The organism is Burkholderia sp. Bp9031, from assembly GCF_003857965.1.
In the GTDB taxonomy this organism is placed as follows: Bacteria; Pseudomonadota; Gammaproteobacteria; order Burkholderiales; family Burkholderiaceae; genus Burkholderia; species Burkholderia ambifaria_A.
Genome location: NZ_QTPW01000013.1, coordinates 1 through 54959, shown reverse-complemented (window position 1 = coordinate 54959; position 54959 = coordinate 1). Strand labels below are relative to the sequence as shown.

Below are 54959 nucleotides of genomic sequence, written 5' to 3'. Positions count from 1 at the left end.
CCGGCCGTGGCGACGGGGCGCTGACCGGGGCCGGCGCGGCTTCTTCAGAGATCGTCAATTCACAAAAGTTTGATGAAAAATCGGGGAAATGTTGCATTGCAACATTCATCGTTGTCCGATATGATCGACTCGATTGTCCGGCCGCACTGCAACATGGCCGGTCGCTGACCCACACGGCACGCCGCGACGCCCCACGCCGCCCAGCACCGTCCCCACGCGGGAGTAGTCTGCATGCTTTACCAACTGCACGAATTCCAGCGGGCCATGCTGAGCCCGCTCACGGCCTGGGCCCAGGCCGCCTCCAAGTCGTTCGCCAATCCGTCCAGCCCGTTCTCGCTGATGCCCGGCGCGACGCGGATGGCCGCCGCGTACGAGCTGATGTACCGGCTCGGCAAGGATTACGAGAAGCCCGAATTCAACATTCATCAGATCGTCAAGGACGGCCACAACATCCCGATCGTCGAGCAGACGATCGTCGAGAAGCCGTTCTGCCGGCTGCTGCGCTTCAAGCGCTATTCGGACGACGCCGATGCCGTCACGCAACTGAAGGACGAGCCGGTCGTGCTGGTCTGCGCGCCACTGTCGGGCCACCACTCGACACTGCTGCGCGACACCGTGCGCACGCTGCTGCAGGATCACAAGGTGTACATCACCGACTGGATCGACGCGCGGATGGTGCCGGTCGAGGTCGGCCCGTTCCACCTGCACGACTACATCGCGTACATCCAGGAATTCATCCGCCACATCGGCGCGCGCAACCTGCACGTGATCTCCGTGTGCCAGCCGACGGTGCCGGTGCTCGCGGCGATCTCGCTGCTGGCGAGCCGCGGCGAGGACACGCCGCTCACGATGACGATGATGGGCGGCCCGATCGACGCGCGCCGCAGCCCGACGTCGGTGAACTCGCTCGCGACGCAGCACTCGACCGCGTGGTTCGAGAACAACGTGATCCACACGGTGCCGGCGAACTATCCGGGCGAAGGCCGCCACGTGTATCCGGGCTTCCTGCAGCACACGGGCTTCGTCGCGATGAACCCGGAACGTCACGCGCAATCGCACTGGGACTTCTACCAGAGCCTGCTGCGCGGCGACGAGGAAGACGCCGAGGCGCACCGCCAGTTCTACGATGAGTACAACGCGGTGCTCGACATGGCCGCCGAGTATTACCTGGAAACGATCCGCGTCGTGTTCCAGGAATTCCGGCTCGCGGAAGGCACGTGGGATGTCGCAGGCGAGCGCGTGCGTCCGCAGGACATCAAGCACACCGCGCTGATGACGATCGAGGGTGAGCTGGACGACATCTCGGGCAGCGGCCAGACGCACGTCGCGCACGAGCTGTGCACGGGCATCCCGCAAGACGACCGCCGCAGCCTGACCGCCGAGAAGTGCGGTCACTACGGGATCTTCTCGGGTCGCCGCTGGCGCACGATCATCTACCCGCAACTGCGCGACTTCATCCGCGAGCATGCGCCGGAGCCGAAGAACGGCGCGACGAAGACACCCGCCGATGCACCGATCGTGACGTCGCTCGCCGCTGTGCCGACCAGCAAGCCTCAGCCCGAAACGACACGCGCCACCGCCGCGAAGCGCACGCGCGCGAAGGTACCGGCCGCGACGGTAGCGCCCGCCAGGACGGCAGCCACGAAGGCCGCGCCGGCCGCGAAGCGCGCGGGCAGCACGCGCACCAAGCCCGTTCGCACGCGCAAGGCCGCCTGACGTTCCGCGTTCCGACGCAAAAACGCCGCCGTTGCTTTGCGCACGGCGGCGTTTTCCTATCCGGCGGCCGCTGGGCCGCGTGTCGGCGTGTCGGCGTGTCGGCGTGTCGGCGTGTCGGCGTGTCGGCGTGTCGGCTTAGCGTCGCAGCAGATACGCGAGCAGCACCTCGGTATTCATCCTGACCATCTCCGCGCGCTCGTCGGCTTCGCTGAAGTCGCGGCCGAGCGTCGCAGCGAGCGTGAAGCGGTTCGACACGATGTAGTAGCCGAGCCCCGACAGCGTCACGTAGAAGTGCAGCGGATCGACGTCGCCGCGGAACAGCCCGGCCTTCTGGCCGCGCATCAGCACGTTGCCGAGCTTCGCGACGATCGGCGACATCATCTCGCGGATCCGCGTCGACTTGTGCAGGTAGCGCGCTTCGTGCAGATTCTCGTTGTTGATGAGCCGCAGCAGCTCCGGATGATCGCGGTAGTAATCCCACACGAAATGCGCGAGCCGCGTGACGGCTTCGACGGGCGCGACGCCATCGAGATCGAGCACGCGCTCGGCCTCGGTCAGCGCGGAGAACGCGTGTTCGAGCACGGCCGTAAACAACTGCTCCTTGCTGCCGAAGTAGTAATAGAGCATGCGCTCGTTGGTTTCGGCCCGGCGCGCGATCTGGTCGACGCGTGCGCCGAACAGCCCTCCACTCGCGAACTCTTCGGCTGCCGCCATCAGGATGCGGCGGCGCGTACCTTCAGGATCTCTTTTGATTTTTGGCTGATTCATGGTGGCGTTTTGCTATGTGAGCCGCGTGATCCGGACCGGCACCCCCACCGCCTCGGCGCCGATCGCCCTGGAACGGGCGCGCCGCGTGCGGCCGCCCTCCTGCTGAGCCCCTGCAAAAAAGCGGTTCGATTATGCGCACAGACGGCCTCCAGCGCAATGCGGGAAATCGGCGATAATTGAGGTTTGGCAAACCTTTCCGGCCGCACCACACACGGCCGAGAGCCGTTCGGCGTTGCTGCGCCCGTTGTCACCGTGACCGATTCCAAGACCCTCGCGGATCGCATCGAAGATCTGCTTCCCCAAACGCAATGCACGAAGTGCGGCTATGACGGCTGCCGTCCGTACGCCGACGCGATCGCCGCCGGCAACGCGAACTACAACCAGTGCCCGCCCGGCGGCGCCGAAGGCATCGCACGCCTCGCGAACCTGCTCGGCAAGCCCGTGATCCCGCTGAACCCCGTCAACGGCACCGAGCATCCACGCGCCGTTGCATTCATCGACGAAAGCCTGTGCATCGGCTGCACGCTGTGCATGCAGGCTTGCCCGGTCGACGCGATCGTCGGCGCGCCGAAACAGATGCACACGATCATCGAATCGCTGTGCACGGGCTGCGACCTGTGCGTGCCGCCCTGCCCGGTCGACTGCATCGCCATGGTCCCCGTGACCGGCGAGCGCACCGGCTGGGACGCGTGGTCGCAGGAACAGGCGGACGCCGCGCGCGAGCGCCACGACCGCCGGCTCGCGCGCCAGCGTCGCGAGCGCGAGGCCGCCGAAGCGCGCGCTGCCGCGCGCCGCGCGGCCAGCGCCGGTGCGGCCAAGGCGGCGCCGGCCGCGGAAGAACCCGGCACGCAACCGCGCACACCGGGCGCCGCGCCGGCCGATGACGCCGACGCGAAGAAACGCGCGATCATCGCCGCCGCGCTCGAACGCGCACGCAAGAAGAAGGAAGAACTGTCCGAGCAAGGCGCCGGGCCGAAGAACACCGAAGGCGTGAGCGCGGCCGTGCAGGCGCAGATCGATGCGGTCGAAGCGCGCCGCCAGCGGCTCGCCGAACAGCAGGCGCAGCGCGACGCCGAGGCCGCGGCAGCCGGTGACGATCCCGACGATCCGGACCACGACGACGACCGGAACGGCCCGTCCGCGCCGCCTGACAAGAACCGTCCATGAACGCCACCAAACGACGCGCGATCTACGAAACGCTGCAAAGCCTCAATCCGCATCCGACCACCGAGCTCGAATACACGACGCCGTTCGAGTTGCTGATCGCGGTGATGCTGTCCGCACAGGCGACCGACGTGTCGGTCAACAAGGCGATGCGGAAGATGTTTCCGGTCGCGAATACCCCGCGACAAATCGTCGCGCTCGGTGAAGAAGGCGTCTCCGACTACATCAAGACGATCGGCTTGTACCGTACCAAGGCAAAGAACGTGGTCGCGACGTGCAACATCCTGCTCGAGCGCTACGACGGAGAAGTGCCGGCCGATCGCGAAGCGCTCGAGAGCCTGCCGGGTGTCGGCCGCAAGACCGCGAACGTCGTGCTGAACACCGCGTTCGGCCAGCCGACGATCGCTGTGGACACGCACATCTTTCGCGTCGCGAATCGCACGGGGCTCGCACCGGGCAAGGACGTGCGGGCTGTCGAGGCCGCGCTCGAGAAGTTCACGCCGAAGGAATTCCTGCAGGACGCGCATCACTGGCTGATCCTGCACGGGCGCTATGTGTGCAAGGCGCGCAAGCCCGAATGCTGGCACTGCGCGATCGAGCCGCTGTGCGAATTCCGGCCGAAGACACCGCCGCCGAACGAGTGAGCGTCAGCCGCGGCCGACGGGTCGCGCGCATTGCAACCGGCCGGCTCCATTGCGGCGCCGGCGGCTTCCCCCTTTTCCTGCTATGCGTTGGACGTCGCCGTCGCGTCGTCGGCCGCTGCGCCGCCCGCGCGCACGAGCGCCAGCACGGCCGCGAGGATCGCGACGCCGCCGGCCCACTGCAGCGGCGACAGCGCCTCGCCGAACAGCAGCGCCGCGAGCGCGACGGTCACGACCGGTTCGAGCGTCGACAGCATCGACGTGCGCGCGGCGCCCAGCCGCTCGAGCCCGGCGAAGAACGCGAGCATCGCGGCGACCGTCGACACCAGCGCGATCGCGAGCATCGACGCCCAGCCGGCGGCCGTCGCCGGCCAGCGCGGCGGCGCGCCGAATGCCGCGGTCCGCACGACCGCGATCGCGACGAGCGTCGCGGTCGCCGACAGGCAGATGATCGCGGTGGTCGCGAGCGGATCGACACCGCGTGTCGCCTTCGTGCCGCCGACGATGTACAGCGAATAGATCACCGCGGCGGCGAGCGCAAGCGCGATGCCGAGCGGCTCGCCATGCCCGCCGCCGACCATCAGCGCGGAGCCCGCGACACAGAGCACGAGCGCGACCGCCTTCGCGCGCGTGAGGCGCTCGCCGAGCCACCAGGCGGCAAGCAGCGTGACGAAGGCCGGATACAGGTACAGCAGCAATGCGACGAGGCTCGCCTGCGCATGCTGGAGCGCGCTGAAATAGCAGAACGACTGTCCGACGTAGCCGAGCGCGCCCATCGCCACGAGCGGCGCGAGCCTGCGGCCGCGCGGCCATGCGACATCGCGGTGCCGGGCGATCGCGGCGAGGATCGCGCCGCCGATCGCGAATCGCACGATCAGCAGCCCGAGCACGTCGACGCCGGCCGCATATGCATAGCGGCCGAAGATCGCCATCGCGCCGAATGCGGTGGCGGACAGCGCGACATAGAGCGCGCCCCGAAGCGCGACGGACGATGAACGGGGGGTGGCGGACATGATGAGCGGCGCAAGCGCGACGACGGGAATCGTCGGAGTGTAGCGGCGCGGCGGCCGGCAGCCTAGCCCCCGCTTACCCGTTGCGCCCTGGCTGCGACCGACGCGGCCCGCCTTGCGCGACGGGGCGCGCCCCGCTCGCGCGCCACCCGCCGCCAGCACCGTGCGCCGACCCGGCGTACAATGCCCGACGCGGCATGAGGCCGCCCGAATCACGACGTTTCCCCCACCATGTTCAATCCGAGTCGCGACGAAGTCCGTCGCTTTTTCACCGAGACCTGGCGCAAGCAGCGCGCCGGCGAGATCCTGACGCCGCTGGAAGCGATGGCCGCCGACTGGATCGTCGAGCACCCCGAATACCACGACGACCTCGCAGACGCCGACGGCGCCGCCGCGCGCAACTACACGCCCGAGGAAGGCCGCACGAACCCGTTCCTGCACCTGTCGATGCACCTCGCGATCAGCGAGCAGCTGTCGATCGACCAGCCGCCCGGCATCCGCGCCGCGCACGACAAGCTGGCCGCGAAGCTCGACTCGACCCACGACGCGCAGCACGTGATCATGGAATGCCTCGGCGAGACGATCTGGGAAGCACAGCGCACCGGCACGCCACCCGATACGGACGCGTACCTGCAGCGCATCCTGCGCCGCGCGTCGCGCGACTGAGCGCCGCACACAAAAAAATACCCCGCCGTGGCGGGGTATTCTTGCTGCACGAACCGGGCAGGCCGGGCGCGCTTACTTCTTGAAGACGAGATCGGTCTCTTTGAGCGACTCGATGTAGGCCGCGATGTCCTTCATGTCGCTGACCGACAGGTTCTGGACCTGCGCCTGCATGATCGCGTTGTTGCGACCGAGCAGCGGGTTCGTCAGCCCCATCTGGTACTGGCGCATCGCCCACACGAGGTAGTCGGCGTGCTGGCCCGCGAGGCGCGGATACTCGGCGTTGATCGGCTTGTTCAGCTGCGCGCCGTGGCAGGCCGCGCAGTTATGCGATTCGACCAGCTCCTTGCCCTTCGTGGTGTCCGCCGCATGCGCGGTACCGATCGCGAGGCCGGCCGCCAGTGCAACCGCCGCCGTCTTGAATGCGTTGTTCATGAATGCTCCTGTCCCGCCGGTCAGATCGGCGGCGCGCGCTTTACTTGTAGGGATTGTCCTTCGTGTCGGCCTTCTGGGCGGCATAGTAGGCCGCCAGATCCGCGATGTCCTGGTCCGTCAGCGAACCGGCGATCGCATTCATCGACGGGAAGTGACGATCCTTCTTGCGGTAGGCCTTCAGCGCGTTCTCGAGGTATTGCTGGTTCTGGCCGCCGAGGACGGGCACCCGGTAGACCTCCGGGTACGCCGCGCGGTAATCCTGGATGCCGTGGCAACCGATGCACATGGCGGCCTTGCTTGCCCCGTCCTTCGGGTTGCCGACCACACCGGCCGCCTGCGCGCTGCCCGCGAGCGCCACGAGCGCTGCGACAACGACGTGTTTGCCGACGAATTTGTTCATAGCTCTTGTAACCTAGCTTGAGGGGAAACTGGCGCCGAAGCGGCAACGGCCCGCGCCGTTTTGCTTATCGGATCGCCACGCAGGCCAAAAAAAACGGCCAGATTGTACCGCGTCGGCGGGGAATGCGTCCATATGGCGCCCCGGTCCGCCCCGCCGCAGCCCCGCCGCAGCCCCGCAACGATACGTGGCCCCGGTCCAACCGGACAGCCCTTCTGACTTATACTGGGTTTTTTTGCGATTAAGAAGAGCGCCGCCATGCGTTTCGAAGGATCCTCGCACTACGTCGCCACCGACGACCTGAAGCTCGCGGTCAACGCCGCGCTGACGCTGCAACGCCCGCTGCTGATCAAGGGCGAGCCCGGCACCGGCAAGACCATGCTCGCCGAGGAAGTGGCCGCCGCGCTCGACATGCCGCTGTTGCAGTGGCACATCAAGTCGACGACGAAGGCGCAGCAGGGCCTGTACGAATACGACGCGGTATCGCGGCTGCGCGACTCGCAGCTCGGCGACGAGCGCGTGAAGGACATCTCGAACTACATCGTGAAAGGCGTGCTGTGGCAGGCGTTCGACGCCGAGCGCCCGAGCGTGCTGCTGATCGACGAGATCGACAAGGCCGACATCGAATTCCCGAACGACCTGCTGCGCGAGCTCGACCGGATGGAATTCCACGTGTACGAGACGCGCGAGACCGTGCGCGCGAAGCACCGCCCGCTCGTGATCATCACGTCGAACAACGAGAAGGAACTGCCCGACGCGTTCCTGCGCCGCTGCTTCTTCCACTACATCCAGTTCCCCGATGCGTCGACGATGCAGAAGATCGTCGATGTCCACTTCCCGAACATCCGCGAGGAACTGCTGCACGCGGCGCTCCAGAGTTTCTTCGAGTTGCGCGGCGTGTCGGGGCTGAAGAAGAAGCCGTCGACGTCCGAGCTGCTCGACTGGCTGAAGCTGCTGCTCGCCGAAAACATCCCGGCCGATGCGCTGCGCGGCGCCGACGCGAAGCAGATCGTGCCGCCGCTCGCGGGCGCGCTGCTGAAGAACGAGCAGGACCTGAGCCTGCTCGAGCGGCTCGTCTACATGAACCGGCACAACCGGTAATCCACCCGCGAAGGCCCGGCCATGCTGCTCAATTTCTTCTACGCGCTGCGCGCAGCCAAGCTGCCCGTCTCGGTGAAGGAATACCTGACGCTGCTCGAATCGCTGAAGGCCGGGCTGATCTCGCCGTCGATCGACGCGTTCTACTTCCTCGCGCGAATGACGCTCGTCAAGGACGAGCAGTACTTCGACAAGTTCGACCAGGCGTTCGGCGCGTATTTCCACGGCGTGTCCGCGCTGCCGTCCGACGCGTTCGACCTTCCGCTCGACTGGCTCGAGAAGCGCCTCGAGCGCGAGCTGTCGCCGGAAGAAAAGGCGCAGATCGAAGCGATGGGCGGGCTCGACAAGCTGATGGAGCGCCTGAAGGAACTGCTCGACGAGCAGAAGGAACGCCACGAAGGCGGCAACAAGTGGATCGGCACCGGCGGCACGTCGCCGTTCGGGCACGGCGGCTACAACCCCGAGGGCATGCGCATCGGCGGCCCGTCGAACGGCAACCGCACCGCGGTCAAGGTGTGGGAAGCGCGCGCGTACCGCGACTACGACGATTCGGTCGAGATCGGCACGCGCAACATCAAGGTCGCCTTGCGGCGCCTGCGCCGCTTCGCGCGCGAAGGCGCGGCCGAGGAGCTCGACCTGCCCGGCACGATCCGCAGCACGGCCGCGAACGCCGGCTGGCTCGACCTGCGGATGGTGCCCGAGCGCCACAACAACGTGAAGGTGCTGATGCTGCTCGACGTCGGCGGCTCGATGGACGACCATATCAAGCGCACCGAGGAACTGTTCTCGGCCGCGAAGGCCGAGTTCAAGCACCTCGAGTTCTACTACTTCCACAACTGTGTGTACGACCACCTGTGGAAGAACAACCGCCGCCGTCACGCGGAGCGCACCGCGACGTGGGACGTGCTGCACAAGTTCACGCCCGACTACAAGCTGATCTTCGTCGGCGACGCGACGATGAGCCCGTACGAGGTGCTGCAGCCCGGCGGCTCGGTCGAATACAACAACCCGGAAGCCGGCGCCGTATGGCTGCGCCGCCTCGCCGACCAGTTCCCCCACCATGCCTGGCTGAACCCCGAGCCCGAGCGGCTATGGGAATACCGGCAATCGGTCGCGGTGATCCGCGACCTGCTCGGCCAGCGCATGTATCCGCTGACGCTCGCGGGCCTCGAAACCGCGATGCGCGCACTCAGCAAGTAACGAACCCACCCTGCAGACACGAAGGCCGCGTCCGAGCGGCCTTCCCCGGAGATAGCATGAACCCTTCGCCCACCGCGAGCGCTGGCCGCGCCGGCGGCCGCCGCTTTTTCACCGATACGTCCGTCTCCGCGCTCGTCGCCGGCTTCGTCGCGATGATGACGGGCTACACGAGCTCGCTCGTGCTGATGTTTCAGGCCGGCCGCGCCGCGCACCTGACCGATGCGCAGATCTCGTCGTGGATCTGGGCGCTGTCGATCGGCATGGCATTGACGACGATCGGCCTGTCGCTGCGCTTTCGCGCACCGGTCGTGGTCGCCTGGTCGACGCCCGGCGCCGCGCTGCTGATCGCGTCGCTGCCCGGCGTGCCGTATGCCGAGGCGATCGGCGCGTTCGTCGTGTGCGCGCTGCTGCTGACGGCCGTCGGCGTGAGCGGGCTGTTCGACACGCTGATGCGGCGCATTCCGGCCGGCATCGCGGCCGCGTTGCTCGCGGGCATCCTGTTCGAGATCGGCATCGAGATCTTCCGCGCCGCGCAGTTCCAGACCGCGCTCGTGCTCGCGATGTTCTTCACGTATCTGATCGTCAAGCGGCTCGCACCGCGCTATGCGATCGTCACGACGCTGATCGTCGGCACCGCGGTGGCCGGCGGCCTCGGCCTGCTCGACTTCAGCCGCTTCCACATCGCGCTCGCGCAACCGGTGTTCACGATGCCCGCGTTCTCGATCGCATCGATCGTCAGCATCGGCATCCCGCTGTTCGTCGTCGCGATGGCGTCGCAGAACGTGCCGGGCATCGCGGTGCTGCGCGCGGACGGCTATTCGACGCCGTCGTCGCCGCTGATCGCGACCACCGGCCTCGCATCGCTGCTGCTCGCACCGTTCGGTTCGCACGGCGTGAACCTCGCGGCGATCACCGCCGCGATCTGCACGGGCCCCGAAGCGCACGAGGATCACGCGAAGCGCTACACGGCCGCCGTGTGGTGCGGCACGTTCTATTTGATCGCCGGAATCTTCGGCGCGACGATCGCCGCGCTGTTCGCGGCGCTGCCGAAGGCGCTCGTCGTGTCGGTCGCCGCGCTCGCGCTGTTCGGCTCGATCATGAGCGGGCTTGCGAACGCGATGCAGGACGTGAAGCAGCGCGAAGCCGCGCTCGTCACGTTCATGGTCACCGCATCGGGACTCACGCTGCTGTCGATCGGCTCGGCGTTCTGGGGGCTCGTCGCGGGGATCGTCACGCAGGTGATCCTGAATGCACGGCGGCCCGCGTGACGCGGCGCGCCGACCACCGCGACGCACGTCGGGCATGCCAAAACGTGCGCGACACGAATCGGGCCTAAAATGATGGATCGGAGGCGGCATCCGGTGCCGCCTCGCTTCGCCGCCGCGCTCGCGCGGCCCGTGAGAACCCGGCGCCCCGCGCCCTTCTTCCGAATCGCCATGACTACCGCACTCGACCAGCTGAAGCAGTACACGACCGTCGTCGCCGACACGGGCGATTTCCAGCAGCTTGCGCAATACAAGCCGCAGGACGCGACCACGAACCCGTCGCTGATCCTGAAGGCCGTCCAGAAGGACGCGTACAAGCCGATCCTCGAGAAAACCGTCCGCGATCACCGCAACGAAAGCACCGATTTCATCATCGACCGCCTGCTGATCGCATTCGGCACCGAGATCCTGAAGCTGATCCCGGGCCGCGTGTCGACCGAGGTCGACGCGCGCCTGTCGTTCGACACGCAGCGCTCGATCGACAAGGGTCGCGAACTCATCAAGCTGTACGAAGCCGCCGGCATCGGCCGCGAGCGCATCCTGATCAAGCTCGCGTCGACGTGGGAAGGCATTCGCGCGGCCGAAGTGCTGCAGAAGGAAGGGATCAAGTGCAACATGACCCTGCTTTTCTCGCTCGTGCAGGCCGCCGCGTGCGCGGAAGCCGGCGCGCAGCTGATCTCGCCGTTCGTCGGCCGCATCTACGACTGGTACAAGAAGCAGGCCGGCGCCGATTGGGATGAAGCGAAGAACGGCGGCGCGAACGACCCGGGCGTGGAGTCGGTGCGCCGCATCTACACGTACTACAAGACGTTCGGCTACAAGACCGAAGTGATGGGCGCGAGCTTCCGCACGACGAGCCAGATCACCGAGCTCGCGGGCTGCGACCTGCTGACGATCAGCCCCGACCTGCTGCAGAAGCTGCACGACAGCAACGACACGGTCGAGCGCAAGCTGTCGCCGGACGCGCTGCACGACAAGCCGGCCGAGCGCGTCGCGATCGACGAGGCGTCGTTCCGCTTCCAGCTGAACGACGAGGCGATGGCGACGGAAAAACTGTCCGAAGGCATCCGCGTGTTCGCCGCCGATGCGGTAAAGCTCGAGAAGCTGATCGACGCGCTGCGCTGAGCCGCACTGCACGTCGGCGCTGTCAGTTGAACTGTCAGCAAGCCTGACAACAGCCGTCAGCAAGCGCTGCGAACGGCCGCGAACAACGTGTTCGCGGCCGTTTTATTTTTCATTCCATCGTCAGGCGCGCGCACTACAATCCACGTCACGAGTGCGCCGGCCGCATCCTGGTGCGCTCTTCCCGGTCAATCTTGGAAGTACCCGGGCCGGCACCGACACGCCGGCCCGGTCAACAGGAGACAACGATGCAAGTCCAACCGTATCTGACGTTCTACGGCCGCGCGGAAGAAGCCCTTCAGTTCTACGAAAAGGCGCTCGGCGCGAAGACGATGTTCAAGATGCATTTCAAGGATGCGCCGCCGAATCCCGATTACCCGATGACGCCGGAGATGGCCGACAAGGTGATGCATGCGAGCTTCACGATCGGCGACTCGATGATCATGTGCTCGGACGGCGACTGCAGCCAGCCAGGCGGCGGCACGCACGCCGGCTATTCGCTGTCGCTGAACCCGGCGACGGTCGAGGAAGGCCGGAAGCTGTTCGATGCGCTCGCCGACGGCGGCGAAGTGACGATGCCGTTCGGCAAGACGTTCTGGGCGCTCGGCTTCGGGATGGCGAAGGATCGCTTCGGCGTGCACTGGATGGTCAACGTCGAGGATCTGTCGCAGCGCGAGGATCTCGCCAAACGCGCACAGGGCTGACGCCAGCGAAAACGCCCGCCGCTTCGCAGCGGCGGGTGTTGTTGTTGTGGCGCGATGCGCGGCCCGCGGCCGCGCCGCCCGTATCAGCCCTCAACGACGTCGAGATAGTCTTCCGGCCGCGTGCGGTCCTCCGCATGCGCCATGCCCATCGCGCGCACCAGCACGCTCACCACCACCGCCACCACCAGGTTCACGACCAGCGACCACACGGCCGCGTAGCCGGGAATCGCGACACCGAACAGGTGGATCGTGAAGATCGAGCTGGCCAGCTTCAGCGAGATCGCCATCCACGTACCGCACACGATGCCGGCCGCCCAGCCCGCCAGCAGGCCGCGATGGTCGAGCACGCGCGTGTACAGGCCGAGCACGATCGCGGGCAGCGTCTGGATGATCCAGATCCCGCCCAGCAGCTGCAGCTGGATCGCGTAGGTCAGCGGCAGCCCGAGGATGAACGCGACCGCGCCGACCTTCACGATCAGCGACACGAGCTTCGCGACGTGCGTCTCCTGGTCGTGCGACATGTTGCGGTTCACGAACTCGCGGTGGATGTTGCGCGTGTACAGGTTCGCGGCCGCGATCGACATGATCGCCGCCGGCACCAGCGCGCCGATGCCGATCGCCGCGAACGCGACGCCGACGAACCACGACGGGAAGTACTCGAGGAACAGCGCGGGCACCGCGAAGTTCGGGCCGAACGCCTTGAAGTACGGCGCGTACTGCGGCATGTCCTTCACGCCCGAGGCGAGCGCCATGTAGCCGAGCAGCGCAAGCAGGCCGAGCACGAACGAGTACGCGGGCAGCATCGCCATGTTGCGGCGGATCGAGTTGCCGGACGACGACGACAGGATCGCCGTCACCGAGTGCGGATACAGGAACAGCGCGAGCGCCGAGCCGATCGCGAGCGTCGCGTACGCGCTGTAGCCGTTCAGGCTCATCGCGTCGGGCGCCTTCAGCAGCAGCTTCGCGGGCGGCACGCTCGCGAAGATGTGCCCGAAGCCGCCGAGCTTCGCCGGGATCACGATGACCGCAGCGGCAATCGTGATGTAGATCAGGATGTCCTTGACGATCGCGATCATCGCGGGCGCGCGCAGGCCCGACGTGTACGTGTACGCGGCGAGGATCGCGAACGCGATGATGAGCGGCAGGTCGCCGACGAAGCCGGTCGTGTCGAAGCCGAGCGCGCCGATCACGACTTCGATGCCGACGAGCTGCAGCGCGATGTACGGCATCGTCGCGAGGATGCCCGTCACCGCGATCGCGAGCGCGAGCATCCGGCTGCCGTAGCGCGCGTTCACGAAGTCGGCGGCCGTCACGTAGCCGTGCCGCTTCGCGATGCTCCACAGTTTCGGGAACACGACGAACGCGAACGGATAGATCAGGATCGTGTAAGGCAGCGCGAAGAAGCCCATCGCGCCGGCGCCGAACACGAGCGCGGGCACCGCGACGAACGTATAGGCCGTATAGAGATCGCCGCCGAGCAGGAACCACGTGACGATCGTGCCGAAGCGGCGTCCGCCGAGGCCCCATTCGTCGAGATGGGCGAGATCGCCGCGCCGCCAGTTCGCGGCCAGAAAACCGATGATCGTGACGCCGATGAACAGCAGGACGAAGACGAAGGTTGCGCCGAGATTCATCGCGCACCTCCTTGCGGGCCGCTCGCCTTCCACGCGTTCCTGGTCTTGAAGTACACGAACGCGGTAATCACCGCGCTGATGAAGACCCACAGCAGCTGGTACCAGTAGAAAAACGGAAAACCGAACAACTGCGGTTCGATCTTGCTGTACGACGGTACCCAGACCATCGCGATCAGCGGCAGTACCAGTAGCCAGAGCCAGCGCTTGGCGGCTCGGTTGGCGTCGGCATCGTGAGCCATGACGTCTCCTCTTGTTTCCCGGTTATCGATCTTGTTGAGCGGGTACGGCACCGAGAGGAGCGCAAAACGGGTAGGCTGCGGCTCCCCTGGCTTCGCGCCAGTATAGGAGCCGCGAGCGCGCGGTCAAGCGGGGGCGAACCCGAGGTGATCCGCCCCCAGTCGCGCGGTTGCACCGGCATGCGGCCGGCGCATGAGCGTCAGATCGCGAACGCGGATTCGCGTGCGCCCGTCGTTTCTTTCAAAGCTTTCACCCACTTGCGCGCGGGCAGCTTCAGCGTGTCCTCGATCAGCTTCGCGCGTGCTTCCAGCTGCGCGAACGACACGTCGAGCGCGGGGCCCGAGAACGCGATCGCGATCCGGTTGCCGTCGTGCACTTCCGGCAGCGCGATCACGCGATGATCGAATGCCGCGTTCAGGTGCTTCATATTGCGCACGAAGCTCGGATGGTCGCCGAACAGGTTGATCGTCGCGATGCCCGCGTCGGCGAGGCAGCCGCGCACCGCGCGGTAGAACGCGACGCTGTCGAGCACCGGGCCGCGCGCGGTCGCGTCGTACAGGTCGATCTGCAGCGCGCCCGTGGTGCCGCGATTGGCCGGATCGTTGACGAAATCCCATGCGTCGGCTTCGTGCACGACGAGGCGGTCGTCATCGGGCGGCAGCGCGAACATCGTGCGCGCCGCGACGATCACGGCCGGATTCAGTTCGACGGCCTCGACCTTCGCGTGCGGCAGGAAGCGGTGCGAGAACTTGGTCAGCGCGCCGGTGCCGAGGCCGAGCTGGACGATCCGCTTCGGCGTTTCGAGGAACAGCAGCCACGCCATCATCTGCTGCGCGTATTCGAGTTCGATGGCGAGCGGCTTCGAGATCCGCATTGCGCCCTGCACCCATTCGGTACCGAAGTGCAGGAAACGCACGCCGCGCTCTTCCGAGAACGTGACGGGCGCGAAGCGCGGCTTGCGCGGCGCGTCGAGGACGGGCACGTCGTCGTGTTCGTCGATCTCCGGGCGGCGCTTCACGCGCGGCGGCTGGAGCTTGTCGGAACCGTTGTAGGCGGACGCCTTGCGTTGCTTGAACGCGCGCGCCTCGGCGGATGCGCGCTTGATGAGTCGGGTCATGATTGAATCTCGCTGGGTAATGCTGGATGAGCGGACGAGAGGATAGCATTGGTGGAGGGCCGGCCATGACGGGCCCACTCGCGCTCATGCATGACGCCCCATCCCGTCGGCACTACGCTACATCCAGCAATCGATGGAGGGCACATGACCTCGAACGACAGGAAGATCTGGTTTCCGGCAAAGCGCTACGGATGGGGATGGGGTTTGCCGGTCGCATGGCAGGGGTGGGTCGTGTTGCTCCTGTTCGCGATCGGGATCGTCGTCGCCGCATGGATTCTGCCGCCGCAACGATCGCCGCTTGCATACGGCGCCTGCATCGTGGTGCTGGTCGCGCTGCTGACCGCCGTTTGCTGGCTCAAGGGCGAGAAGCCTCGGTGGAGATGGGGCAAGGACGATTGATCGTCTGGCGCGATACGTACGCGACGCACGCGGAACGGCCGAATTGTCCCAAGTCTCCACGCGACGCAAGAATGTGAAGGAACGGCCGCGGGCCGGAATATCGCATGCGCGCTCGCGTTCCACACCACGCACTCAAATGCCGAACCGACATCCGCTGTCGGCGTTCGCCGCCTGCCTGCCCCGCTCCTGACGCCGCGTACGAACGGCTGCACCGTGCTGCCGCGCGCGCCTTGAAATATACCCAAATAGGGATAAATTCGTCGATGGATCCATACACCAGACCGCTCTACTGGCTCGGCTCGGCGCGCAAGGACCTGAAGGCGATGCCCGAAACCGTGCAGGACACGTTCGGCTATGCGCTGTACCTGGCACAGACGGGACGCAAGCACGATCAGGCCAAGCCATTGAGAGGATTCGGATCGGCCGGTGTGCTCGAGATCGTGGAATCGGAAGACAACGGCGCGTACCGTGCCGTATATACGGTGAAGCTCGGGAACAGCGTGTACGTGCTGCACTGCTTCCAGAAAAAATCATCGAGCGGCATCGCGACACCGAAGCCGGCCGGCGACCTGATCCGCGAACGTCCGAAAGCGGCCGAAGCTCACGCAAAGGGAGAAAAGCGATAATCGAAATCGAACAGGGCAGCGGAAACGTCTACGCTGATCTGGGTATGCGCGATGCCGACGAAATGCGTGTGAAGGCCCAGCTCGCCGCCAAGATCGCGGAGATCATCAAGGCCCGCAAATGGACGCAGCAACACGCGGCCCGGTTGCTTGGCATGACGCAGCCGAAGCTGTCGAACATGCTGCGCGGGCAGTTTCGCGGTGTGAGCGAAACGAAGATGCTCGAATGTCTGGCGAAGCTCGGGCGCGACGTGCAGATTGTCGTCGGGCCGGACCGTCAGTCGGACGTCGAAGGGCACATCGAAGTCGTGTTCGCCGCCTGACGAGGCACGGCGAGCGGCACGCTCATGATTCCGTGGAGCGGCCGATCCCGAAGTGATGCGCAGCCGTGACACGGTCACGGCAGCCGAAGTGGCTCCCGCTGCGCGACCCGGCTGCGTCGCCAAGTCGGATGACAGCCCCGCATGACGCAAACGGCGCAAGCCGCCGTAACGCCGCGGATCGTCAAACTCCCGCCACAGCACTCAAGTTGTATATACATTAATAATTTCAACCGACCGTTCCGATTCCTGCGCCGAATGTCATTTCACGCGCAAGGCCCGTCGAATAGGAAGGTGTGCTGCGTGCTGTCAGCGAAAACCCCACTTCTGTCACTCTCTCCAATTCGTTATCTTGTATATACAACTAGGCTGATGAAACAGCCCGGTTGAATGTGCTGCGCCCTGCCAGGGCGCGCTGACGATCCTATTTGAAATTCCAAGTCGATGAAGAAGCTTGCCCTGTGCATCGCGATCCTGGCGATCGCAACCTCCGCCTCCGCCAAGGAGTGGTCCACCGTCCGGTTCGGCGTCGATGCGAGTTATGCACCGTTCGAATCGAAGAGCACGGACGGCAAGCTGGTCGGCTTCGACATCGATCTGGGCAACGAGATCTGCAAGCGCCTGAACGCGAAGTGCGCGTGGGTCGAGAGCGCGTTCGACGGCATGATCCCGGCGCTGAAGGCACGGAAGTTCGACGGCGTGCTGTCGTCGATGTCGATGACGCCGCAGCGCGAAGCGCAGATCGCATTTTCGACGAAGCTGTTCCACACGCCGACGCGGCTCGTCGCGAAGAAGGGCGCGAATCTGAAACCCACGCCGGAATCGCTGAAGGGCAAGACGATCGGCGTCGAGCAGGGAACGATCCAGGAAGCGTACGCGAAGGCGAACTGGGCGCCGCTGGGCGTGCAGATCGTGCCGTACCAGGATCAGGACCAGGTGTATGCGGATCTGGTCTCGGGCCGTCTCGACGCAGCGTTGCAGGACGCGGTACAGGCCGACATGGGCTTCCTGAAGACCGCGCGCGGAACGGGCTTCGCGTTCACGGGCGGCGACCTGAGCGATCCGAAGGGCGCGCTCGGGCACGGCGCCGCCATCGGCCTGCGCAAGGAAGACACCGACCTGAAGGCGAAGATCGACAAGGCGATGGCCGACATGATCCAGGACGGCACATACAAGAAGATCGAAGCCAAATACTTCAGCTTCGACGTGTACGGCAGCTGACAGGCAATGGCGCGGGCGCGCCCCGCGCCCGTATGGCGTCCTGCACATTCACACCATCATGCAAACACGAACCCATCCGCTGATTTCCCCGTCGCTCGGCACCGAGCGGCAACTGACGAGCTTCCACTACGGTCCGACGGGCGGACAGAAGATCTACATCCAGTCGTCGCTGCATGCCGACGAACTGCCGGGCATGCTGGTCGCATGGGAACTGCGCAAACGCCTTGACGCCCTCGAGACGGCGGGCAGGCTGCGCGGCGAAATCGTCATCGTGCCGGTACCCAATCCGATCGGCCTCAACCAGCGGCTGCTCGGCCACATGGTCGGCCGCTTCGAAAGCGGCACCGCGGCGAACTTCAACCGCAACTTCCATCACCTGGCCGAACTCGTGATGCCGCGCATCGAGTCTCGCCTGACCGATGACGCGCAACAGAACCTGCTCGCCGTGCGCGCCGCGATGCGCGAAGCGCTCGACGAGCAAACGCCGGCCACCGAGCTCGAATCGCAGCGCCTCGCGCTGCAGCGCCTGTCATATGACGCCGACGTCGTGCTCGACCTGCACTGCGACTTCGAAGCGGCGATGCATCTGTTCACGAATCCCGACACGTGGCCCGACGTCGAGCCGCTCGCGCGCTATCTCGATGCGAAGACGTCGCTGCTCGCGCTCAATTCGATCGGCAATCCGTTCGACGAGATTCACAGCTTCAGTTGGTCCGAGCTGCGTGCCCGTTACGGCGAACGCTATCCGATTCCCCATGGTTCGATCTCGGTGACGATCGAGCTGCGCGGCCAGGCGGACGTGAGCTACGCATTTGCCGAGCGCGACGCGAACGCGATCGTCGAATACCTGACGCTGCGCGGCGTCATCGACGGCACGCCCGCGCCGCTGCCGGAACTCGCATTCGCGGCCACGCCATTCTCCGGCAGCGAACCGCTCGTCGCGCCGATCTCCGGCGTGCTCGTGTTCCGTGCGCCGCTCGGTGTCTGGGTCGAACCCGGTGAGCCGATCGCCGATATCGTCGACCCGCTGACCGGCCGCGTCGTCACGGTCGCGAACGCCGTCGCTGGCGTGCTGTATGCGCGGCAACGCACGCGCTTCGCCACCGCGGGGCTGGAAGTCGCGTGCGTCGCGGGCGCCACGCCGATTCGAAGCGGTTCGCTGCTGCCGAACTAGGCTCGCCTCGCGCATCTCCAACGGTTTTCGTCACGGATCGCGGCGCCGGAATCGCCGCCGCGCGCTTGCCGCCGCGCCCGCGCGCGGCGGTGCCGTTTCCTCGGCGATGGTGGGTCGTTCATTTCGTTCGGCACATCGCGATACGTTGCGCCGCCATCCGGGCGGACAACCTCAGGAAAGAATCCCGCGCCAATGCGAGAGTTTCCGTTCGAACGACAGCATCGCGTTCGCGGGGCTCGACGAAGGCAATACGAGCGTCGTGTAGCCGGCCTCGCCGATCACGTCGGCGAAGCGCCCCGCCGTCTTCCCGTTGAAACACACGTTCTCCAGCAACGGCGCATGCTCGCGCAACGACGCGAAGTCGTTCGGCTTCGCATGGCGGATCGCGGAATCGAGACTGCCTTGACGATGGCATGCGTCGAGGACATCCCAGATGCCGATGTCGTGCGAAAGCACGCGTTCGAGCCCCGCGTCATACGCGAGCTCGCGCAGCGCGGGCTCGCCGAGCGCCACGCCCAACAGTCGCCAGAACTGATTGATATTTTGTCCGGTTTGACACCGCTGTCGATCACACAGCATGCTGCTGCCACGCACGCATTTCGTTTCGACGTGAGCTGTTTCGTCGTTACGTCACCGAAACCTGCTAACGTCGGTTTCAGCCATACCTGCTCCACCACACGGGATCCGTAAGCATGAGTCACATCCACTTCATTGGCGGGGAAAAAGGCGGCGTGGGCAAATCGCTCGCCGCTCGCGTGCTAGCCCAGTATTTCATCGATCGGAGCGTGCCCTTCCTGGGCTTCGATACCGACCGATCGCATGGCGCGCTGCTGCGGTTCTATTCGGACTTCGCCGCGCCTGCCGTTCTCGACCAGCATGACAGCCTCGATCCCGTCCTGGAATCGGCCGTCGAAGATCCGCAGCGACGCATTCTGGTCGATCTCGCCGCCCAGACGCAGCAGTCGCTCGCCGAATGGCTCGACGATTCGGACGTGTTCGGTTTTGCCGAAGAACACAACCTCACGCTCACGTGGTGGCACGTCATGGACACCGGACGCGATTCGGTCGACCTGTTACGGCGGTGGCTCGACGAGTTCGGCGGACGAATCAAGCTGATACTCGTGCTAAACGAAGTGCGCGGCGATCGTTTCGAGATCCTGGAGGCATCCGGCGAGCGCGAACGGGCCGAAGGGCTTGGCGCCAGCGTAATAACGCTGCGCCGCCTGCCCGATACGACCATGCAGAAGATCGATCGACAGAGCGCCAGCTTCTGGGCGGCGGTCAATCATCCGGACCGTGCCGCCACCGGGCTCGGCTTGCTGGAGCGGCAGCGCGTCAAGGTATGGCTGCATCGCACATATACGGAGCTGGACGGGGTTACGTTGTAGGCTGATCCCACTCTGCGCGCGGTGCATGGGGAGTGATCCGGTCCCACGGCAAGCAGCGGGCGAGGAAGCCCGCTGCCTGACACGCTACGGGTTAATCGCAATCGCGCGCCAGAGATGCAATTTCTGCTCGAACGACAGCATCGCATTCGCCGGGCTCGACGACGGCAGCACGAGCGTCTCATAACCGGCCTCACCGATTACGTCGGCAAACCGCCCCGCCGTCTTGCCGTTGAAGCACACTTTCTCCAGCAACGGCGCATGTTCACGCAACGACGCGAAGTCGTTCGGCTTCGCATGGCGGATCGCGGAGTCGAGACTGCCTTGGCGATGGCATGCATCGAGGACGTCCCAGATGCCGATGCCGTGCGACAGCACGCGCTCGAGCCGCGCGTCATACGCGAGCTCGTGCAGCGCGGGCTCGCCGAGCACCGCGCCCAACAGTCGCCAGAACTGATTGCGCGGATGCGCGTAGTACTGCGCGGCATCGAGCGACGCCTCGCCCGGAAAGCTGCCGAGGATCATCGTGTGCGTATTCGGCGCGACGACCGGCGGAAAGCCTTGCAGCATCACACCGCTCCGCGCGACCCGACGGATCCGGGCCCATCGCCGTGCGCGTCGAGATGCCGCCACAGCGCGGGCAGCATGCACTCGGTCACCATCAACGGCTTGCCGTGACGCTGGAACACCGAGCGCCGCGCGGCGAACGCGTGCGGTGCTCGCGCACCGCCAAGCGCATGGCTCGCCAGCGCATACAGCGGATGGCCGGCGATCACGCGCCGGCTGACGAGCGCCGAGCGCTCGACCTGCGGATCGCTGTACAGCAGCTCCGCCAGCGGCCGCGTGCGCAGCCGCCGCATGGCCTGCCACACGCCCTTGCTGGCCGCGAGCGGCGCGAGGCTGTGCGCGGCGACGTACGGCGTGCCGTCGACCGACAGGATCACCTCGCGCACCCACATCGGCGCGCGCGGTGCACTGTCGAGCGCGTCCGGCTCGTCGAACCACGGGCAGTCGACGGCCTCGCGCGTCACACGCACGTTCACGCTGCCGAGCCGCGCGAGATGCGCGGTCAGCGAACCGCCGCGCGTCAACCAGTCGCGCTGGTCGAGCGTGCAGCCGGGCCGGGGCGTTTCGCGCCAGCCCGCCTGTGCGCCGTCGAATCGCATCCGCGTGTTCACGCGGTGCGCGACAGCAGCAGCGCGTTGGTCCGCTTCACGAAGCTCGCCGGATCGTCGAGCATCCCGCCTTCGGCCAGCAACGCCTGGTCGAACAGCAGATGGCACCAGTCGCCGAAATCGGCGCTGTCGGCGTTCAGCTGCTTCACGAGCGCATGGTCCGGGTTGATCTCGAGGATCGGCTGCATCGCCGGCGCGTTCTGGCCGGCCGCCTTCAGCATCCGCTGCAGGTAGCCGCTCATGTCGTTGTCGTCCGCGACGAGGCACGACGGCGAATCGGTCAGGCGGAACGTGACGCGCACTTCCTTCACCTTGTCGCCGAGCGCTTCCTTCATCTTCTCGACGACCGGCTTGACCGCCTCGCCCGCCTGCTCCTGCGCCTTCTTTTCCTCGTCGTTCAGCTCGCCGAGGTCGAGATCGCCGCGGGCGACGCTCGCGAGCGGCTTGCCGTCGAATTCATGCAGGAACGACAGCATCCATTCGTCGACGCGGTCGGTCAGCAGCAGCACCTCGACGCCCTTCTTGCGGAACACTTCCAGATGCGGGCTGTTCTTCGCGGCCTGCCACGTATCGGCGGTCACGTAGTAGATCTTGCTCTGCTCGGGCTTCATGCGCGACACGTAGTCGGCGAGCGACACGTCCTGCGCATCGGTGTCGCCGTGTGTCGATGCGAAGCGCAGCAGCTTCGCGATGCGCTCGCGGTTCGCGTGATCCTCGCCGAGACCTTCCTTCAGCACCTGGCCGAACGCGCTCCAGAACGTCTTGTACTTCTCCTTGCCGGCATCCTCTTCCGCGTTCGCGAGCTCCTCGAGCATCGACAGCGCGCGCTTGGTCACGCCTTCGCGGATCGCCTTTACGTCGCGGCTTTCCTGCAGGATTTCACGCGACACGTTCAGCGGCAGGTCGGCCGAGTCGACGACACCTTTCACGAAGCGCAGGTATTGCGGCAGCAGCTGCTCGGCGTCGTCCATGATGAACACGCGCTTCACGTACAGCTTCAGGCCGCCGCGGTAGTCGCGGTTCCACAGGTCGAACGGCGCGTGCGACGGCACGAACAGCAGTTGCGTGTATTCGCTGCGGCCCTCGACGCGGTTATGCGTCCACGTGAGCGGATCCTGGTGGTCGTGCGCGATGTGCTGGTAGAACTGCGTGTACTGCTCGTCGGTGACGTCGCTCTTCGAACGCGTCCACAGCGCGCTCGCCTGGTTGACGGTTTCGTCCTCGTCCTTCAGGACCATCTCGCCCTTTTCCTGATCCCACTCTTCCTTGTGCATCAGGATCGGCAGCGCGATGTGATCGGAGTACTTCTGGATGATCGACTTCAGGCGATGCGACGACAGCAGCTCGTCCTCGCCTTCGCGCAGGTGCAGCGTGATCGTCGTGCCGCGCTGTGCGCGCTCGATCGCGTCGATCGTGAAATCGCCCTCGCCCGCGCTTTCCCAACGCACGGCTTCGTTCGCCGGCAGGCCGGCGCGGCGCGTCTCGACGGTGATCTTGTCGGCGACGATGAAGCCCGAGTAGAAGCCGACGCCGAACTGGCCGATCAGCGCCGCATCCTTCTGCTGGTCGCCCGATAGCTTCGTGAAGAATTCCTTGGTGCCCGAGCGCGCGATCGTGCCGAGGTTCGCGATCGCCTCGTCGCGGCTCATGCCGATGCCGTTGTCATCGATCGTGATCGTGCGCGCGGCCTTGTCGTAGCCGATGCGGATGCGCAGGTTCGGATCGTTCTCGTACAGCGCGTTGTCCGCGAGCGCTTCGAAACGCAGCTTGTCGGACGCGTCGGACGCGTTCGACACCAGTTCGCGCAGGAAGATTTCCTTGTTGCTGTAGAGCGAATGGATCATCAGGTGGAGGAGTTGCTTGACCTCTGCCTGAAAGCTCATCGTTTCGTGTGCCATGGATGCTGTTTCCTCTTACTTGAACTTGAATGGTGTGGCGCGGGTGCCCGGCGCGCGATGCCGGCGAGCCCGTCAAGGACGACCGCCCGGCGCAAGCGGTTTGCGCGGGTATCTGGGGCCGGGCGGCCGGATTTCAAGGGGCGGCGAGCCGCCCGCCATCACGACGCGCGCCGCGCAGCCGACTCGATATAACGCGCGAGAAACCCCGGCAGCGCCGGATCGCCGCAGTTCGCGACGTTGAAGCGCGTCCACGTCGACGACGACTGCTGCGGCGAGAACAGGCTCCCCGGTGTCAGCAGGAACCCTTCCTCATGCGCGGCAGCCGCGAGCGCGTCCGAGTCGACACCGGTATCGGCCCACAGGAACATCCCCGCCGCCGGCATCGTGAAGAGCCGCAGCCCGGTGCGCTCGAGCATCCGCGCGGTCTTGTCGCGCACGCCGTCGAGCCGTGCGCGCAGCCGCTCGACGTGGCGCCGGTAATGCCCTTCGGTCAGGATCTTGTAAAGCACGCGCTCGTTGAGCTCCGGCGTCGTCATCCCGACCAGCATCTTCTGGTCGGTGATCGCCTTCGCGATCTCGGGCGCGCACGCGACATAACCGACCCGCAAATTCGCCGCGAGCGTCTTCGAATAGCTGCCGAGGTAGATCACGCGCTTCAACTGGTCGAGGCTCGCGAGTCGCGTGGCCGGATAGCTCGGCGGGCACAGGTCGCCGTACACGTCGTCCTCGACGACGAGGAAGTCGTATGCCTCCGCGAGCTTCAGGATCCGGAACGCCTGCGCGGCCGACAGCGACGTGCCGGTCGGATTCTGCAGCACCGAATTGATCACGAGCATCTTCGGCCGCCACATCTGCACGAGCGTTTCCAGCGCGTCGAGATCGGGGCCGTCGGGCGTGTACGGCATGCCGACCAGTTGCGCGCCCTGCGACGCGAAGCGACCGAACATCTGGAACCACGCGGGGTCGCCGACGATCACCGCATCGCCGGGGCGCACGTAGATCCGCGAGATCAGGTCGATCGCCTGCGTGATGCCCGACACCAGCACGAGCTGCTCGGGCTTCGCGCCGATCTCGACTTCCGCGAGCCGCGTCTGCAATTGCTGGCGCAGCGGCAGGAAGCCCTGCGCGGTGCCGAAGCCGAGCATCTGCGCGCCGGACTGGCGCCCGAGCGCGCGCAGCGCGCCGGTAATCAGCTCGCCGTCGAGCCAGCGGCCCGGCAGGTAACCGAGACCCGGCCCCTTTTCCGGACTGACGGTATGCAGCATGTTGCGCAGCAGCCAGACGACGTCGATCGTGTTGTGCACCGGCGCGGCCTCGGCCACGCGCACGACGTTGTCGGCCAGCTGCGGCCCCGCGGCCGTGCGCTCGCGCACGTAGAAGCCCGAGCCGCGCCGCGAGTCGAGGTAGCCCTGCGCGACGAGCCGTTCGTACGCCTCGACCACGGTGAAGCGCGACACGCTCTTGTCGAGCGCGAGCTTGCGGATCGACGGCATCCGCATGCCGGGCCGGAACACGCGTTCGTCGATACGGCGCCGCGCCCACTGGACGAGCTGGTCGACAAGCGTGAGCGTGGCCGTATCGTGCGGGACGGGAATCTGGGCGAGAGGGACGGTGGACATGGGTTGCAGCTCCAACTGTACCGAAGGGTATCGCGCCGATTGTACCGTTACTGTGCCGGTGGCGACGATTACAGTTGACCGCAATGGCGATCGTGCGGCCGCCGTTCCGGCCCTGCCGCACGCGGGGCAGCACCGCCCGGCGCGCATCGCAGCCGGGCACCGGCCGGCCGCGCAGCCGCCCGGCATATCGCCCGCCCACCATGACACTTTCGTTTCCCGACCGACGTTCATGCCAGCCCGCTCCCTGACCCTCGACCATCTCGTGATCGCCGCGCGCACGCTCGACGACGGCGTGCGCCATGTCGCCGACGCGCTCGGCATCGAACCGGCCGGCGGCGGCCGCCATCCGCTGATGCGCACCCATAACGCGCTGTTCGGTGCGTGGGGCGGGCTGTACCTCGAAGTGATCGCGATCGATCCCGACGCCCCCGCCACCGGCGACGACGCCACGCCGCCGCGCGCGCGGCTGTTCGCCCTCGACGACCCGGCGATGCACGCACGGCTTGCGCAGGGCCCGTTCCTCGCGCACTGGGTCGCGCGCGTCGACCGCCCTCGCCAGCTCGCGCTGTGGCAAAGCCAGTACCCGGCGCGCATCGCGCCGGTCGTCGCGATGCGGCGCGGCGACCTGAGCTGGGGCCTCACGGTGCCCGACGACGGCGCGTTCCCCGCGTGGCAGGGCGCCGGCGACGGCCTCGCGCCGTCGCTGATCCAGTGGGACAGCCCGCACCATCCGGCCGAATCGCTGCCGAACCACGGCGTCGCGCTGAAGGCGCTCAAGGGCGTCCACCCGCGTGCGGACACGATTCGCGAGCAGCTCGACTGGCTCGGCGCCGACCATCTGCTCGACCTCGAAACCGGCGACGGCCCGCCCGCGCTCGTCGCCGAATTCGATACGCCGCAAGGCACACGCACGCTGCGCTGACCGCCCGGCCGCCCCTCGATTACACGAACCCAGCAATACGGAGACACCCAGTACATGAATTCGCGCGAAACCCGGGGCATGCTGCTCGGCCTGATCGGCGTGATGATCTTCAGCCTGACGCTGCCGATGACGCGGATCGTCGTCTCCGAACTCAATCCGCTGCTCAACGGGCTCGGCCGCGCGCTTGCCGCGTCGGTGCCGGCCGGCCTGCTGCTGTGGTGGCGCCGCGAACGGCTCCCGACGCGCGCGCAGCTGAAAAGCCTCGCGGTCGTGTCGGCCGGCGTGATCATCGCGTACCCGGTGTTCTCCGCATGGGCGATGAAAACCGTGCCGGCGTCGCACGGCGCGGTGGTCAACGGGCTGCAGCCGCTGTTCGTCGCGCTGTACGCGGCGTGGCTGTCGCACGAACGGCCGTCGAAGGCGTTCTGGGCCAGCGCGCTGGCGGGCAGCGCGCTCGTGATCGCATTCGCGCTGCGCGACGGCGGCGGCACGGTGCAGGCCGGCGATGCGCTGATGCTCGTCGCGGTCGGCATCGGCGCGCTCGGCTATGCGGAAGGCGCGCGCCTCGCGCGCCAGATCGGCGGCTGGCAGGTGATCTGCTGGGCGCTCGTCGTATCCGCGCCGTTCCTCGTGCTGCCGGTCGGCTGGCTCGCGTGGACTCAGCACGTCGCGCATCCCGCCCCGCTCGCGCTGCGCACGTGGCTCGCGTTCGGCTACGTGACCCTTTTTTCGCAGTTCATCGGCTTTTTCGCGTGGTATGCGGGGCTTGCCATCGGCGGCATCGCGCGCGTCGGCCAGGTACAACTGCTGCAGATCTTCTTCACGATCGCCTTTTCCGCGCTGCTGTTCGGCGAAACGGTGACGCCGTCGACGTGGTTGTTCGCGGCCGCCGTGATCGCGACCGTGATGCTCGGCCGGCGCTCGGCGGTGGCCACGGCCCCGCGTCCCGCTCGCGCCGGTTGATGAGGTGCGCCATAATGTCCGTTTTGCCTGAACGGTTCTGCCCACCCGGCCGCGACGGCCCGATCGTGCTCCCGCGTGCCCATCCGGCCGCGTCGACACGATCTGCCTGATCGACCTTTCTTGACTGACCACGATATCCGAACGAGGAGACTATGAATCCGAGCGACCTGCACCCGCCGCACTGGCAGCTTTCCGAACGCGCCCGCAAGCTGACGAGCTCTGCGATCCGCGAGATCCTGAAGGTCACGGAACGCCCCGAGGTCATCTCGTTCGCAGGCGGCCTGCCCGCTCCCGCGACGTTCCCGGCCGAACGCATGCGTGCCGCGGCCGACCGCGTGCTGCGCGATGCGCCCGCCGCCGCTCTCCAGTACAGCGCGACCGAAGGCTACCTGCCGCTGCGCGAATGGATCGCCGAGCGCTACAGCGTGCGCGTGTCGCAGGTGCTGATCACGACCGGCTCGCAGCAGGCGCTCGACCTGCTCGGCAAGGCGCTGATCGACCCGAACAGCCCGATCCTCGTCGAAACGCCGACCTACCTCGGCGCGCTGCAGTCGTTCTCGCTGTACGAGCCGCGCTACGTGCAGGTGCCGACCGACGAGCAGGGCCTGCTGCCCGAAGGCCTCACGCCCGATCTCACGCAAGGCGCGCGCCTGCTGTACGCGCAGCCGAACTTCCAGAACCCGACCGGCCGCCGCCTGCCCGTCGAGCGCCGCCGCGCGCTCGCCGCGTTCGCGCAGTCGAGCCCGTTCCCGGTGCTGGAAGACGACCCGTACGGCGCGCTGAACTACCAGGGCGAGCCGCTGCCGACGATGCTGTCGATGGCACCGGACCACGTCGTGCACCTCGGCACGTTCTCGAAGGTGCTCGCACCGGGCCTGCGCATCGGCTACATCATTGCCCCCGAAGAACTCCACTTCAAGCTCGTGCAGGCCAAGCAGGCCACCGACCTCCACACGCCGACGCTCACGCAGCGCATCGCGCACGAAGTGATCAAGGACGGCTTCCTCGACGAGCACATCCCGACGATCCGCCAGCTGTACGGCGCGCAATGCGAAGCGATGCTCGCGTCGCTCGCACGACACATGCCGGAAGGCGTCACGTGGAACCGCCCGGACGGCGGGATGTTCATCTGGGTGAACCTGCCGGCGCAGATCGACAGCATGAAGCTGCTCGAGGCGGCGGTCGCCGACCATGTCGCCTTCGTGCCGGGTGCGCCGTTCTTCGCGAACGACCCGCAGCAGAACACGCTGCGCCTGTCGTTCGTGACGGTGCCGCCGGAGAAGATCGAGGAAGGCGTCGCGCGCCTCGGCAAGCTGCTGCGCGAGCGTCTCTGATCCCCTTTTTCCCTGTCACGACTCTCTACGAGGAATCGAACACATGGCTAACGTCTACGACAAGCTGAAGTCGCTCGGCATCGAGCTCCCGACCGCCGGCGCACCGGCCGCCGCCTACGTGATGAGCGCGCAAAGCGGCAACACGGTCTACCTGTCGGGCCACATCGCGAAGAAGGAAGGCAAGGTCTGGGCCGGCAAGCTCGGCGCCGACCTGCAGACGGAAGACGGCAAGGCGGCCGCGCGCTCGATCGCGATCGACCTGCTCGCGACGCTGCACGCGCACACCGGCGACCTGAACAAGGTCACGCGCATCGTGAAGCTGATGAGCCTCGTCAACTCGACGCTCGAGTTCACCGAACAGCACGTCGTCACGAACGGTGCGTCGGAACTGATCGCCGAAGTGTTCGGCGACGCGGGCAAGCACGCGCGTTCGGCATTCGGCGTCGCGCAGATTCCGCTCGGCGCATGCGTCGAGATCGAACTGATCGCCGAAGTCGCCTGAGCGACGTAAACCTCGTCACGCAATCGTCACGATGACCAGCCGCCGCGTCCGCTTCAAACAGGTCGACGTCTTCACGTCGGTGCCGTTCAAGGGCAACCCGCTCGCGGTCGTGTTCGACGCCGACCCGCTCGGCGACGACGACATGCTCGCGATCGCCCGCTGGACGAACCTGTCGGAAACGACGTTCGTGTGCGCGCCGACCGATCCGGAGGCCGATTACCGCGTCCGGATCTTCACGCCGGGCGGCGAACTGCCGTTCGCCGGCCACCCGACGCTCGGCACCGCACACGCGTTTCTCGAAAGCGGCGCGCGGCCGCGCACGCCGGGCCGGCTGATCCAGCAATGCGGGGTCGGCCGGGTCGAACTGCGCGAGCAGGCCGATGGCTGGGCATTTGCCGCGCCGCCCGCACGGTTCACGCCGCTCGACCGTTCGGACTACCCGGCGCTGGCTGCCGCGTTACGCAGCGACGCGATCGATCCGGACGCCGAACCGTGCGCGGTCAACAACGGCGCGCCGTGGCTCGTCGTGCGGCTCACGTCGGCCGAGGCCTGCATCGGCCTCGCGCCCGATCCGGCCGCACTCGAGGCCATCACCCACCGCTACGGCGCGCACGGCCTCGCGGCCTATGCGCCCCACCCCGACGGCGGCCCCGCGACGTTCGAAATTCGCTGCCTGATGGCGGGCGGCAGTTTCGGCACCGGCGAGGACCCCGTCACCGGCAGCGCGAACGCCGCGCTGGCCGGGCTGCTGAGCCGCCAGCAGCGCCGCCCCGGCCCGTCGTACACGGCCCGCCAGGGCACGGCGATCGGCCGCGAAGGCCGCATTGCCGTTCGCTATGACGACGACGGCACGATCTGGATCGGCGGCCACGTCGTGACGGTCGTGGACGGCACGTTCCAGGCGCCTGCCTGACGTTTCGCCATGTGCGATGGCGTCGACCCGGCTGGCGCCCTACGGTTCCCCCGGCTATCGCAAAAACGTTCCAGCCAGTAATATCGGGCCTAATCCGTCGCTTCGGCGGGTCTGTCCATGGTTGCGCATCCCGCGAACGAACAGACGCCGGTGCGGCCCCAACCATAGCCACCCATCTTGAGAGGGTGGCAAACGAGAGCAGGCGCCACCCTTTTTCGATGAGCTCCGCCCGGACAAACCACACGCCGCCGACTCGGCCGCTGCGCGCACCGCGCAAGTCGCGCCGGCGCGCGCTGTTCGCGATCCCGCTGCTCGGGATGCTGGCGCTCGCGCTCCTATGGGCGGTGATCATCGCGCGGCTGGCGGTCGAAAAGGACAGCGCGTACAAGGAAGCGGCGGCATCCGCGGCGATCCTGTCGTCCGCGCTCGAGCAGCATACGGTCAAGGCGATCCACCAGGTCGACCAGATCACCCGCTTCGTCAAGTTCGAATTCGAGAAATCGCCCGCCCGCTTCAACCTCGCGAGCGCGGTCGAAAAAGGTGTCGTACCGAGCGACACGCTGATCCAGGTCTCGCTCGTCAACGCGAAGGGCATCCTGTTCGCGAACACGGCCGAACGCCATCCGCAGCCGATCAACCTGTCCGACCGCGAGCACTTCAAGGTCCACCTCACGCACAACGACGACCGCCTGTACATCAGCAAGCCCGTGCTCGGCCGCGTGTCGAGCCACTGGACGCTGCAGATGACGCGGCGCCTGAACAACCCCGACGGCAGCTTCGCGGGCATCGTCGTCGTGTCGGAAGACCCAAGCTACTTCACGAACGACTTCTACAACAACGCGGCGATCGGCAAGGAAGGCGTGATCGCCGTGGTGTCCGACACGGGCGCCGTGCTGGCGCGGCGCACCGGCTCGGTCAACAACGCACCGGGTGCGTTCTCCGCATCGGGTGTCTACCCGATCGCCGAGCGCGTGACGGGCACGATCATCGACCCGATCGACGGCGTGATGCGCATCGTGTCGTACCGCCACCTCGACGGCTACCCGCTCGCGGTGATGGTGGGGCTGTCGCAGAGCGAGGAATTCACGGACTACTACCACACGCGCAACGTCTATCTGCTGATGTCGAGCTTCATCACGCTCGCGATGCTCGCGTTCTTCGGCGTCGCAACGGGGCTGATCGGCAAGCTGCTCGGCCGCGAGCGCGAGATGACCCAGCTCGCCGAATACGACCTGCTCACCGGGCTCGCGAACCGCTACGCGACGCTGCGCGGGCTGCGCAACGACGTGGCGATGCCGACCAGCCTGTCGCGGCTCGGCCTGCTGTTCATCGACCTCGATAACTTCAAGACCGTCAACGACACGCTCGGCCACAACGCCGGCGACATCGTGCTGCAGATGACCGCGTCGCGCCTGTCGGACGCCGTCGGCGACGAAGGGTCGCTCGCGCGGATCGGCGGCGACGAGTTCGTGGTCGTGATGAAGGGCGACGACGTCGAGCGGCGCGCGGTGCGGCTCGCGGAAGCGATCATCCGGATGTTCAGCGATCCGTTCGACGTGCGCGGCAGTTCGTTCGTGCTGCATGCGAGCATCGGCATCGCGCTGCACACCGTCGCGAACGAGAGCGAGATCGACCTGCTGAAGAAGGCCGACCTCGCGATGTACAGCGCGAAGGACGCCGGCAAGAACTGCTATCAGTTCTACGCGCCGCACCTGTCGCACCGCGCGGACCACCTGATGCGCTGGGAGCAGCAGTTGCGCGTCGCGCTCGCCGAAGGGCAGCTGTTCCTCGCGTACCAGCCGAAGATCGACCTGACGCACCGCACGATCACCGGCTTCGAGGCGCTCGCGCGCTGGGACCACCCCGAGCATGGAATCATCTCCGCGAACGAATTCATTTCGATCGCCGAATCGACGGGCCTGATCGTGCCGATCGGCGACTTCGTGATCCGCACCGCGTGCGAACAGATCGCGCGCTGGCGCGACGACGGCCACGACACCCTGACGCTCGCGATCAACATCTCGCCGGTGCAGTTCTGGCGCGGCGACCTGATCGAGACGATTTCCCTGGCGCTGCAGGACACCGGCATCGACGCGAACCGGCTCGAACTCGAGATCACCGAGACCGCGATGATGGAATATCCGGAGCTCGTGTCCGAGAAGATCGTCGCGTTGAAGAAGCTCGGCATCCGGATCGCGCTCGACGATTTCGGCACCGGCTATTCGTCGCTGTCGTACCTGCACCGTTTCTCCGTCGACACGCTGAAGGTCGATCGCTCGTTCGTGCAGGCGATCCCGAACGATCGCAGCGTGTGCGTGATGGTGTCGTCGATCGTGCATCTCGCGCGCTCGCTCGGCCTGACGGTCGTCGTCGAGGGCACCGAGACCGAGGAGCAGATCGCCTGGCTGTCCGCGCTCGGCGAGATCGAGGCGCAGGGCTTCCTGTTCTCGCGCCCCGTGCCGGCCGATGCGATCCCCGCGCTGATCGCGCGCTTCGGCGTGCGTGGCGACCGGCCGAGCGTCCTCACGCACCGCGCGACCGGCAGCACGGGCGCCTGAGCGCCGCCCCCACGCGCGGCACCGTTGCGCAACACGCCGATTGTTTCGGCCTCCAATCCGGCTGTTTAGTTCGTTTACTAGCGTTTTCGCGCATGGCAGTGTCACGATGCGCGGCGGACAATCCGGAGGGCTATCGTGTCGGCGGGCCGCCGGCATGTTCCTATGCGCGAGACCAGGCCCAGCACCAACAGCACAATCATGACCACCGTCGAAGTCGAAGCGGCCGAACGTGTCGAACAGGCACAGGCATCCCTGTGGACCTTGTTCAAGGTCATCGCCGGCATTTCCGCCATCTCGTGGGGCGGGCTATCGATGATGGCGCAGCTCGAACGCCATTACGTCGACCGGTTGCAGCGCATCGAGCCGCACGTGTTCGCCGATCTCGTCGCACTCGCATGGCTCGTGCCCGGCCCCGTCGGCTGCAATGTCGCGGTGCAGGTCGGCCAGACGCTGCACGGCCGCGCCGGCGCATGGGTCGCAGGCATCGCGAGCGTGCTGCCCTTCTCCGTGCTGATGACGCTGTTCGCGATCTTCTACCGCACGCCGATCGTGCGCTCGCTCGCCGCGCCGATGCTGATCAATCACTTCGGGATGGTGCTCGCCGCGCTGATCGGCGTCACGTGGCTCAAGCAGTTGCGCACGCTCGTGCGCACGCGGCTCGAACAGGTGATTGCCGCGCTGTCGACGATTCTGCTCGCCTTCGCGCATAGTCCGGCCGCTTTCGTCGGGATTCTGTTCGCAGCGTTTGCAGCCGGCTGGCTCACCGGGCCGCCGCAAGACGACGCGGTCGATTTCACGCTGTCCAGGCGTGACCGCAACCTGCTCGTGCTGCTGGCGATTCTCGTCGCGCTGTTCGCGCTGCCGCTGTCCGGCGACTACCAGATGACGCTCCTGTGGCCACGACTCGCCGGCGCCGGCATGACGCTGTTCGGCGGCGGCTTCTCCGCGCTGCCCGTGCTCAAGACGCTGTTCGTGTCGCCGGGCACCGGCATCACCGATCACGACTTCACGCTTGCGTTCGCGTTGTCGCCGGTGTCGCCCGGCCCGCTGCTGAACGTCGTGCCGTTTCTCGGCTACCTGACCGACGGCTGGATCGGCGCGCTGCTCGCGACCGCCGCCCTGTTCATTCCGTCGGGATGCCTCGTCGTGTTCGCGCACAACCACCTGCTCCGGCTCAAGCGCCATTCGCGCTTCGAGCACGGGATGCGCCTGCTGCGCGCGGCGACAACGGGCTTTCTCGTCGTCGCCGTCGTGAAGATCCTGCATCGCGAACCGGCCGATCCCGTCTATTGGTTCACGGGCGCCTTTGCCACGCTGTGCTTCGCGCGCTTCAAGGTGCCCGTGTATGCCGTCTACGGCGCGGTCGCGGTCGCGTGCGGCGTGTGGCTATGGGCCGTCGCGCACTGACGGCCGGCCGCGGTCATCCCCGCCTTCACCACCCCCGCCGCGCCGGCCGTATGGCGCTCAGCCTGCCTGCACCGCGACGCGTCGTGCGATCCAGCGCGCCCGCAGCGCGTCGTACGCGAGGTTGAAGCAGAACGTGTAAGGCAGGAAGAACAGCACGATGCCGAGGTCGAGCAGCAGCGCCTCGACGAGGCTCACGTCCAGCCACCATGCGGCGACCGGCACCACCATCGCGACGAGGCCGAGCTCGAACGCGACCGCGTGCGCGATCCGCATCCCGAGCGTGCGCGTGAGGCCCACCCGCCGCTCGAAGCGGTCGAACAGCGTGTTGAACGTCATGTTCCAGGCCATCGCGATCAGCGACACCATCACCGTCAGCACGCCGACGTGCGACACCGGCATGTCGAGCAGCCATGCGCCGATCGGCGCGCACAGCGCGATCGCCACCAGTTCGAACGTCAGCGCGTGAACGAGGCGTTCCGTTACCGTCTTGTTCGTCTGTTTCATGATTCCCTCCAATGCGTTTGCTAGCTCATGTCCGCGATTTTGATCGGCATGACCGTACGAATCCAGTTTGATACCATCGGTTTTACCGATATAACGTCGTGAGACCCGCCGCATGCGCCACGCCCCGGAAGCCCTGCTCGCCTTCGCCGAAGCCGCGCTGCTCGGCTCGTTTACAGCCGCCGCGCGCAAGCTCGGCAAGCGCCAGTCGACGGTGTCCGAAGCGATCGCGAACCTCGAAATCGATCTCGGCGTGCAGTTGTTCGACCGCTCGACGCGCACGCCGACGCTGACCGATGCCGGCCGCGCGCTGCTGCCGCAGGTGCAGCGCGCGCTGGAGGCCGGCGCGGCGATCGACCGCACCGCCGCGCGGCTCGCGCAGGGCGAGGAAGCGCGGCTGACGCTCGTCGTGTCCGATACGTACCAGTCGAAGCGTTACGAGGACACCTTGATGGCGCTCGAGCGGCGCTTTCCGGCGCTCGAGCTCGAATGCCAGATCGCCGAGCACGAGGACGTGCTCGACCTGATCCAGCAGGGCCGCGCCCAGCTCGGGCTGATGGCCGCGCGCGCCGTCTACCCGCCCGATATCGGCGCGGCGACGGTGGCGGAGGAGTCGGAGATCGGCCTGTTCGTCGGGCGCACGCACGCGCTGGCGGCCTACGGCGACGCCGACGTGCCGCATGCGGTGCTACGCGACGCGCGCGAACTGCGCCTCAACACGTACGTGAAACCGGAGGATCGCGGCGCCGACGACCGGATCGTCGTCGGCACGCGGCGCTGGCTCGCGCCAAGCTACCTGATGCTACTGGAGATGGCGGTGCTGGGATTCGGCTGGGCCGAGCTGCCGCGCTGGATGGTCGAGCACTTCGCGCGCGATCGCCTGTGCGAGCTGCGCTCGCGCGGCTGGCCGCGCCGCGTGCGGGTCGATGCGGTCTGGTCGCGCAACCGGCCGCTCGGCCCGGCCGGCGCGTGGCTGCTCGATGCGATGCTGGCCGCGTAGCGGCACGCGGCACCGCGCCGGCGGCGAGCGCCGGGCGACACCGCAGGGTCGAAGATCAGAAGCCGCGCGACAACACGGCCGCGCCGATCGTCACGACGCCGAGCACGAGGTTGACGAGGACGAGCAGGCGCACCGCATTCACCGCGCGCGCGCCATCGGGCCAGTTCTGCGCCTGCACCGCGCGACGGATGCGCGGGAACAGCGCGAAGCGGATATGCCCGAAGATCAGCATCATCACGACACCGAGGCCTGCCATCGCATGCAGCGACCACGTCGCATGCGCGCCGCCGAATTCCATCAGCAGGAACCCGCCGGACAGCAGGATCACGATCACCGATCCCGACACCCAGTTGAAGAAGCGGCCGAACACGCCCTCGATCAGCGGCAGCCGAAGCTGCGGCGTCAGGTCGGACAGCGCCGGGCGCAGGCAGAAGTTCGCGAAGACCATCCCGCCCACCCACACGGCGACGGCCAGCAGATGAAGAAACAGCGCGACGGCAACAGCGTGGGACATGGCGGCAATCCTGTTATGAGTTGAGTGCAACGAACAGCCGCGTCACGCGCGGTCTCGAGCGACGTTCGACCGGCGGGCCGCCGCTCGGTTCGAACCCGAGGCGGCATTTCACAATATTTTGCAAGTTCCGCATGACGGCGCCACTCTCGCTTACCTGAATACGTCGCCCCAAAAGAACAGGCCGCACGCCCGCCGAAGCGGGGGTGCGGCCTGCGGTGCCGGTCGCCCGGGCGACCGGATGCGGCGTCAGCCGAGCAGCGGACGCATCTCGTTGACGACCTTCAGCTTCGTCTCCGGCGCACGGCCCTTGCGTGCGCGCTTGCCGACGTGCGGCGCGAGCCCCGCGTACGACAGCGTTTCGTCCTGCGCCTTGCCGCCGCGCCCGGTGCCGCTCAGCACGACGCCTGCCGGGTCGATCGCGAGCGCCTGCACGAGCGTTTCCTTGTCGTCGAGCGCCATCAGGATCACGCCGCGGCCGCCGCCGGACAGCGTCTTCATCTCGTCCATCCCGAACACCAGCAGCCGGCCGCCGCTCGACAGACACGCGACCTGCGTCGCGTTCGGCAGCACGGGCATCGGCGCGAGCGGCACCGCGCCCGCATCGATCGTCATGAACGACTTGCCGGCCTTCACGCGGCTCACCATGTCGCCGACCTTCGCGAGGAAGCCGAAGCCGTTGCTCGACGCGAGCAGCAGTTGCTGGTCGGCCGGCGCCGCGTAGTAGTGCATCAGGTGCGAGCCCGATTCGAGCTCGATCAGCGACGTCACCGGCACGCCGTCGCCGCGCCCGCCCGGCAGCACCGACACGTCGACCGAGTACACGCGGCCGCTGCTGCCCCACGCGATCAGGCGATCGGGCGTGCGGCACTGGAACGCCGCGTACAGGTTGTCGCCGGCCTTGAACGAGAAGCCCGCCGGGTCGAGCCCGTGGCCCTTCAGCGCACGCACCCAGCCCTTCTGCGACACGACGACCGTCACCGGCTCGTCGACCACCTTCGCCTCGAACGTCGCGCGCTTTTCCTGCTGGATCAGCGTGCGGCGATCGTCGCCGTACTGCTTCGCGTCGGCCTCGATCTCCTTGATCATCAGCCGCTTCATCGCGCTTTCGTTCGCGAGCAGCTCCTCGAGCTTCGCCTTTTCGTCGCGCAGCGCCTCGAGCTCCTTCTCGATCTTGATCTTCTCGAGCCGCGCGAGCTGACGCAGGCGGATTTCGAGGATGTCTTCCGCCTGGCGGTCGGTGAGGCCGAACGCGCTCATCAGCGCGGCCTTCGGCTCGTCCGCCTCGCGGATGATGCGGATCACCTCGTCGATGTTCAGGAAGACGATCATCCGCCCTTCGAGGATATGGATGCGGTCGTCCACCTTTGCGAGACGATGGCGGCACCGGCGCGTCATCGTCAGCTGGCGGAACTTCACCCATTCGTCGAGGATCGTCAGCAGGCCCTTCTGGCCCGGCCGCCCGTCGGCGCCGATCATCACGAGGTTCAGCGTCGCGTTCGACTCGAGGCTCGTGTACGCGAGCAGCGTGTTCACGAATTCCGTCTGGTCGATCGTGCGCGACTTCGGCTCGAACACGAGCCGCACCGCCGCTTCCTTGCCCGACTCGTCGCGCACCGCGTCGAGCAGGTCGAGCATCGCCTTCTTCGTGTTGAGCTGCTCGGGCGTGAGCGTCTTCTTGCCGAGCTTGAGCTTCGGGTTGGTCAGCTCCTCGATTTCCTCGAGCACCTTCTGGCCCGACGTGCTCGGCGGCAGCTCGGTGACGACGAGCTGCCACTGCCCGCGCGCGAGATCCTCGATCTTCCATTTCGCGCGCACCTTCAGGCTGCCGCGGCCGGTTTCATAGGCCGCCGCGATCTCGGTGTCGCTCGAGATGATCTGGCCGCCGCCCGGGAAGTCCGGGCCGGGGATCAGGTTCATCAGCTCCGCGTGCGTGAGCTTCGGATTGCGGATCAGCGCGACCGCCGCCGCCGCGACCTCGCGCAGGTTGTGCGACGGGATTTCCGTGGCGAGGCCGACCGCGATGCCCGATGCGCCGTTCAGCAGCACGAACGGCATGCGGCTCGGCAGCGTCTTCGGTTCCTCGAACGAGCCGTCGTAGTTCGGCATGAAATCGACCGTGCCCTGGTCGATCTCGTCGAGCAGCAGCTTCGAGATCGGCGTGAGCCGCGCTTCGGTGTATCGCATCGCCGCCGCGCCGTCGCCGTCGCGCGAGCCGAAGTTGCCCTGACCGTCGATCAGTGGATAGCGCAGCGAGAAGTCCTGCGCGAGACGCACGAGCGCGTCGTACGCCGACTGGTCGCCGTGCGGGTGGTATTTACCGAGCACGTCGCCCACCACGCGCGCCGATTTCACCGGCTTCGCGTCCGGGCCGAGGCCCATTTCGTTCATCGCGAACAGGATCCGGCGCTGCACCGGCTTCTGGCCGTCGCAGACATCGGGCAGCGCGCGGCTTTTCACGACGCTGACGGCGTAGCTGAGGTACGCCTGCTCCGCGTAGTTGCCGAGTGTCAGCGCATCGGCGTCCGGTGCGTCGGACCCGGCAAAGAGATCGGAAGTATTGTCGTCCATCTGAATTCCGTATTCGTAACTGGCATGAGGCCGGGCCGGGCGTCAGGCCCGGCCGCGCGGAGGCGGTGTCGTGTTCGATGCCAAGCGGTGCTGATGCGCCAGCGGATTCGCGTTCGTGGCAAGAAGCAAACCGCAGCGATGCCAGCCGGCATCGCGAGGATTTGCGACACCGCCACGGGCGCGAAGGCGCAGCGCATCAGTGCCGATTGGCGTCGAACACTGCACTAAATGTCCGCTTCGACGTCGTTGCCCTTTTCCTCGAGCCAGCCGCGTCGCGCGGCTGCCTCGCCCTTGCCCATCAGCATCGTCATCCGCGCGACGGTCGCCTCGTAGTCGAGCTCGCCGAGCTTCACCGGCATCAGGCGGCGCGTGTCGGGGTTCATCGTCGTGTCCCACAGCTGCTCCGCGCTCATTTCGCCGAGACCCTTGAAGCGGCTGATGCTCCATTGCGTTTCACGCACGCCGTCCTTGCGCAGCTTGTCGAGGGTCGCCTCGAGTTCGCCTTCGTCGAGCGCATAGAGCTTCTGCGCGGGCTTCTTGCCGCGCGCCGGTGCGTCGACGCGGAACAGCGGCGGCCGCGCGACATGCACGTGACCGCGCTCGATCAGCTGCGGGAAATGCTTGAAGAACAGCGTGAGCAGCAGCACCTGGATGTGCGAGCCGTCGACGTCCGCGTCCGACAGGATGCAGATCTTGCCGTAGCGCAGGTTCGACAGGTCGACGCTGTCGTCCGGGCTGTGCGGATCGACGCCGATCGCGACCGAGATGTCGTGCACCTCGTTGTTCGCGAACAGGCGGTCGCGCTCGGTTTCCCACGTGTTCAGCACCTTGCCGCGCAGCGGCAGGATCGCCTGGTATTCCTTGTCGCGGCCCATCTTCGCGGAACCGCCAGCCGAGTCGCCCTCGACGAGGAACAGTTCGTTGCGCGCGATGTCTTCCGTCTCGCAATCGGTCAGCTTGCCGGGCAGCACCGCGACGCCCGAACTCTTGCGCTTCTCGACCTTCTGGCCCGCGCGCGTGCGCGCCTGCGCCTGCTTGATCACGAGTTCGGCGAGCTTCTTGCCGTGCTCGACGTGCTGGTTCAGCCACAGCTCGAGCGCCGGACGCGAGAACGACGACACCAGCTTCACCGCGTCGCGGCTGTTCAGGCGCTCCTTGATCTGCCCCTGGAACTGCGGATCGAGCACCTTCGCGGACAGCACGAACGACACGCGCGCGAATACGTCTTCCGCGAGCAGCTTCACGCCCTTCGGCTGCAGGTTGTGCAGTTCGACGAAGCTTTTCACCGCCTGGTAGAGACCGTCGCGCAGGCCCGACTCGTGCGTGCCGCCGGCCGGCGTCGGGATCAGGTTCACGTACGACTCGCGCACGAGCGAACCTTCCTCGCTCCATGCGACGACCCACGACGCGCCCTCGCCCTCGGCGAAGGTTTCGTCGGTCGAGCGCGCATCGGCAAAGCGCTCGCCTTCGAACAGCGGGATCAGCAGCTCGCTGCCGTTCATCTCGTCGAGCAGGTAGCCGCGCAGGCCGTCCTCGTACTTCCACGCCTGGCGCTCGCCGGTCTTCTCGTTGACGAGCACGACCTCGACGCCCGGCAGCAGCACGGCCTTCGAGCGCAGCAGGCGCTGCAGCTCGCCGAACGGCAGGTTCGGCGAATCGAAGTACTTCGGATTCGGCCACACCTGTACGCGCGTGCCCGACTTCTTCTCGCCGCGGCCCGCGCCTTGCGTTGCGAGCGGCTTCACGACATCGCCGTCGGCAAAGCCGAGTTCGGCGATCTTGCCGTCGCGCCACACCGTCACGTCGAGACGCGTCGCGAGTGCGTTCGTCACCGACACGCCGACGCCGTGCAGGCCGCCCGAGAACGTGTACGCGCCGCCGGCGGCCTTGTCGAACTTGCCGCCCGCGTGCAGGCGCGTGAACACGATCTCGACGACCGGCACGCCTTCCTCGGGATGCATGCCGAACGGGATGCCGCGGCCGTCGTCCTCGACCGACACCGACTGGTCGGCGTGCAGCGTGACCGTGATCTGCCTGCCGTAGCCGCCGAGCGCCTCGTCCGACGCGTTGTCGATGACTTCCTGGATGATGTGCAGCGGATTTTCGGTACGGGTGTACATGCCGGGCCGCTGCTTGACCGGCTCGAGGCCCTTGAGCACCTTGATCGATGCTTCGCTATAGGCCGCGCTGGGCTTCTTCGTTGACATAGGCGCTGAATTTCGTCATTCATCGGGACGTTGTCCACACCTCGTGTGGATAACGTCATGGACAAAACGTTGAGTTCCGTAAAAAAGCGAATCGAAACAACGGTGTGCTTGGACTGCTCCGAATGCGGGCGCGCGGCGTGCGCTGCGCGACCCGGGACGCGCGGTATTTTACTGGTTCCGCGTGGCGTGCCATTGCAAGATCGTTGCACGGCGCCGCGGTGCGGCCCGCGGCGCGCGTTGCGTCAGACCGGCTTGCGCTTCGCCTCGAGCGTCTCCCACCGCTCGAGCGCGGCAAGGAGTTCGTCGTCGATCGCAGCGAACCGCTCGGTCAGGCGCGTGCCTTCCTGCGGATCCTTCGCGAAGATCGAGCCGTCCTCGAGCCGCGCGTTGATCGTCTTCTGTTCTTCCTCGAGCGCCGCGATCTTCTCCGGCAGCGCATCGAGTTCGCGCTGCTCGTTGAACGACAGCTTCACCGTGCGCTGCGCGTTGCGGCCGGCCGCGCTTTTCGCCGCATCTTCCTTGACCGGCGCCGCTTCCTTCACCGCGCGCTTCGCCGCTTCCTGCTGGGCGAGCTGCTGCGAACGCTCGCTCTGGATCTGCCAGTCGGTGAAACCGCCGACGTATTCGCGCCACTTGCCGTCGCCCTCGGCCGCGATCACCGACGTCACGACGTTGTCGAGGAACGCGCGATCGTGGCTGACGAGCAGCACCGTGCCGTCGTAGTCGGCCAGCAGCTCTTCGAGCAGTTCCAGCGTCGGGATGTCGAGGTCGTTGGTCGGCTCGTCGAGCACCAGCACGTTGGCCGGACGCGCGAACAGGCGCGCGAGCAGCAGCCGGTTGCGCTCGCCGCCCGACAGCGACTTCACCGGCGAGCGGGCGCGCTCCGGCGCGAACAGGAAGTCGCCGAGATAGCTCATCACGTGCTTGCGCACGCCGCCGATCTCGACCCATTCGCTACCGGGGCTGATGGTGTCGGCCAGGCTCTTTTCCTGGTCGAGCTGCGCGCGCATCTGGTCGAAATACGCGACCTGCAGGTTCGTGCCGGTACGCACCGTGCCCGTGTCGGGCTTCAGTTCGCCGAGGATCAGCTTGAGCAGCGTGGTCTTGCCGGCGCCGTTCGGGCCGACGAAACCGATCTTGTCGCCGCGCATGACCGTCGTCGAGAAGGTGTCGACGACCGTGCGATCGCCGTAGCGCTTCGTCACGTCCGTCAGTTCCGCGACGATCTTGCCCGACTTCTCGCCCTGCGCGACGTCGAGCTTCACGTTGCCCTGCGAATTGCGGCGCTCCGCGCGATCGTTGCGCATCTGCACGAGCCGCGCGATGCGGCCGACGCTGCGCGTGCGGCGCGCTTCGACGCCCTTGCGGATCCACACCTCTTCCTGCGCGAGCAGCTTGTCGAACTTCTCGTTTTCCACGCGCTCGATTTCGAGCTGCTGCGCCTTGCGCGTCTGGTAGGCCGAGAAATTGCCCGGATACGACAGCAGCCGGCCGCGATCGAGCTCGACGATGCGCGTCGCGACACGGTCGAGGAACGCGCGATCGTGGGTGATGAACAAGAGGCCCGCGCGCTGCGCGACCAGCAGCTCTTCCAGCCAGCGGATGCCGTCGAAGTCGAGGTGGTTGGTCGGTTCGTCGAGCAGCAGCACGTCGGGCTGCAGCACCAGTGCACGCGCCAATGCGACGCGCTTCTGCATCCCGCCCGACAGCGCGTCGACTTGTGCATCGCCGTCCGTCAGGCCGATCTGCGCGAGCGTCATCGACACGCGCGTGCGCCAGTTCCACGCATCGTGCGCGTCGAGCGACGACTGCAGCGCGTTCATCCGCGCGAGCAGCGCGTCGTGCTCGGCACCTTCGGGGGTCTCCGCGAGGCGGTGCGCGATCGAATCGTATTCTTCGAGCACTTCGCGCGTATGCGTGAGCCCCGACGCCACGGCATCGAACACGGTCGCGCCGGGTTCGAATTCGGGCTCCTGCGGCACGTAGACGGTCACGAGCTCCTGCTGGCGCGTAATCAGCCCGTCGTCGGGCCTGGCAAGACCGGCGACGATCTTCAGCAGCGACGACTTGCCCGCGCCGTTGCGACCGATCAGGCCGACGCGTTCACCGGCCTCCAGCGAGAAATCCGCGTGATCGAGCAACGCGACGTGACCGAACGCGAGTTGCGCGCCGGTAATGGAATAAAGCGACATGGGGAGACGGCGAAGAGAGAAATCGGAAGCGCCCATTGTACCGGTGGCGGACACCTGCGCCGGGATGGCCGGACGGACTATGCCGATGGGCGGTTCTTTTTGTGCTGGGGCGGCATGTCGGCGCACCCGGCGGACGGGGCCGGCATGGCGCGCTTCGGCGTTGCAGAGCGCCGGGGCGGCAGGCATCCGGCCGCAACTTCCCGGCCGGGCGCCCGCATGCGGGAGGAGCGACTACTTCACGTTGACCGTGATCGTCGAGCTCAGCCCGGGACCGTACGAGCGGTGCGCGCCGTCGCCGAGCTGCAGCGTCAGCGTGTGCTGGCCGGGCGGCAGCTTCACGTCGGTTTCGGTCTGGGCCTTGCCGAAGTGCAGCGAATGGTCGGTGGCAGGGATCACGTCGCCCTTCGGCACCGGCTTGCCGTCGATCAGCAGGTGATGGTGGCCCGTGTCCGCCGTCATGTCGCCAGCCGGCTTGAGTTCCATCCCTTCAAGGCCGAACTTCACGTGCACGGGGCTCGACACCGTCGCGCCGTCCTTCGGCTCGACGAAGAACACGCGCGCCTCGGCACGCGCGAGCGTCGACACGGCCAGTGCCGCGACACATACCGCACCCGCGATCCATTTCTTGTTGACCATCGTTTCCTCCTTCAGATTGAAAGGCTCACGCAGGATACACTGCGTGCCCGGCCCGCGCGATGACAGTCGTTGTTCTCGATGCGTACGTTTAAAACGACGTTGCGCTGACGTTCGGCGAAATTACGGTACCATTGCGCCTTTCGTCCGTCGGCCGGGCCGCGGACGGCATCGCCGACTTTCATCATCCCGAGCGCCACATGAGCGAAGTAATCGAATACCAGAGCTGGGTCTGCCTGATTTGCGGGTGGGTCTACAACGAAGCGGAAGGCCTGCCCGACGAGGGCATCCCCGCCGGCACCCGTTTCGCCGATATTCCCGCCGACTGGCGCTGCCCGCTGTGCGACGTGGGCAAGGAAGATTTCGTCGTCGTCGATTTCTGATTCCGGTTTCCGGACACGACTGAGCACGCGCACGGCGCGTCGGCACGCATTCCGTCCGCCGATGCGCCGCGCGTTTGCTATACTCTGCGCGCTGTCCACATCGCCGTCCCGGTCGCGTCATTTGCGCGCGATATCGCGGACATGGCTCTCCCCGTAGTTCAATGGATAGAACAAGCGCCTCCTAAGCGCTAGATACAGGTTCGATTCCTGTCGGGGGGACCAGCCAAGCCCCAAACCATCCCCAAGATTCACAAGAAATCGCCCGCTTAGGCCCGTCTGGCGGACCTCTAGCTCACATCGTTACCCAAGGTTGCTCAGTGACAGCCGGAGAAAGTGTTGGTATTTTTGTTGGTATCAGCCGATACCAACAACACAGATACCAACAATGCCTCTCACTGACGTGCAGGTACGGAACGCGAAGGCCAGCGCGGCCCCGTACAAACTCACGGACGGCAACGGAATGTTCTTGCTCGTCCAACCGAACGGCGCGAAGTACTGGCGCTTCTCATACCGCTTCCTTGGCAAGCAGAAGACGCTCGCCCTCGGCGTCTATCCGGCCGTCACGCTCGCGACGGCACGGAAGAAGCGCGACGAGGCACGCGAGCAGATCGCGACCGGCATCGATCCAGGCGAAGCGAAGAAGGATGCGAAACGGGCCGCCGAAATCGCGGCGGCAAACTCGTTCGAAGCGGTAGCGCGCGAGTGGTACGACTCGCAGCGTCCGGGCTGGAGCGACGGCTACGCGGAGAAGGTGCTGAATTCGCTGGAGGTCGACGTGTTCCCGAAGATCGGCCCTCGCCCGATCGCGGAGATCGACTCGCCACAGATGCTCAGCATCGTGCGCGAGGTCGAGGCACGCGGCGTGCGTGAGACGGCGAAGCGGATCCTCCAGCGCTCTCGCGCCGTCTTCCAGTACGGGATCATGACCGGGCGATGCTCCAGGAATCCGGCGGCCGACATCGATGCGCAGACGGTCTTGAAGAAGGGTCCCGGCGTGCAGCACATGGCCCGCGTCAAGGCGACGGAGATTCCGCAGCTCATGCGAGACATCGACGCTTACCAAGGCGACCTAGTCACCCGGCTCGCGCTCCGCCTGATGGCGCTGACCTTCGTGCGGACAACGGAAATGATCCGTGCGGAATGGTCGGAGTTTGACGAAGCCGCCGCAGAATGGCGCGTACCGCCGGAGCGCATGAAGATGCGCGACCCGCACATCGTGCCGCTATCGCGACAAGCGCTCGACGTGCTCGCCCAGCTCCGCGCGCTCAACGGCCAGCATCGATTCGTGTTCTATAGCGTGCAAGGCCGGAGCCACATTTCGAACAACACCATGCTCTACGCGCTCTATCGCATGGGCTACAAGTCGCGGATGACCGGGCACGGCTTTCGCGGACTGGCGGCTACAGCTCTACGTGAACTCGGCTTCGGCCGGGACGTTGTGGAGCGCCAGATGGCACACGCCGAACGCAATCAAGTGACTGCCGCCTATGTCCACGCTGAATACCTGCCGGAGCGCAGACGGATGATGCAGGCGTGGGGCGATCATCTCGACCGCCTCAAGGCAGGGGCAGAGGTCATCCGCGTCGCGTCAGCCCGTTAGCGGCCACCGTCGTCCTCGCGACTTTGCCCACCACAGTCACTGCCAAGGATGGGAGCAGGCACTTACTGCGCCCGCCCGCAGATCTCTGGGGGCCTGTCGCTTACCGACACGAAGCAAATTAGGAATTGTTTTGACCCATGCCAATCCTAGCCCGCTGGCTTGTCTCTGACGTACGGAGCGGCGAAGTCGGCGTCGTAAGTGCCCTTCCAAGAGCGCACGCGCATCGACGTGGTGTAGTAGTACTCGTAGTTTGCGCGTGGAATTTTGTCCACCGGAACCGCGCTGCTTGAAAAAACCCCATCGCGTATTGTTGAGTCGCCGGTACAAATGTATGAGACCACGGCAAGTTGCTCGTCAAGTATCTTCCGGATGAAGTCGACTGCACCACCAGCCTCGTCCGCATTGCCCAGCACGGAGAAAAAATGGCGATGGGTTGTCGCGTAGAAAACCGTCACCTCCTCGTTGTATAAAGAAGAAACCTCTAAGGGGCCGCCTTTCGATGCTGCGAGTGCCGGCACCTGAACGTTGAAGAAGTTCTCTCCCGCGCTGGCGACAATAGAAAAATGGCTCCTCCAGTTCGGAAAGACTGAAAGAAGGTCTCCCGCCATTTGGCGAGAGAAAGGCTCAAGCAGTTCGATCATGACGACTCCCCCCGTAGTTTGGTATAGAGCAGCGCGATCGCTGGCAATCCTACGCCACAAGTTGGTCGACCGCTGCTAGCCGAACGCGGACGACCGTATTGTGCTTCCCCGAAGTTCGCAGTGACCAAAAGCTCGCTCGGCCCGGACCAGAGCACGGGCGGCGTTCCGTCTCGATCTTCCCTGCATGGTGATGACCCCTTCCGTGCGTTTCCCACCAGTAAATCGGAAAGAGTCTAGGGATTGGGCGATCGAATGCTTTGGCCCCTTATTATTATGTGCCCCCCTATGGTTGCCGTCAGTAGAGAAAAGACGCGGGTGTGAGCCCCCGCGTCTTTGCCCTAGACGCAGGGTCCCCCGCTTTCCGGCCGCTCCGACACTTGCGGCCGGCGCAACAATGCCTGATCGACGCACATCTCAGACACCCCCCTCAAAAACACGTTGTCGATGCCCTTCGAATCCCGGAGAGCCACGCCCCGCCTGGCTTCGCGGTCGACTAAGACGGTCGACGCCTGTCCGCTCAGTGCAAAACAAGTTGGAGATTTGGAGATAAACGCCTGAATCGGCCGCAAAGCCTTATGGGGTAAGGCTTCGTGTGTCTCCAAACAATTTGGAGAACGCTGGAGATACTGGAGATAAACCGGCCCAGATTGTTACGTTGGAGGCAAGATTCGCGGCAGCCGCCCGCCCGGTTCCGTCTGGCGCGTATCGCTCAAAGTAACTTTGACGCGCGGGAGAAATATGCCGCGCAAAGGAATGCCCGCCACCGCCCTCCCGGACGGCGGCGGTGCATTTCACAGCTCAAGCGTGAAGATGGACGGCAGCACGCGATAGACCATGAACTTGCCGTGACCGGGGATGTACTCCTGCCGATACGGATAGCCGTCGCTACGCGGCATCAGCACGCCCCGCTTCATCAATGCCTTGGCGTCATCGTAAGTACGCTTGATCACTTTGTAAATGAATTCCCCGCCCCGCCCATCAAACCGTTCGTTACCCTCTCTCCCATTCATCACCGCGCCATCGTGACGGTATGCGACACGCGATCGCACCCGACCGGCTAGCGACGAATCCATACTGAAGATTGCGTAGAATTCCGAACCTTCATCCTGACAAGGAAGCGGCACTGGATCGCGCGATGGAGGTGTTCTGGCGTCTCGGCTACGAGGGTACGCCGATGACGGACCTGACGGCCGCGATGGGCATTGCGTCGCCGAGCCTGTACACGGCGTTCGGCAGCAAGGAAGCGTTGTTCCGGCAGGCAGTCGAGCACTACCGGGAAACGGAGGGCCGCGAGATCCGGGGCGGCGTCGAACAGGCCGGCAGCGCACACGACGCGATCGAGAACTACTACGTGACGGTGCAACAGGGGATGTTGATTCAGGTGCGCGACGGTGCGAGCCATCGCGATCTGGAGGCGGTCACACAAGCCGCGCTAGCCGCATGGCCGGCGCGCGGGCGCGAGTGAAGGATAACCGTCGGCCCTGAAAAGAAACCCGCGAAACAGCGCGCAGCCGTGCGGCGGCGAGCGCCCCCGCATGGCCACGTCGGTGTGCCTTACTTCGTCACTGCGTGCTGCACGTCCTTCGACGCATGCCACACGCGGTAGCGCACGTCGAAACCGTCCGGCACATACACGACGAGCGGCAGGCGGCTGTTGTAGCGCAGCAGTTGGCCGTCGCCACGTACCTGCACGAACCGCTGTTGCGGCGCCTGGCCCGGGCAGGCCATCAACGTCGACGCAGGCCCCTTCACGTCGGTCAGCCGATAGTACGTATAACCCCAGCCCTTCACGTCCTCGGCGGTCAGCTCGCCGCCGAACCATTGCTGGTTGCAGTCGGTCTGCAGCGTCTTGCCGATCATCAGCTCGACGCGCGCATCGCCTTCGTTCTCGAGCGCAGGCAGCGCGATCACCGCGCGCTGCTGGCCGGCCGCCGGTTGCGGGAACATCTTGATCGATTCGGCCGGCACGGCGGGCGCCGATGCGGGGCCGGCCGCGCAAGCGGCGGCGGTCGTCACGCAAAAGGCGGCCAGGACGGCCCGGATCGCGAATTTCATCGATGTGCTCCTGATAAACAAAATAGGCCCCGGATGCTAACACTTTCGCCGCAACACCTTACGAAGCTGTAATTTGACGACACAATTGCATACAGCCGGCAATTCCCGCGCGCGGTATTTATAGGGGAACCAATGGAGAACATCATGCTGAAGCTCATTGCCGCCGCCGGCGTCGCCACGCTGCTCGCCGGCTGCGTCGTCGGGCCGGACGCCGGATACGGCTACGGACAACCCTACTATTCCGATCCCGGCTACGCGTACGGACCGGCCTACGGGGCGGCCCCCGTCTACGGCACGGTCAATATCTGGGGCGGCGGCGGCGGGCGCGACTGGGATCGCGGACACCGCGACTACCGTCGCTGGGATCGCGGCGATCGCGGTGACCACGGCGGCTGGGGGCGTGGCGGCGGACGCCGCGGTGACTGGAACGAAGGCGGCGGCGGGCGCGGCCATGGCGACGGTGGTCATCGCCACTGATCCCGCGGATCCAATTGCAACCGTTTGTATCCGCACGCGGCCTCGTTCGACCGCTGTTTGACGCGCAAAAAACCGTTGCCGCAGAAAGGAAAGGCCCTCGCATCACGCGAGGGCCTTTCCTTTTGTCATCCTGCGAACCGGCGACTCAATCGGCGCCGATCACGCGGCGCCGAGCCCGGTCACTCGCCCGCTTACCAGCCGGCCGGCTGCGCATAGCCACCCGACACGGGCGCACCGCACACATACGGGCGCTGATAGCGGTCGTAGCAATAGTTCGGGCCGTCGTCCTGGTACTGCGCCTGCTGGTAGGTCGGATAAGCCGGCTGCTGATAGGCGGGCGCCTGGTAGTACGTCGGCTGCTGATAGGCCGGCGCCTGATACACGGGTGCCTGGTACGCGACGGGCGGATTCATCGCGGACGTCACGATCGCGCCGAGCACCGCGCCGCCGATCAACGCGCCGATGACGGCGCCCCCGTCGTGGCCATGCGCGGACGCCGGGCCGGCCACGGCGAGCGAACCGGCGAGGACACAGACTGCGGCAATTTTTTTCATGATGGACTCCCACGCGAAGTGGTACTGGATGTGATGCATTGTGGCGGCACGCGGCCGTAATAGATGCAGCAAGTGGTAACGCGCCATTACGGGTATCGCTCGCACCGGAACGCGGCACTGCCGTGCTACGATTTTCGGCACACAGGAGACGCCTTCATGCAGCCCGAAACCGCCCGCCGTTTCGATACCGAATTCGCGCCGCGCATTGCGCAGGCGATTGCCGCCTTCTTCGCCGATCACGTACGGGCCGACGTCGTCCCGTACGGCGGGCACGGGCAACCGACGCGCGTGCAGATCCGCAGCGCGCTGCACGAGCACGTAAGCGGCTTCGTGCATCCGCTGAACCTCGAGCTGACCTGGGACACCGACGAGATCGAACGGCTGATGGCGCCCGACGGGCCCGCGCGATTCGAACACTACCTGAGCGCGCTGCCGAGAAAGCTGAACGCATGGCAGGGCGCGCGCGACATCGATCTCGCGTCGCGCACGCAGGCCGACCCGCTCGTGCGGCTCGGCGGCCTCGACTTCGAAGGCTGAATGCGCACGCCGGCCGGCGGCCGGGCGCGTCGGCGTCGCGCAATGCGGCCCGGTGATACACTCGACCGGTCCCGCTCCGGCGCCGCCAGGCCGGCCGGGCCGTTCACCGCTGCCTCCACCCGCAAGCATGGTTGCGCACGCAACCGGCAACCGGGCGCGCGCACAACCACGCTTTCGCTCCCGTCATGAACGCCGATACCGGCCTGCCGCTTCCGCAACGCTACTGGGCGATCGTCTGCGTCGCACTGGGCATCACGCTCGCCGTGCTCGACGGCGCCATCGCGAACGTCGCGCTGCCGACGATCGCGCGCGACCTCCACGCGTCCGATGCCGCATCGATCTGGATCGTCAACGCGTACCAGCTTGCCGTCACGATCACGCTGCTGCCGCTCGCGTCGCTCGGCGAGCGCGTCGGCTATCGCCGCATCTATATCGCGGGGCTGGCGCTCTTCACCGCGGCGTCGCTCGGCTGCGCGCTCGCCGGCTCGCTGCCGACGCTTGCCGTGATGCGCGTGATCCAGGGGTTCGGCGCGGCCGGCATCATGAGCGTCAACGCGGCGCTGGTGCGGATGATCTATCCGTCGTCGATGCTCGGGCGCGGGCTGTCGATCAACGCGATGGTGGTCGCGCTGTCCTCGGCGATCGGTCCGACGGTCGCGTCGGCGATCCTGTCGTTCGCGTCGTGGCCATGGCTGTTCGCGGTCAACGTGCCGATCGGCATCGCCGCGGTGTTCGGCAGCCTGCGTGCGCTGCCGGCCAACCCGCTGCACGACGCACCATACGATTTCCCGAGCGCGCTGATGAACGCCTGCGTGTTCGGCCTGCTGATCATGGCCGTCGACGGGCTCGGTCACGGGGAAAGCCACGCGTACGTCGCGGCCGAGCTGGCGGTCGCGTTCGGCATCGGCTACTTCTTCGTGAAGCGGCAGTTGTCGCAGCCGGCGCCGCTGCTGCCGGTCGACCTGATGCGCATCCCGATGTTCGCGCTGTCGATCTGCACGTCGGTCGCGTCGTTCACGTCGCAGATGCTCGCGTTCGTCGCGCTACCGTTCTGGCTGCAGAATTCGCTCGGCTTCTCGCAGGTCGAAACCGGCCTTTACATGACGCCCTGGCCGCTCGTGATCGTGTTCGCCGCGCCGCTCGCCGGCGTGCTGTCGGACCGCTACTCGGCCGGCATTCTCGGCGGGATCGGGCTCGCGCTGTTCGCGGCCGGGCTGCTGTCGCTCGCGACGATCGGCGCGCATCCGGGCACGGTCGACATCGTGTGGCGGATGGCGCTGTGCGGCGCGGGCTTCGGGCTGTTCCAGTCGCCGAACAACCGCGCGATGCTGTCGTCGGCGCCACGCGAGCGCAGCGGCGGCGCGGGCGGGATGCTGAGCACCGCACGCCTGACGGGCCAGACGCTCGGTGCCGCGCTCGTCGCACTGATTTTCGGCGTGGCGCCCGAGCGCGGGCCGACGATCGCACTCTATGTCGCCACGGTGTTCGCGGCCGTTGCCGCCGTGGTCAGCATGCTGCGCATCGCGTCGCCGCGGCCCGACACGGCGACCTGACGCCGCCGCGCACCGCGTCCGCGGGTCATGCGGCGTCGAGCGCGTCCATCACGAAGCGCACGCGCGCCTTCACGCTCACGCGCGGCAGTTCGATCAGCCGATAGCCATACGCCGTATAGCAGTCGACCATCGCGTCGTAGGTGCGCACGGCTTCCTCGAAATCCTGCCGCCGCTCGGTGTCCTGCGCATAGATCTCGGGCCACGGCGGCGCGATGAACACGCGCCGGTGATAGCGGAAGCGCCGCGCCGCGGCCTCCGCGTGCGCGGGCACCGCGAGGCCCGTGAGCCGCAGGTAGCCGATCACGTCCGGCACGCCGCGATCGAAGAACACGGGCCCGCGCGCGCAGCGCGCGAGATGGTACGAACGCATCTCCCAGTTCAGCATCTGCTCGGCGAACGCGGCCCGGTCGCGCCACGGCAGCGCCGGGCCGTCGATCGCCATCTGGTCGCGGATCACACCGCGCCCGGCCTCGTGCGAGCGCGCGAAGCCGTTGCGCTCGAGTGCATCGAGCAACGTGCTCTTGCCCGAGCCGGGGCCGCCCGTGACGACGAAGAAGCGGGCGGCCGCTTCGTGAGCCGCGCTGCCCTCCTCCCTGCGCTCAGACATGCGCGGCCCGCCGGCCCGCACGCTGCGTGACCGACGCGGCCGCCGCGACGCTGCGCAGGTCGGCGACGAACGTGTCGCGCCAGACCGACAGGTTGTTCTCGCGCAGCCGCGCGAGATTCTCTTCGTGTCGCGCCTGCCGCTCGGCGAGCGGCATCGACAACGCGCGCTCGAGCGCGTCGGCCATCTGCGACAGGTCGTACGGATTGACGAGCAGCGCACCGGTCAGCTCGGCCGCCGCCCCCGCGAACTCCGACAGCACGAGCACGCCCGGATCGACCGGGTCCTGCGACGCGACGTATTCCTTCGCGACGAGATTCATCCCGTCGCGCAACGGCGTCACGTAGCCGACCTGCGACATCCGGAAGAACGCCATCAGCAGATTGCGCTCGTACTTGCGGTTCAGGTACTGGATCGGCGTCCAGTCGAGTTGCGAGAAACGGCCGTTGATGCGGCCGGCCTCCCCTTCGAGCGTCTCGCGGATGCGCTGGTAGGTCTGCACGTCGGAGCGCGTCGGCGGCGCGATCTGCACGAGCGACACGCGCCCCTGCCAGCCCGGCGCGTTGGCGAGCATCCGCTCGAACGACTGGAAGCGTTCGACGAGCCCCTTCGAATAGTCGAGCCGGTCGACGCTCATCACGAGCTTGCGGCCGTCGAGCGCGTCGCGCAGCATCTTCACCGGCTTGCGCGAGCCGTACTGGACGGCCGCCTCGGCGATCGCATCCGGATGCACGCCGATCGGATAGGCGGCGACCTTCACGACGCGCCCGTGCGCATGCAGCATCCCGTCGTCGCTTGCCGCGCCGATCCCGCGCCGCTCGATGTAGTCGGTGAACGCCTGCTTGTCGGCGTCGGTCTGGAAACCCGCGATGTCGTACGCGCACATGAACTTCACGAGCTCCTCGTGCGGCGGCACGACGCGCAGCATGTCGGGCGACGGAAACGGAATGTGCAGGAAGAAGCCGATCGGGTTCTTCACGCCGAGTTCGCGCAGGCAATGCGCGAACGGCAACAGGTGATAGTCGTGCACCCAGATCAGGTCGTCGGGCAGCAGCAGCGCGGCGAGCTGCTTCGCAAGCATCGCGTTCACGCGCAGATAGCCCGCGTACTCCTGCCGGTCGAAGCGCGCGAGATCGCTGCGGTAGTGGAACACCGGCCACAGCGTCGCGTTCGAGAAGCCGCGGTAGTACTGATCGTAGTCGCGCCGGGTTAGCCCGAGCGTCGCATACGTGACGTTGCCGTCCCGCTGGATCGCGGGTGCGGCGTCGGGCGTACCGACGATCTCGCCGTTCCAGCCGAACCAGATGCCGCCGGTTTCCTTCAGCGCGTCCATCACGCCGACCGCGAGGCCTCCTGCGCTCGGGCGCGTGTCCTCGCCGGCGGCGACACGGTTCGATACCACGATCAATCTGCTCATGCGGCTTCCCCTCCTCGATTCGATTGGATGACGCGCGGCGCGCGCCAAGGCGAACGCGACGGCCCGCAGGCAGTCGCGCGGCGATTCAGATGTGAGCGATGCAACAAAGAGCGCAATGAAATGCGGCAGCGGAATGCAACGGCGACGGGATCAAGCGTCCTGCTCCTGGCCGAGGTCGCGTTGATAGTCGAGCCCTTCCGGGCGTGCGCCGCCCTGGTTGTGATCGCCGTCGGACGGCGTCTCGTCGGGCGCGCCGGCAGGCGGTGCGGCCGGCGCGTCGGTCTGCGGACGCGGACGCTCGGCGCCCGCATCGGGCGGCCGGGGAGAAAACCGTTTCGAACGGCGCATGGCTGGGTGTCTCATATGGCGCGCGGCTCGGAGCCGTCGTAGAAACATTCCATAACTAAATAGTCTAGGTCGCTTCGTCGCACGCCACGGTAACAATTACCTTCAATTTGTAACGTTTCGACCCCTGTCCCGCCATCTGTCCGACAATACCGCCGCGCGTACGCGCGCGAGCCGCCGCCCGGCGATTTGTCAAAGCTTTGCAGTTTTCCTATGACAATTGCGAAACAATGGCGCGGCAAGGGGGCGCGCATGCGTCGCCGCTCACCCAGACAGGACTTGCACTCAGGGATGAACATTCGTTTCGAAGCGCAGCGCCAAGCCATGTCGGCGCGCATCGTGCTGGCCGCAATCGCCACGGCCGCACTGCTGTCCGGCTGCAACTCGCTGTACAGCGAGGGCGCAACCGCCGGCGCGGGTATCGCGGGCGCCGCGATTGCCTCCAAGGTCACCAACAATGCCGCCGCCGCGACGGGCATCGGCCTCGGCGCCGTCGCCGGCGCGCGTGCGGGCGTCCAGTACACGCAGCGCGTCGCACACCGTTACACGCAGGAACAGATCGCGAAGGCGGCCGGCCCGCTCGACGTCGGCGGCGTCGCGCCGTGGTCGACGCACCATTCGTTCCCGATCGAGGACGACGAACAGGGCCGCGTGACGGTCAGCCGGATGATCAGCATCGGTCCGCTCGACTGCAAGGAAATCGTGTTCGCGGTGGACACGCCCGCGAAGGCCGACAAGGCCGCACAGTCGACGTTCTACGTCGCCACGATCTGCCGCGACGGTCCCGTGTGGAAATGGGCGTCGGCGGAGCCAGCGACCGAACGCTGGGGCGCGCTTCAATGAGCGTCGCGATCCGTATCGCGGCGATCGGCGCGCTGTGCGCGGCCAGCGCCGCGCTGTCGGGCTGCGGGTCGGTCGGCGCGGCAAGCGGCGCGCTCGCCGGCGCGGCGACGGGCCTCGTCACCGCGAACCCGGCCGTCGGCGTCGGGGTCGGCATTGCCGTGCAGGCGGCAACCGACGAAGCCGTCAACCGCACGATGAAGCAGCTCCATCAGAACCAGCAGGACGCGATCGCGAAGGCGGTCGGCAGCCTGGCGGTCGGCGAAATGAAGCCGTGGAAGGTGAAGAACACGCTGCCGCTGGAAAACGGCGAAGGCGAGGTGCGCGTCACGCGCGCCTACTCGACGGCGCTTGCGCTGTGCAAGGAATTCGCGTTCTCGGTGCAGGACGGCGACAAGGCCGACTGGTATTTCGCGAATGCATGCCAGCAAGGCACGCACTGGAAGTGGGCATCGGCCGAGCCGGCGGTCGACCGCTGGGGCAGTTTGCAGTAGCGATGCGATGTGCGGCGCCCGATAACGAGTGCCGCGCATGCGGATGCCGGGCCGCGCGGCCCGGCTCGGTGAATCAGGACTCGACGTCCTCGAGACTGAAGATTTCGGTCTGGTCGTTGTACGAGAAAATCTCGCCGTAACGGCCCCAGTCGATCACGGCGTCGAGCGTTTCCTCGGCCGCGCCGTCCGACAGGAAATCCTCCAGCTCCTGCTCGAAGCGCACGCGCGGCGCGCGATGGCCCGGGCGCTCGTTCAGCACC

Annotated in this window: 58 protein-coding genes, 1 tRNA gene and 1 pseudogene (1 of these 60 running past the window's edge); 33 read left to right on the top strand and 27 right to left on the bottom strand. The window is 66.6% G+C overall.

The genetic code is table 11. The features are described 5' to 3' along the window. Together DIE15_RS18530 and DIE15_RS18525 are read left to right on the top strand one after the other, a co-directional pair. Positions 1-24, top strand: partial view of a glycoside hydrolase family 15 protein gene (locus tag DIE15_RS18530; RefSeq protein ID WP_057928995.1) — the 3' end only. 1806 nt of this gene lie to the left of the window's left edge; only the last 24 of its 1830 coding nucleotides appear in the window; its start codon lies beyond the left edge, outside the window; it ends in the stop codon at positions 22-24. 207 nt (positions 25-231) lie between these two features. After that, positions 232-1716 (top strand): polyhydroxyalkanoate depolymerase, encoded by a 1485-nt coding sequence (locus DIE15_RS18525; RefSeq protein ID WP_057928996.1) that lies wholly within the window; start codon positions 232-234, stop codon positions 1714-1716. 135 nt (positions 1717-1851) lie between these two features. Here the strand turns inward: DIE15_RS18525 and DIE15_RS18520 are convergent, their stop codons facing one another. Next, a complete protein-coding gene (locus tag DIE15_RS18520) occupies positions 1852-2484 on the bottom strand; it encodes a TetR family transcriptional regulator (protein WP_034176600.1) in 633 nt (210 codons plus the stop codon). Between the two features lie 252 nt (positions 2485-2736). On the opposite strand from DIE15_RS18520, the gene rsxB reads away from it, so the two are divergent. Further along, a complete protein-coding gene (gene rsxB / locus DIE15_RS18515) occupies positions 2737-3651 on the top strand; it encodes an electron transport complex subunit RsxB (RefSeq protein ID WP_185734501.1) in 915 nt (304 codons plus the stop codon). Further along, the gene (gene nth / locus DIE15_RS18510; RefSeq protein WP_057928998.1) at positions 3648-4292 is read left to right on the top strand and encodes an endonuclease III; all 645 of its coding nucleotides are present in this window, start codon (positions 3648-3650) and stop codon (positions 4290-4292) included. The genes rsxB and nth overlap by 4 nt, the downstream gene beginning before the upstream one ends. 80 nt (positions 4293-4372) lie before the next feature. On the opposite strand, the gene DIE15_RS18505 is transcribed toward nth, so the two are convergent. After that, positions 4373-5302, bottom strand: coding sequence for a DMT family transporter (locus tag DIE15_RS18505; RefSeq protein ID WP_057928999.1), 930 nt, complete (start codon positions 5300-5302; stop codon positions 4373-4375). 228 nt (positions 5303-5530) lie between these two features. Here DIE15_RS18505 and DIE15_RS18500 point away from each other — a divergent pair, with 228 nt between their 5' ends. Continuing rightward, entirely contained in the window at positions 5531-5965 is a 435-nt protein-coding gene (locus tag DIE15_RS18500) for a DUF1841 family protein (protein ID WP_057929000.1), read from the top strand. 72 nt (positions 5966-6037) lie between these two features. On the opposite strand, the gene DIE15_RS18495 is transcribed toward DIE15_RS18500, so the two are convergent. Beyond that, positions 6038-6397, bottom strand: a complete 360-nt coding sequence (locus tag DIE15_RS18495; protein WP_011885615.1) for a cytochrome c — start codon at positions 6395-6397, stop codon at positions 6038-6040. A 40-nt stretch (positions 6398-6437) separates the two neighbouring features. Beyond that, a complete protein-coding gene (locus DIE15_RS18490) occupies positions 6438-6797 on the bottom strand; it encodes a cytochrome c (protein ID WP_011885616.1) in 360 nt (119 codons plus the stop codon). A gap of 255 nt (positions 6798-7052) precedes the next feature. Here DIE15_RS18490 and DIE15_RS18485 point away from each other — a divergent pair, with 255 nt between their 5' ends. From DIE15_RS18485 to DIE15_RS18465, 5 genes are all read left to right on the top strand, one after another. After that, positions 7053-7895, top strand: coding sequence for a MoxR family ATPase (locus DIE15_RS18485; protein ID WP_057929001.1), 843 nt, complete (start codon positions 7053-7055; stop codon positions 7893-7895). A gap of 21 nt (positions 7896-7916) precedes the next feature. Beyond that, complete coding sequence (locus tag DIE15_RS18480) at positions 7917-9092, top strand: VWA domain-containing protein (RefSeq protein ID WP_057929002.1); 1176 nt, start codon at positions 7917-7919, stop codon at positions 9090-9092. Between the two features lie 56 nt (positions 9093-9148). Beyond that, positions 9149-10360: a benzoate/H(+) symporter BenE family transporter gene (locus tag DIE15_RS18475; protein WP_057929003.1), complete on the top strand. Its 1212-nt coding sequence runs from the start codon at positions 9149-9151 to the stop codon at positions 10358-10360. A 168-nt stretch (positions 10361-10528) separates the two neighbouring features. Then, positions 10529-11482 (top strand): transaldolase, encoded by a 954-nt coding sequence (gene tal, locus DIE15_RS18470; protein WP_124834027.1) that lies wholly within the window; start codon positions 10529-10531, stop codon positions 11480-11482. Between the two features lie 245 nt (positions 11483-11727). Beyond that, complete coding sequence (locus DIE15_RS18465; RefSeq protein ID WP_057929005.1) at positions 11728-12183, top strand: VOC family protein; 456 nt, start codon at positions 11728-11730, stop codon at positions 12181-12183. A gap of 83 nt (positions 12184-12266) precedes the next feature. On the opposite strand, the gene mctP is transcribed toward DIE15_RS18465, so the two are convergent. From mctP to DIE15_RS18450, 3 genes are all read right to left on the bottom strand, one after another. Then, complete coding sequence (gene mctP / locus DIE15_RS18460) at positions 12267-13817, bottom strand: monocarboxylate uptake permease MctP (RefSeq protein ID WP_057929006.1); 1551 nt, start codon at positions 13815-13817, stop codon at positions 12267-12269. Next, complete coding sequence (locus tag DIE15_RS18455) at positions 13814-14056, bottom strand: DUF3311 domain-containing protein (protein ID WP_057929007.1); 243 nt, start codon at positions 14054-14056, stop codon at positions 13814-13816. The genes mctP and DIE15_RS18455 overlap by 4 nt, the downstream gene beginning before the upstream one ends. Before the next feature lie 197 nt (positions 14057-14253). Beyond that, on the bottom strand, positions 14254-15171 hold the full coding sequence (locus DIE15_RS18450; protein ID WP_057929008.1) for a hypothetical protein: 918 nt from the start codon (positions 15169-15171) through the stop codon (positions 14254-14256). A 144-nt stretch (positions 15172-15315) separates the two neighbouring features. Between DIE15_RS18450 and DIE15_RS18445 the strand changes: the two genes are divergently transcribed. The 5 genes from DIE15_RS18445 to DIE15_RS18425 all read left to right on the top strand — a co-directional run bounded on the left by DIE15_RS18445 (position 15316) and on the right by DIE15_RS18425 (position 18908). Further along, positions 15316-15570 carry a hypothetical protein gene (locus tag DIE15_RS18445; RefSeq protein ID WP_124834026.1) on the top strand — a complete coding sequence of 85 codons (255 nt, stop codon included), beginning with the start codon at positions 15316-15318 and terminating at the stop codon, positions 15568-15570. A gap of 263 nt (positions 15571-15833) precedes the next feature. Further along, the gene (locus DIE15_RS18440; protein WP_185734499.1) at positions 15834-16196 is read left to right on the top strand and encodes a type II toxin-antitoxin system RelE/ParE family toxin; all 363 of its coding nucleotides are present in this window, start codon (positions 15834-15836) and stop codon (positions 16194-16196) included. Then, on the top strand, positions 16193-16516 hold the full coding sequence (locus tag DIE15_RS18435) for a helix-turn-helix domain-containing protein (RefSeq protein WP_124834025.1): 324 nt from the start codon (positions 16193-16195) through the stop codon (positions 16514-16516). The genes DIE15_RS18440 and DIE15_RS18435 overlap by 4 nt, the downstream gene beginning before the upstream one ends. Positions 16517-16957: 441 nt before the next feature. Beyond that, on the top strand, positions 16958-17734 hold the full coding sequence (locus tag DIE15_RS18430; protein ID WP_124834024.1) for an ABC transporter substrate-binding protein: 777 nt from the start codon (positions 16958-16960) through the stop codon (positions 17732-17734). A gap of 58 nt (positions 17735-17792) precedes the next feature. After that, positions 17793-18908 carry a M14 family metallopeptidase gene (locus DIE15_RS18425; RefSeq protein ID WP_057929013.1) on the top strand — a complete coding sequence of 372 codons (1116 nt, stop codon included), beginning with the start codon at positions 17793-17795 and terminating at the stop codon, positions 18906-18908. 171 nt (positions 18909-19079) lie between these two features. Here DIE15_RS18425 and DIE15_RS18420 read toward each other — a convergent pair. Further along, positions 19080-19445, bottom strand: a pseudogene (locus DIE15_RS18420) (DNA-deoxyinosine glycosylase); the annotation flags it as partial. 155 nt (positions 19446-19600) lie between these two features. On the opposite strand from DIE15_RS18420, the gene DIE15_RS18415 reads away from it, so the two are divergent. Further along, complete coding sequence (locus tag DIE15_RS18415; RefSeq protein ID WP_057929015.1) at positions 19601-20296, top strand: hypothetical protein; 696 nt, start codon at positions 19601-19603, stop codon at positions 20294-20296. An 84-nt stretch (positions 20297-20380) separates the two neighbouring features. On the opposite strand, the gene DIE15_RS18410 is transcribed toward DIE15_RS18415, so the two are convergent. The 4 genes from DIE15_RS18410 to DIE15_RS18395 form a co-directional block, all read right to left on the bottom strand. After that, complete coding sequence (locus DIE15_RS18410) at positions 20381-20863, bottom strand: DNA-deoxyinosine glycosylase (RefSeq protein WP_124834023.1); 483 nt, start codon at positions 20861-20863, stop codon at positions 20381-20383. Continuing rightward, on the bottom strand, positions 20863-21459 hold the full coding sequence (locus DIE15_RS18405) for a chorismate lyase (protein ID WP_057929043.1): 597 nt from the start codon (positions 21457-21459) through the stop codon (positions 20863-20865). The genes DIE15_RS18410 and DIE15_RS18405 overlap by 1 nt, the downstream gene beginning before the upstream one ends. Positions 21460-21467: 8 nt before the next feature. Continuing rightward, the gene (gene htpG / locus DIE15_RS18400; protein WP_124834022.1) at positions 21468-23366 is read right to left on the bottom strand and encodes a molecular chaperone HtpG; all 1899 of its coding nucleotides are present in this window, start codon (positions 23364-23366) and stop codon (positions 21468-21470) included. A 158-nt stretch (positions 23367-23524) separates the two neighbouring features. After that, entirely contained in the window at positions 23525-24985 is a 1461-nt protein-coding gene (locus DIE15_RS18395) for a PLP-dependent aminotransferase family protein (protein ID WP_057929018.1), read from the bottom strand. 229 nt (positions 24986-25214) lie between these two features. Here DIE15_RS18395 and DIE15_RS18390 point away from each other — a divergent pair, with 229 nt between their 5' ends. From DIE15_RS18390 to DIE15_RS18355, 7 genes are all read left to right on the top strand, one after another. Continuing rightward, positions 25215-25907, top strand: a complete 693-nt coding sequence (locus tag DIE15_RS18390; RefSeq protein ID WP_124834021.1) for a VOC family protein — start codon at positions 25215-25217, stop codon at positions 25905-25907. A gap of 54 nt (positions 25908-25961) precedes the next feature. After that, positions 25962-26870 (top strand): DMT family transporter, encoded by a 909-nt coding sequence (locus DIE15_RS18385; protein ID WP_057929020.1) that lies wholly within the window; start codon positions 25962-25964, stop codon positions 26868-26870. A 152-nt stretch (positions 26871-27022) separates the two neighbouring features. Further along, positions 27023-28204, top strand: a complete 1182-nt coding sequence (locus tag DIE15_RS18380) for a PLP-dependent aminotransferase family protein (RefSeq protein WP_057929021.1) — start codon at positions 27023-27025, stop codon at positions 28202-28204. A gap of 34 nt (positions 28205-28238) precedes the next feature. Further along, positions 28239-28706, top strand: a complete 468-nt coding sequence (locus tag DIE15_RS18375; protein WP_409364306.1) for a RidA family protein — start codon at positions 28239-28241, stop codon at positions 28704-28706. Between the two features lie 31 nt (positions 28707-28737). Next, a complete protein-coding gene (locus DIE15_RS18370) occupies positions 28738-29619 on the top strand; it encodes a PhzF family phenazine biosynthesis protein (RefSeq protein WP_124834020.1) in 882 nt (293 codons plus the stop codon). Between the two features lie 218 nt (positions 29620-29837). Then, the gene (locus tag DIE15_RS18360; RefSeq protein WP_057929024.1) at positions 29838-32177 is read left to right on the top strand and encodes an EAL domain-containing protein; all 2340 of its coding nucleotides are present in this window, start codon (positions 29838-29840) and stop codon (positions 32175-32177) included. Between the two features lie 198 nt (positions 32178-32375). Next, positions 32376-33584: a chromate transporter gene (locus tag DIE15_RS18355; RefSeq protein WP_057929044.1), complete on the top strand. Its 1209-nt coding sequence runs from the start codon at positions 32376-32378 to the stop codon at positions 33582-33584. Positions 33585-33641: 57 nt separating this feature from the next. Here DIE15_RS18355 and DIE15_RS18350 read toward each other — a convergent pair whose 3' ends face one another. Next, positions 33642-34088 carry a multidrug/biocide efflux PACE transporter gene (locus DIE15_RS18350; protein WP_057929025.1) on the bottom strand — a complete coding sequence of 149 codons (447 nt, stop codon included), beginning with the start codon at positions 34086-34088 and terminating at the stop codon, positions 33642-33644. A 112-nt stretch (positions 34089-34200) separates the two neighbouring features. Here DIE15_RS18350 and DIE15_RS18345 point away from each other — a divergent pair, with 112 nt between their 5' ends. Then, complete coding sequence (locus DIE15_RS18345; protein ID WP_124834019.1) at positions 34201-35085, top strand: LysR family transcriptional regulator; 885 nt, start codon at positions 34201-34203, stop codon at positions 35083-35085. 55 nt (positions 35086-35140) lie between these two features. On the opposite strand, the gene DIE15_RS18340 is transcribed toward DIE15_RS18345, so the two are convergent. From DIE15_RS18340 to DIE15_RS37040, 6 genes are all read right to left on the bottom strand, one after another. Continuing rightward, positions 35141-35599 carry a CopD family protein gene (locus tag DIE15_RS18340; protein WP_124834018.1) on the bottom strand — a complete coding sequence of 153 codons (459 nt, stop codon included), beginning with the start codon at positions 35597-35599 and terminating at the stop codon, positions 35141-35143. Positions 35600-35845: 246 nt separating this feature from the next. Continuing rightward, positions 35846-38167: a DNA topoisomerase IV subunit A gene (parC, locus tag DIE15_RS18335; protein ID WP_057929027.1), complete on the bottom strand. Its 2322-nt coding sequence runs from the start codon at positions 38165-38167 to the stop codon at positions 35846-35848. A gap of 224 nt (positions 38168-38391) precedes the next feature. Next, a complete protein-coding gene (locus DIE15_RS18330) occupies positions 38392-40374 on the bottom strand; it encodes a DNA topoisomerase IV subunit B (RefSeq protein WP_124834017.1) in 1983 nt (660 codons plus the stop codon). Between the two features lie 242 nt (positions 40375-40616). Continuing rightward, positions 40617-42602 (bottom strand): ATP-binding cassette domain-containing protein, encoded by a 1986-nt coding sequence (locus DIE15_RS18325; RefSeq protein WP_175827224.1) that lies wholly within the window; start codon positions 42600-42602, stop codon positions 40617-40619. A 195-nt stretch (positions 42603-42797) separates the two neighbouring features. Then, positions 42798-43202, bottom strand: coding sequence for a DUF4399 domain-containing protein (locus DIE15_RS18315; RefSeq protein ID WP_057929030.1), 405 nt, complete (start codon positions 43200-43202; stop codon positions 42798-42800). Positions 43203-43213: 11 nt separating this feature from the next. Then, positions 43214-43387, bottom strand: coding sequence for a hypothetical protein (locus DIE15_RS37040; protein ID WP_162840576.1), 174 nt, complete (start codon positions 43385-43387; stop codon positions 43214-43216). Between the two features lie 12 nt (positions 43388-43399). Here DIE15_RS37040 and DIE15_RS18310 point away from each other — a divergent pair, with 12 nt between their 5' ends. From DIE15_RS18310 to DIE15_RS18300, 3 genes are all read left to right on the top strand, one after another. After that, positions 43400-43582, top strand: a complete 183-nt coding sequence (locus DIE15_RS18310; protein ID WP_012364402.1) for a rubredoxin — start codon at positions 43400-43402, stop codon at positions 43580-43582. Positions 43583-43729: 147 nt separating this feature from the next. Further along, positions 43730-43804, top strand: a tRNA-Arg gene (locus DIE15_RS18305). Positions 43805-43967: 163 nt separating this feature from the next. Continuing rightward, positions 43968-45182 (top strand): phage integrase central domain-containing protein, encoded by a 1215-nt coding sequence (locus DIE15_RS18300; RefSeq protein ID WP_124834015.1) that lies wholly within the window; start codon positions 43968-43970, stop codon positions 45180-45182. A gap of 146 nt (positions 45183-45328) precedes the next feature. Here DIE15_RS18300 and DIE15_RS18295 read toward each other — a convergent pair whose 3' ends face one another. Together DIE15_RS18295 and DIE15_RS18285 are read right to left on the bottom strand one after the other, a co-directional pair. Beyond that, on the bottom strand, positions 45329-45823 hold the full coding sequence (locus tag DIE15_RS18295) for a hypothetical protein (RefSeq protein ID WP_124834014.1): 495 nt from the start codon (positions 45821-45823) through the stop codon (positions 45329-45331). 791 nt (positions 45824-46614) lie between these two features. Further along, complete coding sequence (locus tag DIE15_RS18285) at positions 46615-46773, bottom strand: hypothetical protein (protein WP_260428286.1); 159 nt, start codon at positions 46771-46773, stop codon at positions 46615-46617. A 185-nt stretch (positions 46774-46958) separates the two neighbouring features. Here DIE15_RS18285 and DIE15_RS18280 point away from each other — a divergent pair, with 185 nt between their 5' ends. Then, on the top strand, positions 46959-47288 hold the full coding sequence (locus DIE15_RS18280; protein ID WP_124834068.1) for a TetR/AcrR family transcriptional regulator: 330 nt from the start codon (positions 46959-46961) through the stop codon (positions 47286-47288). Between the two features lie 89 nt (positions 47289-47377). On the opposite strand, the gene eco is transcribed toward DIE15_RS18280, so the two are convergent. Continuing rightward, complete coding sequence (gene eco / locus DIE15_RS18275) at positions 47378-47878, bottom strand: serine protease inhibitor ecotin (protein ID WP_057929035.1); 501 nt, start codon at positions 47876-47878, stop codon at positions 47378-47380. 144 nt (positions 47879-48022) lie between these two features. Between eco and DIE15_RS18270 the strand changes: the two genes are divergently transcribed. Further along, complete coding sequence (locus DIE15_RS18270; RefSeq protein WP_057929047.1) at positions 48023-48355, top strand: hypothetical protein; 333 nt, start codon at positions 48023-48025, stop codon at positions 48353-48355. Between the two features lie 191 nt (positions 48356-48546). On the opposite strand, the gene DIE15_RS18265 is transcribed toward DIE15_RS18270, so the two are convergent. Beyond that, a complete protein-coding gene (locus tag DIE15_RS18265; RefSeq protein WP_124834012.1) occupies positions 48547-48948 on the bottom strand; it encodes a hypothetical protein in 402 nt (133 codons plus the stop codon). 117 nt (positions 48949-49065) lie between these two features. Between DIE15_RS18265 and DIE15_RS18260 the strand changes: the two genes are divergently transcribed. Next, positions 49066-49446: a DUF5594 family protein gene (locus DIE15_RS18260; protein ID WP_057929037.1), complete on the top strand. Its 381-nt coding sequence runs from the start codon at positions 49066-49068 to the stop codon at positions 49444-49446. Positions 49447-49631: 185 nt separating this feature from the next. Beyond that, a complete protein-coding gene (locus tag DIE15_RS18255; protein ID WP_057929038.1) occupies positions 49632-50999 on the top strand; it encodes an MFS transporter in 1368 nt (455 codons plus the stop codon). A gap of 25 nt (positions 51000-51024) precedes the next feature. Here the strand turns inward: DIE15_RS18255 and DIE15_RS18250 are convergent, their stop codons facing one another. From DIE15_RS18250 to DIE15_RS18240, 3 genes are all read right to left on the bottom strand, one after another. Continuing rightward, positions 51025-51606 carry an AAA family ATPase gene (locus DIE15_RS18250; protein WP_124834011.1) on the bottom strand — a complete coding sequence of 194 codons (582 nt, stop codon included), beginning with the start codon at positions 51604-51606 and terminating at the stop codon, positions 51025-51027. Next, entirely contained in the window at positions 51599-53020 is a 1422-nt protein-coding gene (gene otsA / locus DIE15_RS18245) for an alpha,alpha-trehalose-phosphate synthase (UDP-forming) (RefSeq protein WP_124834010.1), read from the bottom strand. The genes DIE15_RS18250 and otsA overlap by 8 nt, the downstream gene beginning before the upstream one ends. 150 nt (positions 53021-53170) lie before the next feature. Then, positions 53171-53368: a hypothetical protein gene (locus tag DIE15_RS18240; RefSeq protein WP_057929040.1), complete on the bottom strand. Its 198-nt coding sequence runs from the start codon at positions 53366-53368 to the stop codon at positions 53171-53173. Between the two features lie 288 nt (positions 53369-53656). Between DIE15_RS18240 and DIE15_RS18235 the strand changes: the two genes are divergently transcribed. Then, positions 53657-54208: a hypothetical protein gene (locus DIE15_RS18235; RefSeq protein ID WP_124834009.1), complete on the top strand. Its 552-nt coding sequence runs from the start codon at positions 53657-53659 to the stop codon at positions 54206-54208. After that, positions 54205-54699 carry a hypothetical protein gene (locus DIE15_RS18230; protein ID WP_057929049.1) on the top strand — a complete coding sequence of 165 codons (495 nt, stop codon included), beginning with the start codon at positions 54205-54207 and terminating at the stop codon, positions 54697-54699. Before DIE15_RS18235 ends, DIE15_RS18230 begins: the two co-directional genes overlap by 4 nt. 73 nt (positions 54700-54772) lie before the next feature. Here DIE15_RS18230 and DIE15_RS18225 read toward each other — a convergent pair. Further along, positions 54773-54959 (bottom strand): AAA-associated domain-containing protein (locus DIE15_RS18225; protein WP_185643106.1); only part of this gene is annotated, 187 nt, incomplete at its 5' end.

What these genes read in the sequence shown, in the direction of transcription:
- DIE15_RS18525 (WP_057928996.1), top strand. Translation starts at nt 232, where the DNA reads ATGCTTTACCAACTGCACGAATTCCAGCGGGCCATGCTGAGCCCGCTC.
- DIE15_RS18520 (WP_034176600.1), bottom strand. Translation starts at nt 2,484, where the DNA reads ATGAATCAGCCAAAAATCAAAAGAGATCCTGAAGGTACGCGCCGCCGC.
- nth (WP_057928998.1), top strand. Translation starts at nt 3,648, where the DNA reads ATGAACGCCACCAAACGACGCGCGATCTACGAAACGCTGCAAAGCCTC.
- DIE15_RS18505 (WP_057928999.1), bottom strand. Translation starts at nt 5,302, where the DNA reads ATGTCCGCCACCCCCCGTTCATCGTCCGTCGCGCTTCGGGGCGCGCTC.
- DIE15_RS18500 (WP_057929000.1), top strand. Translation starts at nt 5,531, where the DNA reads ATGTTCAATCCGAGTCGCGACGAAGTCCGTCGCTTTTTCACCGAGACC.
- DIE15_RS18495 (WP_011885615.1), bottom strand. Translation starts at nt 6,397, where the DNA reads ATGAACAACGCATTCAAGACGGCGGCGGTTGCACTGGCGGCCGGCCTC.
- DIE15_RS18490 (WP_011885616.1), bottom strand. Translation starts at nt 6,797, where the DNA reads ATGAACAAATTCGTCGGCAAACACGTCGTTGTCGCAGCGCTCGTGGCG.
- DIE15_RS18485 (WP_057929001.1), top strand. Translation starts at nt 7,053, where the DNA reads ATGCGTTTCGAAGGATCCTCGCACTACGTCGCCACCGACGACCTGAAG.
- DIE15_RS18480 (WP_057929002.1), top strand. Translation starts at nt 7,917, where the DNA reads ATGCTGCTCAATTTCTTCTACGCGCTGCGCGCAGCCAAGCTGCCCGTC.
- DIE15_RS18475 (WP_057929003.1), top strand. Translation starts at nt 9,149, where the DNA reads ATGAACCCTTCGCCCACCGCGAGCGCTGGCCGCGCCGGCGGCCGCCGC.
- tal (WP_124834027.1), top strand. Translation starts at nt 10,529, where the DNA reads ATGACTACCGCACTCGACCAGCTGAAGCAGTACACGACCGTCGTCGCC.
- DIE15_RS18465 (WP_057929005.1), top strand. Translation starts at nt 11,728, where the DNA reads ATGCAAGTCCAACCGTATCTGACGTTCTACGGCCGCGCGGAAGAAGCC.
- mctP (WP_057929006.1), bottom strand. Translation starts at nt 13,817, where the DNA reads ATGAATCTCGGCGCAACCTTCGTCTTCGTCCTGCTGTTCATCGGCGTC.
- DIE15_RS18455 (WP_057929007.1), bottom strand. Translation starts at nt 14,056, where the DNA reads ATGGCTCACGATGCCGACGCCAACCGAGCCGCCAAGCGCTGGCTCTGG.
- DIE15_RS18450 (WP_057929008.1), bottom strand. Translation starts at nt 15,171, where the DNA reads ATGACCCGACTCATCAAGCGCGCATCCGCCGAGGCGCGCGCGTTCAAG.
- DIE15_RS18445 (WP_124834026.1), top strand. Translation starts at nt 15,316, where the DNA reads ATGACCTCGAACGACAGGAAGATCTGGTTTCCGGCAAAGCGCTACGGA.
- DIE15_RS18440 (WP_185734499.1), top strand. Translation starts at nt 15,834, where the DNA reads ATGGATCCATACACCAGACCGCTCTACTGGCTCGGCTCGGCGCGCAAG.
- DIE15_RS18430 (WP_124834024.1), top strand. Translation starts at nt 16,958, where the DNA reads ATGAAGAAGCTTGCCCTGTGCATCGCGATCCTGGCGATCGCAACCTCC.
- DIE15_RS18425 (WP_057929013.1), top strand. Translation starts at nt 17,793, where the DNA reads ATGCAAACACGAACCCATCCGCTGATTTCCCCGTCGCTCGGCACCGAG.
- DIE15_RS18415 (WP_057929015.1), top strand. Translation starts at nt 19,601, where the DNA reads ATGAGTCACATCCACTTCATTGGCGGGGAAAAAGGCGGCGTGGGCAAA.
- DIE15_RS18410 (WP_124834023.1), bottom strand. Translation starts at nt 20,863, where the DNA reads ATGCTGCAAGGCTTTCCGCCGGTCGTCGCGCCGAATACGCACACGATG.
- DIE15_RS18405 (WP_057929043.1), bottom strand. Translation starts at nt 21,459, where the DNA reads ATGCGATTCGACGGCGCACAGGCGGGCTGGCGCGAAACGCCCCGGCCC.
- htpG (WP_124834022.1), bottom strand. Translation starts at nt 23,366, where the DNA reads ATGGCACACGAAACGATGAGCTTTCAGGCAGAGGTCAAGCAACTCCTC.
- DIE15_RS18395 (WP_057929018.1), bottom strand. Translation starts at nt 24,985, where the DNA reads ATGTCCACCGTCCCTCTCGCCCAGATTCCCGTCCCGCACGATACGGCC.
- DIE15_RS18390 (WP_124834021.1), top strand. Translation starts at nt 25,215, where the DNA reads ATGCCAGCCCGCTCCCTGACCCTCGACCATCTCGTGATCGCCGCGCGC.
- DIE15_RS18385 (WP_057929020.1), top strand. Translation starts at nt 25,962, where the DNA reads ATGAATTCGCGCGAAACCCGGGGCATGCTGCTCGGCCTGATCGGCGTG.
- DIE15_RS18380 (WP_057929021.1), top strand. Translation starts at nt 27,023, where the DNA reads ATGAATCCGAGCGACCTGCACCCGCCGCACTGGCAGCTTTCCGAACGC.
- DIE15_RS18370 (WP_124834020.1), top strand. Translation starts at nt 28,738, where the DNA reads ATGACCAGCCGCCGCGTCCGCTTCAAACAGGTCGACGTCTTCACGTCG.
- DIE15_RS18360 (WP_057929024.1), top strand. Translation starts at nt 29,838, where the DNA reads ATGAGCTCCGCCCGGACAAACCACACGCCGCCGACTCGGCCGCTGCGC.
- DIE15_RS18355 (WP_057929044.1), top strand. Translation starts at nt 32,376, where the DNA reads ATGACCACCGTCGAAGTCGAAGCGGCCGAACGTGTCGAACAGGCACAG.
- DIE15_RS18350 (WP_057929025.1), bottom strand. Translation starts at nt 34,088, where the DNA reads ATGAAACAGACGAACAAGACGGTAACGGAACGCCTCGTTCACGCGCTG.
- DIE15_RS18345 (WP_124834019.1), top strand. Translation starts at nt 34,201, where the DNA reads ATGCGCCACGCCCCGGAAGCCCTGCTCGCCTTCGCCGAAGCCGCGCTG.
- DIE15_RS18340 (WP_124834018.1), bottom strand. Translation starts at nt 35,599, where the DNA reads ATGTCCCACGCTGTTGCCGTCGCGCTGTTTCTTCATCTGCTGGCCGTC.
- parC (WP_057929027.1), bottom strand. Translation starts at nt 38,167, where the DNA reads ATGGACGACAATACTTCCGATCTCTTTGCCGGGTCCGACGCACCGGAC.
- DIE15_RS18330 (WP_124834017.1), bottom strand. Translation starts at nt 40,374, where the DNA reads ATGTCAACGAAGAAGCCCAGCGCGGCCTATAGCGAAGCATCGATCAAG.
- DIE15_RS18325 (WP_175827224.1), bottom strand. Translation starts at nt 42,602, where the DNA reads ATGGGCGCTTCCGATTTCTCTCTTCGCCGTCTCCCCATGTCGCTTTAT.
- DIE15_RS18315 (WP_057929030.1), bottom strand. Translation starts at nt 43,202, where the DNA reads ATGGTCAACAAGAAATGGATCGCGGGTGCGGTATGTGTCGCGGCACTG.
- DIE15_RS37040 (WP_162840576.1), bottom strand. Translation starts at nt 43,387, where the DNA reads ATGATGAAAGTCGGCGATGCCGTCCGCGGCCCGGCCGACGGACGAAAG.
- DIE15_RS18310 (WP_012364402.1), top strand. Translation starts at nt 43,400, where the DNA reads ATGAGCGAAGTAATCGAATACCAGAGCTGGGTCTGCCTGATTTGCGGG.
- DIE15_RS18300 (WP_124834015.1), top strand. Translation starts at nt 43,968, where the DNA reads ATGCCTCTCACTGACGTGCAGGTACGGAACGCGAAGGCCAGCGCGGCC.
- DIE15_RS18295 (WP_124834014.1), bottom strand. Translation starts at nt 45,823, where the DNA reads ATGATCGAACTGCTTGAGCCTTTCTCTCGCCAAATGGCGGGAGACCTT.
- DIE15_RS18280 (WP_124834068.1), top strand. Translation starts at nt 46,959, where the DNA reads ATGGAGGTGTTCTGGCGTCTCGGCTACGAGGGTACGCCGATGACGGAC.
- eco (WP_057929035.1), bottom strand. Translation starts at nt 47,878, where the DNA reads ATGAAATTCGCGATCCGGGCCGTCCTGGCCGCCTTTTGCGTGACGACC.
- DIE15_RS18270 (WP_057929047.1), top strand. Translation starts at nt 48,023, where the DNA reads ATGCTGAAGCTCATTGCCGCCGCCGGCGTCGCCACGCTGCTCGCCGGC.
- DIE15_RS18265 (WP_124834012.1), bottom strand. Translation starts at nt 48,948, where the DNA reads ATGCATCACATCCAGTACCACTTCGCGTGGGAGTCCATCATGAAAAAA.
- DIE15_RS18260 (WP_057929037.1), top strand. Translation starts at nt 49,066, where the DNA reads ATGCAGCCCGAAACCGCCCGCCGTTTCGATACCGAATTCGCGCCGCGC.
- DIE15_RS18255 (WP_057929038.1), top strand. Translation starts at nt 49,632, where the DNA reads ATGAACGCCGATACCGGCCTGCCGCTTCCGCAACGCTACTGGGCGATC.
- DIE15_RS18250 (WP_124834011.1), bottom strand. Translation starts at nt 51,606, where the DNA reads ATGTCTGAGCGCAGGGAGGAGGGCAGCGCGGCTCACGAAGCGGCCGCC.
- otsA (WP_124834010.1), bottom strand. Translation starts at nt 53,020, where the DNA reads ATGAGCAGATTGATCGTGGTATCGAACCGTGTCGCCGCCGGCGAGGAC.
- DIE15_RS18240 (WP_057929040.1), bottom strand. Translation starts at nt 53,368, where the DNA reads ATGCGCCGTTCGAAACGGTTTTCTCCCCGGCCGCCCGATGCGGGCGCC.
- DIE15_RS18235 (WP_124834009.1), top strand. Translation starts at nt 53,657, where the DNA reads ATGAACATTCGTTTCGAAGCGCAGCGCCAAGCCATGTCGGCGCGCATC.
- DIE15_RS18230 (WP_057929049.1), top strand. Translation starts at nt 54,205, where the DNA reads ATGAGCGTCGCGATCCGTATCGCGGCGATCGGCGCGCTGTGCGCGGCC.